General features: G+C 70.3%; 54 protein-coding genes, 1 other RNA gene and 1 pseudogene (1 of these 56 only partly in view). 28 read left to right on the top strand and 28 right to left on the bottom strand.

The window, feature by feature from the left end; all coding sequences use genetic code 11:
- A protein-coding gene (npdG, locus tag J7I98_RS35375) for an NADPH-dependent F420 reductase (protein ID WP_214929157.1) crosses the window boundary here: on the bottom strand, positions 1 to 265 show its start. The gene continues 482 nt to the left of window position 1, outside the view; 265 of the gene's 747 nt are visible here — the first part of the coding sequence; the start codon lies at positions 263 to 265; its stop codon lies beyond the left edge, outside the window.
- A 93-nt stretch (positions 266 to 358) separates the two neighbouring features.
- Between npdG and J7I98_RS35370 the strand changes: the two genes are divergently transcribed.
- Both J7I98_RS35370 and J7I98_RS35365 read left to right on the top strand, forming a co-directional pair.
- Positions 359 to 961: a hypothetical protein gene (locus J7I98_RS35370; protein WP_214929156.1), complete on the top strand. Its 603-nt coding sequence runs from the start codon at positions 359 to 361 to the stop codon at positions 959 to 961.
- A gap of 122 nt (positions 962 to 1083) precedes the next feature.
- Positions 1084 to 2382, top strand: coding sequence for an MFS transporter (locus J7I98_RS35365; RefSeq protein ID WP_214929155.1), 1299 nt, complete (start codon positions 1084 to 1086; stop codon positions 2380 to 2382).
- Here the strand turns inward: J7I98_RS35365 and J7I98_RS35360 are convergent, their stop codons facing one another.
- Positions 2383 to 2619 (bottom strand): hypothetical protein, encoded by a 237-nt coding sequence (locus tag J7I98_RS35360; protein WP_214929154.1) that lies wholly within the window; start codon positions 2617 to 2619, stop codon positions 2383 to 2385. It abuts the gene before it with no gap.
- Positions 2620 to 2677: 58 nt separating this feature from the next.
- Here J7I98_RS35360 and map point away from each other — a divergent pair, with 58 nt between their 5' ends.
- Positions 2678 to 3535, top strand: coding sequence for a type I methionyl aminopeptidase (gene map, locus J7I98_RS35355; protein WP_214929153.1), 858 nt, complete (start codon positions 2678 to 2680; stop codon positions 3533 to 3535).
- Positions 3536 to 3685: 150 nt separating this feature from the next.
- Positions 3686 to 4366 carry a heme oxygenase (biliverdin-producing) gene (locus tag J7I98_RS35350; protein WP_214929152.1) on the top strand — a complete coding sequence of 227 codons (681 nt, stop codon included), beginning with the start codon at positions 3686 to 3688 and terminating at the stop codon, positions 4364 to 4366.
- A 25-nt stretch (positions 4367 to 4391) separates the two neighbouring features.
- Here J7I98_RS35350 and J7I98_RS35345 read toward each other — a convergent pair whose 3' ends face one another.
- From J7I98_RS35345 to J7I98_RS35335, 3 genes are all read right to left on the bottom strand, one after another.
- Positions 4392 to 5048 (bottom strand): PhzF family phenazine biosynthesis protein, encoded by a 657-nt coding sequence (locus J7I98_RS35345; RefSeq protein ID WP_214929151.1) that lies wholly within the window; start codon positions 5046 to 5048, stop codon positions 4392 to 4394.
- A gap of 98 nt (positions 5049 to 5146) precedes the next feature.
- Positions 5147 to 6673 carry an HtaA domain-containing protein gene (locus J7I98_RS35340; RefSeq protein WP_214929150.1) on the bottom strand — a complete coding sequence of 509 codons (1527 nt, stop codon included), beginning with the start codon at positions 6671 to 6673 and terminating at the stop codon, positions 5147 to 5149.
- A 35-nt stretch (positions 6674 to 6708) separates the two neighbouring features.
- Positions 6709 to 8094: an HtaA domain-containing protein gene (locus J7I98_RS35335; RefSeq protein ID WP_214929149.1), complete on the bottom strand. Its 1386-nt coding sequence runs from the start codon at positions 8092 to 8094 to the stop codon at positions 6709 to 6711.
- Positions 8095 to 8217: 123 nt separating this feature from the next.
- Here J7I98_RS35335 and J7I98_RS35330 point away from each other — a divergent pair, with 123 nt between their 5' ends.
- The 7 genes from J7I98_RS35330 to J7I98_RS35300 all read left to right on the top strand — a co-directional run bounded on the left by J7I98_RS35330 (position 8218) and on the right by J7I98_RS35300 (position 15820).
- Complete coding sequence (locus J7I98_RS35330) at positions 8218 to 9207, top strand: hemin ABC transporter substrate-binding protein (RefSeq protein ID WP_214929200.1); 990 nt, start codon at positions 8218 to 8220, stop codon at positions 9205 to 9207.
- A gap of 32 nt (positions 9208 to 9239) precedes the next feature.
- Entirely contained in the window at positions 9240 to 10322 is a 1083-nt protein-coding gene (locus J7I98_RS35325) for an iron ABC transporter permease (RefSeq protein ID WP_214929148.1), read from the top strand.
- A 317-nt stretch (positions 10323 to 10639) separates the two neighbouring features.
- Positions 10640 to 11482 carry a heme ABC transporter ATP-binding protein gene (locus J7I98_RS35320; RefSeq protein ID WP_214929147.1) on the top strand — a complete coding sequence of 281 codons (843 nt, stop codon included), beginning with the start codon at positions 10640 to 10642 and terminating at the stop codon, positions 11480 to 11482.
- A 65-nt stretch (positions 11483 to 11547) separates the two neighbouring features.
- The gene (gene efeO, locus J7I98_RS35315) at positions 11548 to 12690 is read left to right on the top strand and encodes an iron uptake system protein EfeO (protein ID WP_214929146.1); all 1143 of its coding nucleotides are present in this window, start codon (positions 11548 to 11550) and stop codon (positions 12688 to 12690) included.
- 11 nt (positions 12691 to 12701) lie between these two features.
- Complete coding sequence (gene efeB, locus J7I98_RS35310; protein ID WP_214929145.1) at positions 12702 to 13961, top strand: iron uptake transporter deferrochelatase/peroxidase subunit; 1260 nt, start codon at positions 12702 to 12704, stop codon at positions 13959 to 13961.
- Between the two features lie 19 nt (positions 13962 to 13980).
- Positions 13981 to 14952, top strand: a complete 972-nt coding sequence (gene efeU, locus J7I98_RS35305) for an iron uptake transporter permease EfeU (protein ID WP_214929144.1) — start codon at positions 13981 to 13983, stop codon at positions 14950 to 14952.
- Positions 14885 to 15820, top strand: coding sequence for a hypothetical protein (locus J7I98_RS35300; protein WP_214929199.1), 936 nt, complete (start codon positions 14885 to 14887; stop codon positions 15818 to 15820). The genes efeU and J7I98_RS35300 overlap by 68 nt, the downstream gene beginning before the upstream one ends.
- Positions 15821 to 15877: 57 nt before the next feature.
- On the opposite strand, the gene J7I98_RS35295 is transcribed toward J7I98_RS35300, so the two are convergent.
- A complete protein-coding gene (locus tag J7I98_RS35295; RefSeq protein WP_214929143.1) occupies positions 15878 to 16642 on the bottom strand; it encodes a bifunctional DNA primase/polymerase in 765 nt (254 codons plus the stop codon).
- 207 nt (positions 16643 to 16849) lie between these two features.
- On the bottom strand, positions 16850 to 17470 hold the full coding sequence (locus tag J7I98_RS35290; protein ID WP_214929142.1) for a TetR/AcrR family transcriptional regulator: 621 nt from the start codon (positions 17468 to 17470) through the stop codon (positions 16850 to 16852).
- A 135-nt stretch (positions 17471 to 17605) separates the two neighbouring features.
- On the opposite strand from J7I98_RS35290, the gene ddaH reads away from it, so the two are divergent.
- A complete protein-coding gene (gene ddaH / locus J7I98_RS35285; protein ID WP_374225206.1) occupies positions 17606 to 18460 on the top strand; it encodes a dimethylargininase in 855 nt (284 codons plus the stop codon).
- Here ddaH and J7I98_RS35280 read toward each other — a convergent pair.
- Positions 18457 to 19488: a small ribosomal subunit Rsm22 family protein gene (locus J7I98_RS35280; RefSeq protein ID WP_214929140.1), complete on the bottom strand. Its 1032-nt coding sequence runs from the start codon at positions 19486 to 19488 to the stop codon at positions 18457 to 18459. The genes ddaH and J7I98_RS35280 overlap by 4 nt on opposite strands.
- Before the next feature lie 135 nt (positions 19489 to 19623).
- Between J7I98_RS35280 and J7I98_RS35275 the strand changes: the two genes are divergently transcribed.
- Positions 19624 to 20901 (top strand): hypothetical protein, encoded by a 1278-nt coding sequence (locus J7I98_RS35275; protein ID WP_214929139.1) that lies wholly within the window; start codon positions 19624 to 19626, stop codon positions 20899 to 20901.
- Between the two features lie 478 nt (positions 20902 to 21379).
- Here the strand turns inward: J7I98_RS35275 and J7I98_RS35270 are convergent, their stop codons facing one another.
- A complete protein-coding gene (locus tag J7I98_RS35270; protein WP_214929198.1) occupies positions 21380 to 22696 on the bottom strand; it encodes a Bcr/CflA family multidrug efflux MFS transporter in 1317 nt (438 codons plus the stop codon).
- A gap of 74 nt (positions 22697 to 22770) precedes the next feature.
- Here J7I98_RS35270 and J7I98_RS35265 point away from each other — a divergent pair, with 74 nt between their 5' ends.
- Complete coding sequence (locus J7I98_RS35265; protein WP_214929138.1) at positions 22771 to 23769, top strand: Gfo/Idh/MocA family protein; 999 nt, start codon at positions 22771 to 22773, stop codon at positions 23767 to 23769.
- Here J7I98_RS35265 and J7I98_RS35260 read toward each other — a convergent pair.
- On the bottom strand, positions 23766 to 25385 hold the full coding sequence (locus tag J7I98_RS35260; RefSeq protein ID WP_214929137.1) for an alkaline phosphatase: 1620 nt from the start codon (positions 25383 to 25385) through the stop codon (positions 23766 to 23768). The two genes, J7I98_RS35265 and J7I98_RS35260, sit on opposite strands and share 4 nt — an antisense overlap.
- A 92-nt stretch (positions 25386 to 25477) precedes the next feature.
- On the opposite strand from J7I98_RS35260, the gene J7I98_RS35255 reads away from it, so the two are divergent.
- The 3 genes from J7I98_RS35255 (at position 25478) to J7I98_RS35245 (ending at position 27683) form a co-directional block, all read left to right on the top strand.
- A complete protein-coding gene (locus J7I98_RS35255; protein ID WP_214929136.1) occupies positions 25478 to 26242 on the top strand; it encodes an SDR family oxidoreductase in 765 nt (254 codons plus the stop codon).
- 36 nt (positions 26243 to 26278) lie between these two features.
- A complete protein-coding gene (locus J7I98_RS35250) occupies positions 26279 to 27154 on the top strand; it encodes a PhzF family phenazine biosynthesis protein (protein ID WP_214929135.1) in 876 nt (291 codons plus the stop codon).
- A 76-nt stretch (positions 27155 to 27230) separates the two neighbouring features.
- Complete coding sequence (locus tag J7I98_RS35245; RefSeq protein ID WP_251021647.1) at positions 27231 to 27683, top strand: lamin tail domain-containing protein; 453 nt, start codon at positions 27231 to 27233, stop codon at positions 27681 to 27683.
- An 18-nt stretch (positions 27684 to 27701) separates the two neighbouring features.
- On the opposite strand, the gene J7I98_RS35240 is transcribed toward J7I98_RS35245, so the two are convergent.
- The 3 genes from J7I98_RS35240 to J7I98_RS35230 form a co-directional block, all read right to left on the bottom strand.
- Entirely contained in the window at positions 27702 to 28025 is a 324-nt protein-coding gene (locus tag J7I98_RS35240; protein ID WP_214929133.1) for a nuclear transport factor 2 family protein, read from the bottom strand.
- A 151-nt stretch (positions 28026 to 28176) separates the two neighbouring features.
- Positions 28177 to 28578, bottom strand: an RNA gene (gene rnpB / locus J7I98_RS35235) — RNase P RNA component class A.
- 62 nt (positions 28579 to 28640) lie between these two features.
- On the bottom strand, positions 28641 to 30083 hold the full coding sequence (locus J7I98_RS35230) for an RNB domain-containing ribonuclease (RefSeq protein WP_214929132.1): 1443 nt from the start codon (positions 30081 to 30083) through the stop codon (positions 28641 to 28643).
- Between the two features lie 150 nt (positions 30084 to 30233).
- Here J7I98_RS35230 and yaaA point away from each other — a divergent pair, with 150 nt between their 5' ends.
- Both yaaA and eda read left to right on the top strand, forming a co-directional pair.
- On the top strand, positions 30234 to 31037 hold the full coding sequence (gene yaaA, locus J7I98_RS35225; protein ID WP_214929131.1) for a peroxide stress protein YaaA: 804 nt from the start codon (positions 30234 to 30236) through the stop codon (positions 31035 to 31037).
- Between the two features lie 72 nt (positions 31038 to 31109).
- Positions 31110 to 31727 (top strand): bifunctional 4-hydroxy-2-oxoglutarate aldolase/2-dehydro-3-deoxy-phosphogluconate aldolase, encoded by a 618-nt coding sequence (gene eda / locus J7I98_RS35220; protein ID WP_214929130.1) that lies wholly within the window; start codon positions 31110 to 31112, stop codon positions 31725 to 31727.
- A 303-nt stretch (positions 31728 to 32030) separates the two neighbouring features.
- Here eda and J7I98_RS35215 read toward each other — a convergent pair whose 3' ends face one another.
- From J7I98_RS35215 to J7I98_RS35200, 4 genes are all read right to left on the bottom strand, one after another.
- Positions 32031 to 33329: a bifunctional RNase H/acid phosphatase gene (locus tag J7I98_RS35215; protein ID WP_214929129.1), complete on the bottom strand. Its 1299-nt coding sequence runs from the start codon at positions 33327 to 33329 to the stop codon at positions 32031 to 32033.
- Between the two features lie 3 nt (positions 33330 to 33332).
- The gene (locus tag J7I98_RS35210) at positions 33333 to 34076 is read right to left on the bottom strand and encodes a zinc ribbon domain-containing protein (RefSeq protein WP_214929197.1); all 744 of its coding nucleotides are present in this window, start codon (positions 34074 to 34076) and stop codon (positions 33333 to 33335) included.
- Entirely contained in the window at positions 34073 to 34909 is an 837-nt protein-coding gene (locus tag J7I98_RS35205; RefSeq protein ID WP_214929128.1) for a Nif3-like dinuclear metal center hexameric protein, read from the bottom strand. Before J7I98_RS35205 ends, J7I98_RS35210 begins: the two co-directional genes overlap by 4 nt.
- A 104-nt stretch (positions 34910 to 35013) precedes the next feature.
- A complete protein-coding gene (locus tag J7I98_RS35200) occupies positions 35014 to 36069 on the bottom strand; it encodes an ABC transporter substrate-binding protein (protein WP_214929127.1) in 1056 nt (351 codons plus the stop codon).
- Positions 36070 to 36267: 198 nt separating this feature from the next.
- Between J7I98_RS35200 and J7I98_RS35195 the strand changes: the two genes are divergently transcribed.
- Positions 36268 to 37413, top strand: a complete 1146-nt coding sequence (locus J7I98_RS35195) for a hypothetical protein (RefSeq protein ID WP_214929126.1) — start codon at positions 36268 to 36270, stop codon at positions 37411 to 37413.
- Positions 37414 to 37840: 427 nt separating this feature from the next.
- On the opposite strand, the gene J7I98_RS35190 is transcribed toward J7I98_RS35195, so the two are convergent.
- The 3 genes from J7I98_RS35190 to J7I98_RS35180 are packed head-to-tail and all read right to left on the bottom strand — an operon-like array spanning position 37841 to position 40766.
- Positions 37841 to 38797 (bottom strand): 3-oxoacyl-ACP reductase, encoded by a 957-nt coding sequence (locus J7I98_RS35190; RefSeq protein WP_214929125.1) that lies wholly within the window; start codon positions 38795 to 38797, stop codon positions 37841 to 37843.
- A 12-nt stretch (positions 38798 to 38809) separates the two neighbouring features.
- Positions 38810 to 39886 (bottom strand): Zn-dependent alcohol dehydrogenase, encoded by a 1077-nt coding sequence (locus J7I98_RS35185; RefSeq protein ID WP_214929124.1) that lies wholly within the window; start codon positions 39884 to 39886, stop codon positions 38810 to 38812.
- A gap of 22 nt (positions 39887 to 39908) precedes the next feature.
- On the bottom strand, positions 39909 to 40766 hold the full coding sequence (locus J7I98_RS35180) for a MaoC/PaaZ C-terminal domain-containing protein (protein WP_214929123.1): 858 nt from the start codon (positions 40764 to 40766) through the stop codon (positions 39909 to 39911).
- A gap of 254 nt (positions 40767 to 41020) precedes the next feature.
- Between J7I98_RS35180 and J7I98_RS35175 the strand changes: the two genes are divergently transcribed.
- On the top strand, positions 41021 to 41635 hold the full coding sequence (locus J7I98_RS35175) for a response regulator transcription factor (protein ID WP_214929122.1): 615 nt from the start codon (positions 41021 to 41023) through the stop codon (positions 41633 to 41635).
- A 19-nt stretch (positions 41636 to 41654) separates the two neighbouring features.
- Here J7I98_RS35175 and J7I98_RS35170 read toward each other — a convergent pair whose 3' ends face one another.
- The 5 genes from J7I98_RS35170 to J7I98_RS35150 all read right to left on the bottom strand — a co-directional run bounded on the left by J7I98_RS35170 (position 41655) and on the right by J7I98_RS35150 (position 48219).
- Positions 41655 to 42446: a hypothetical protein gene (locus J7I98_RS35170; protein ID WP_214929121.1), complete on the bottom strand. Its 792-nt coding sequence runs from the start codon at positions 42444 to 42446 to the stop codon at positions 41655 to 41657.
- Complete coding sequence (locus J7I98_RS35165; protein ID WP_214929120.1) at positions 42446 to 42982, bottom strand: SigE family RNA polymerase sigma factor; 537 nt, start codon at positions 42980 to 42982, stop codon at positions 42446 to 42448. Before J7I98_RS35165 ends, J7I98_RS35170 begins: the two co-directional genes overlap by 1 nt.
- 48 nt (positions 42983 to 43030) lie before the next feature.
- Complete coding sequence (locus J7I98_RS35160) at positions 43031 to 44500, bottom strand: MFS transporter (protein ID WP_214929119.1); 1470 nt, start codon at positions 44498 to 44500, stop codon at positions 43031 to 43033.
- Positions 44501 to 44873: 373 nt separating this feature from the next.
- The gene (locus J7I98_RS35155) at positions 44874 to 46067 is read right to left on the bottom strand and encodes a lipid-transfer protein (RefSeq protein ID WP_214929118.1); all 1194 of its coding nucleotides are present in this window, start codon (positions 46065 to 46067) and stop codon (positions 44874 to 44876) included.
- A 13-nt stretch (positions 46068 to 46080) separates the two neighbouring features.
- Positions 46081 to 48219: an acyl-CoA dehydrogenase gene (locus J7I98_RS35150; RefSeq protein WP_214929117.1), complete on the bottom strand. Its 2139-nt coding sequence runs from the start codon at positions 48217 to 48219 to the stop codon at positions 46081 to 46083.
- Positions 48220 to 48372: 153 nt separating this feature from the next.
- Between J7I98_RS35150 and J7I98_RS35145 the strand changes: the two genes are divergently transcribed.
- Positions 48373 to 48711 carry a hypothetical protein gene (locus J7I98_RS35145; RefSeq protein WP_214929116.1) on the top strand — a complete coding sequence of 113 codons (339 nt, stop codon included), beginning with the start codon at positions 48373 to 48375 and terminating at the stop codon, positions 48709 to 48711.
- Between the two features lie 56 nt (positions 48712 to 48767).
- On the opposite strand, the gene J7I98_RS35140 is transcribed toward J7I98_RS35145, so the two are convergent.
- Positions 48768 to 49043 carry a DUF397 domain-containing protein gene (locus J7I98_RS35140; RefSeq protein WP_214929115.1) on the bottom strand — a complete coding sequence of 92 codons (276 nt, stop codon included), beginning with the start codon at positions 49041 to 49043 and terminating at the stop codon, positions 48768 to 48770.
- On the bottom strand, positions 49003 to 49851 hold the full coding sequence (locus J7I98_RS35135; protein WP_214929195.1) for a helix-turn-helix transcriptional regulator: 849 nt from the start codon (positions 49849 to 49851) through the stop codon (positions 49003 to 49005). The genes J7I98_RS35140 and J7I98_RS35135 overlap by 41 nt, the downstream gene beginning before the upstream one ends.
- An 85-nt stretch (positions 49852 to 49936) precedes the next feature.
- Between J7I98_RS35135 and J7I98_RS35130 the strand changes: the two genes are divergently transcribed.
- The 5 genes from J7I98_RS35130 (at position 49937) to J7I98_RS35110 (ending at position 54185) form a co-directional block, all read left to right on the top strand.
- The gene (locus J7I98_RS35130; protein ID WP_251021645.1) at positions 49937 to 50353 is read left to right on the top strand and encodes an ATP-binding protein; all 417 of its coding nucleotides are present in this window, start codon (positions 49937 to 49939) and stop codon (positions 50351 to 50353) included.
- 57 nt (positions 50354 to 50410) lie between these two features.
- Positions 50411 to 51058, top strand: coding sequence for a class I SAM-dependent methyltransferase (locus tag J7I98_RS35125; RefSeq protein WP_214929114.1), 648 nt, complete (start codon positions 50411 to 50413; stop codon positions 51056 to 51058).
- A gap of 22 nt (positions 51059 to 51080) precedes the next feature.
- Positions 51081 to 52046, top strand: coding sequence for an N-acetylmuramoyl-L-alanine amidase (locus J7I98_RS35120; RefSeq protein WP_214929113.1), 966 nt, complete (start codon positions 51081 to 51083; stop codon positions 52044 to 52046).
- Positions 52047 to 52176: 130 nt separating this feature from the next.
- A complete protein-coding gene (locus tag J7I98_RS35115) occupies positions 52177 to 53049 on the top strand; it encodes a DUF5336 domain-containing protein (RefSeq protein WP_214929112.1) in 873 nt (290 codons plus the stop codon).
- A gap of 122 nt (positions 53050 to 53171) precedes the next feature.
- Positions 53172 to 54185 (top strand): LLM class F420-dependent oxidoreductase, encoded by a 1014-nt coding sequence (locus tag J7I98_RS35110; RefSeq protein WP_214929111.1) that lies wholly within the window; start codon positions 53172 to 53174, stop codon positions 54183 to 54185.
- A 20-nt stretch (positions 54186 to 54205) separates the two neighbouring features.
- Here the strand turns inward: J7I98_RS35110 and J7I98_RS41725 are convergent.
- Positions 54206 to 54376 (bottom strand): annotated as a pseudogene (locus J7I98_RS41725) (SRPBCC family protein); the annotation flags it as partial.
- Positions 54377 to 54703: 327 nt separating this feature from the next.
- On the opposite strand from J7I98_RS41725, the gene J7I98_RS35105 reads away from it, so the two are divergent.
- Complete coding sequence (locus J7I98_RS35105) at positions 54704 to 55072, top strand: SH3 domain-containing protein (RefSeq protein ID WP_251021644.1); 369 nt, start codon at positions 54704 to 54706, stop codon at positions 55070 to 55072.
- The last annotated feature ends 17 nt before the right edge of the window (positions 55073 to 55089 follow it).

Here is a 55089-nt window from a genome sequence, read left to right as displayed (position 1 = left end):
CCGCGCCTTCGACGCCGAGGCCGAGGCCGAGCTCTGCGGCGGCGGTCTGTGCGCGTTCGGCGGCACGCGAGCCGATGATCACCTTCTGGCCGGCCCTGGCCAGCCGGTACGCGAGCCCGCGCCCCTGATCGCCGGTGCCGCCGAGCACGCCGACGACCAGTCCGGACACGTCCGGGAGGTCCCAGGGGTCCTTGGCGGCGGGCTTCTGCGCGGCGGCGGGTGCCTGAGTGCTGTCGGAGGTGCCGGAGCTGTCGGTGGAAGTCATGGCCCCGACCCTACTTGCAGGTAGGGCGCTCGTACGGGTGAGGCGGGGGCATTCGCTCCCGGCCGGCGCGGGCGTACGGCAGGATGCCGCGGCATGGATGCCGTACGTGTCGCCCTGCTGCGTGAAGTCCTCGACGGGACCGAGTGGTTGCCGGCCACGAGGCGGTTCGCGGGGGCGCTGCGATCGTCCGTCGTGCCGCAGGGTGGCGGGCTGCTGCTGGTGGGGACCGAGGCGTACGAGCCGTGGCATCTGGCGGCGCACCTCGTCGACGAGGCGGCCTGGTCCGGCCTTGCCGAGCTGAGCCCCACGCTCGTACGCCACCGGGTGCGGCCCGGGGAACCGGCTCACCTGTCGGCCGGGCTCGGCCGGATCGAGGCGGCGGCCCGGGGAGAGACGCTGCTCGTCGTGGCACCGGAGCGGCCGGGGGCGGGGCTGCTGGAGCGGGTGCACGACGCTCGGCGGGCAGGGGTGACGGTGCTCTCGCTGGACGGTGGGGACCGCGAGATCCGGGGGCTGGCGCACGAGGGGCTTTCGGTGCCGGGGGACGGGGAGGTGGACCTGGATACGGTGCAGCACCTGGTGAGTGCGGCGGCCGGGGAGAACAGCCTGCCTGTGCCGCGGGGGCGGCGTCGCTTCCGCGACCGGCTGGCGCGGCTCGCCGACCAGCTGACGGCGCCGCCGCCGGCGCGGTGGTAGGGGGCGGGTGGGGTGCGGTGAGGCATGAGTGCCGGTGGGTGAGGGGTGCGGGCCCCGGACGGGCTGAATCTGCGGCGTAATTGCGTTGCTTGCCGCGGGTCGGGTGCGGAGCATGGGGCCGCGTGACTTCGAAGCTTGCGGCTGTGCTGCCGGATCTCTCGCCCTGGCGCTCCTCGCGCGACTTCCGGCTCCTGTTCGTTCAGGGGCTGGTCACGTACTTCGGCAGCTTCATGGCGATGGTCGCGCTGCCCCTGCAGATCAAGGAGCTGACCCACTCCCCCCTCGCCGTCGGCGCGATGGGTGCCGTCGAGCTCGTGCCGCTGGTCGTCTTCGGGTTGTACGGCGGCGCCCTCGCCGACTCCGCCGACCGTCGCAAGGTCATACTGCTCAGCGAGGCCGGGCTCGGGCTGCTGGCCGTTCTGCTGTTGGGCAATTCACTGCTGGAGCGGCCGTTGCTCTGGCCGCTCTACGTCGTCGCCGCCGGGGTCTCCGCCCTCGCCGGGCTCCAGCGGCCCGCGCTGGACTCCCTCATGGCGCGCATCGTGTCGCACGACCAGCTCACCGCCGCTGCCGCGCTCAACGCCCTGCGCTGGCAGACCGGGGCGATCGTGGGCCCGGCCCTGGCGGGCCTTGTCGTCGCGTACGCCGGGCATGCCACGGCGTACAGCGTCACCGTTGTGGGGTTCGCGGTGTCCGTGGCCATGTGTACGCGGCTGGCGCCCGCCCCGCCGTCCCGTGACGCCGAGAAGCCGTCACTGCGCGGCATCGCGGAAGGCGCGCGGTACGCGTGGAGCAGGCCCGTGCTGCTCGGGACGTACGCCGTCGACATGGCCGCGATGTTCTTCGCCTTCCCCAACGCCATATTTCCGTTCCTCGCGGACGACCTGGATGCCGAATGGGCGCTCGGGCTCATGTACACCGCCGGGTCCGTCGGGTCCGTCGCGGTCAGCCTCACCAGCGGGTGGGCCTCACGGATCACCCGGCACGGGCAGCTCGTCGTGTACGGCGCCGCCTGCTGGGGGCTCGCCATCGCCGCCGCGGGGTGGTTTTCCAACGTCTGGGTGGTACTGCTGTGCCTCGCCGTGGCGGGCGGGGGCGACATGCTCAGCGGGCTCGGGCGGTCGACCATCTGGAATCAGACCATCCCCGATGAGCTGCGCGGCCGACTCGCCGGCATCGAGGTGCTCTCGTACAGCGTCGGGCCCCAGCTCGGGCAGGTGCGGGCCGGTGCCATGGCCGGATGGACCGGGACCCGGCCCGCGGTGTGGAGCGGCGGGCTCGCCTGCCTCGCCTCGGTGGGGCTGCTGGCCGCCGTACTGCCGAAGCTCATGACGTACGACGCGACCACCGACGAGGACGCGCAGCGCCGCCGGGTCCGGAGGGACGCGGCGGCGGGTGAAAAGGCTGAAACAGTGGGGTGATCAGGCGTCCCCGTCGTCCGCCTGCGCGCCGTTCTTGTCGTGCCACTTCGGGTCGTTCTCCCACTGGAGGTTGCGCTCCGCCGCCGTCTGCATCGCGTGCTCCGCCTCTTCACGCGTCGTGTAGGGGCCGAAACGGTCCTTTCCCGGGCACTGGGGGCCCTCCTCGACCGTCTGGTGCTCCAGGCAGTAGAACCATTCGCCCGGCTTTCCGACCGTGCGCTTCTTGAACAGGGCCATCGTCGGCTCCTTCCTCTGCCGCCATGCTGCCCGATGGCGGCTGGATACACTCGCTTGCATGTCTGGCCAGTCGCTGCTCGTACCAGGGGAGCTCTCTCCCACCCGTTCCGTCTCCGGCAACATCCGGCGTCCCGAGTACGTCGGGAAGCCGGCGCCGACGCCGTACACAGGTCCCGAAATCCAGGACTCCGACACCATCGAGCGGATGCGCATCGCGGGCCGCATCGCCGCCCAGGCGATGGAGGAGGCCGCCAAGCACATCTCGCCCGGGGTGACCACGGACGAGCTCGACCGGGTCGCGCACGACTTCATGGTCGACCACGGCGCGTACCCGTCGACGCTCGGGTACCGCGGCTACCCGAAGTCGCTGTGCAGCTCCGTCAACGAGGTCATCTGCCACGGCATCCCGGACTCCACGGTGCTGCGCGACGGCGACATCGTGAACCTGGACGTCACGGCGTACATCAACGGCGTGCACGGCGACAACAACGCCACCTACCTGTGCGGCGACGTCGACGAGGAGTCGCGGCTTCTCGTGGAGCGGACCCGTGAGTCGCTGGCCCGTGCGATCAAGGCAGTCAAGCCGGGGCGCCAGATCAATGTCATCGGGCGGGTCATCGAGTCGTACGCCAAGCGCTTCGGCTACGGCGTCGTGCGCGACTTCACCGGGCACGGCATCAATTCGTCGTTCCACTCCGGGCTGATCATTCCGCACTACGACAGCCCGCACGCGACGACGGTGATGCAGCCCGGCATGACCTTCACGATCGAGCCGATGCTCACGCTCGGTACGCACGAGTACGACATGTGGGAAGACGGCTGGACCGTGGTGACGAAGGACCGCAGGCGGACGGCTCAGTTCGAGCACACGCTGGTGGTTACGGAGACCGGGGCCGAGATCCTCACGCTGCCGTAGGCGGGTTCCGGGCGTAGAGTTTTTACCGACAGATCGTCGGGAACACATTGACTTAGGCTTACCTAAGTAGGAAGATCGGCGCAGGCGGCCGTCCCTGGCTGCCAGCGCACGGTCTTTCGTTCCCGTCCCCTCGGTCCCCGGAGGCCCGCCTTGGACGCATCCGCTACCGCCGCCGACGCAACAACCACCCCCTTCTCGACGCTGATCCGCGTCGCGTCGCACGAACAGCACACCGAGGCGGAGACCTCCACCTTCATGAGCGACATGCTCGGCGGGAGGCTCTCCGTCGATGCGTATGCGCGCTACACGGAGCAGCTGTGGTTCGTGTACCGGGCGCTGGAGGACGCGGCCGAGTCGCTGCGCGGCGACCCGGTGGCCGGGCCGTTCATCCGGCCGGAGCTGATGCGCGCCGCCGAGCTGGAGCGCGACCTGGCGCACCTGCGCGGCGAGAACTGGCGTGAGGGCCTTGAGCCGCTGCCCGCGACCGCGGCGTACGCGCGGCGGGTCACCGAGTGCGCGCGCAGCTGGCCGGCCGGGTACGTGGCCCACCACTACACGCGCTACCTCGGGGACCTGTCGGGCGGCCAGATCATCCGCGACAAGGCGGAGAAGACGTGGGGTTTCGAGCGCAAGGGCGACGGTGTGCGCTTCTACGTCTTCGAGTCGATCCCCAACCCGGCCGCTTTCAAGCGGACTTACCGGGAACTGCTCGACCAGGTGAACGCGGACGACCTGGAGAAGCAGCGCATCATCGACGAGTGCAAGCGTGCCTTCGACTTCAACGGTGCGGTTTTTCGTGAGCTGGGCGGGGAGTTCCCGCTCAGCGCCTGACTTCTCCGGTTGCGGTACGTGAGTTCTACAGGACCTGCTTGGCGAAGCGGACCCGGCCGCCCACCTCGATCGTGCCGTCGGGTCCCGGCGCCGTCAGGATCTGGGAGCCGCGGCCCTGCGTGATGTTCAGGGCGCGGTCCAGTTCGGCGGTCAGCAGGAGCGCCGCAGCGCCGGTCGCCTCGTCCTCCGTAATGCCGTCGTCGCGGCGCGGGAACGCGCGAGCGCGGACCCGGCCCGCCGCCTCGTCCTGCCAGGCCCAGGCGTACAGCCAGCCCTCGCCGGGCGGAGGGGCGGGCAGCGCGTCGACCTCGGCCGCCGACGCGTACTGCTGGAGGCGGCGCGGCGGGGCCCACTCGGCGCGGGCTGTGATCCAGGTGAACTCCCCGTCGTGGCGTGCCCACACCTCGCCCGCCGGCGGGTTGACCACTTCAAGGTCGAGCAGCCAGGCGGCGCCAACGAGGGGGTGCCCGGCGAAGGGCAGGCGCGTGCCGGGGGTGTAGATGTCGACGATGCCGCGCTCGGGGTCGTCGACGAACACGGTCTCGCTGAAGCCGAGTTCGGCGGCGTAAGCCTGTCGGGATGCCTGATCGGGGTGCGTACGCCCGTCTCTTACGACGCCGAGGGCGTTGCCGTGGTGTCCGTCCGGGCCGCAGAAGACGCGGAGTACGTCGAGTTCGTTCACCGGGGCATTCAAGCATCAGTGGAGCCGAACGACACGGCCGCACCGGCGAATCGCGCGGTGCGGCCGTGTCGCATGGGGGCGTGGTGAAGCCGGTGGGATCAGGCGTGCGTACGCCGGTTGCGTGCCGCGAAGACGACCGCCGCACCGGCTGCGACGACCGTGCCGGAGGCGGCGAGGAGTGCGTCGGCCGGGACTTCGGAGCCGGTGGCGGCGAGGTTGCCGCCTACGGTGCCGGCGGTGGTGGTGCCGGTGGTGCCCGTACCGCCTACTGTGCCGCCGGTCGTGCTGGTGCCGCCCGTGGTGCCGGTGCCCGCGCCTGTGCCGCCGTCCGCGCCGCCGTCGGGCAGGCCGGCGCCCGCGGTGACCGAGACCGCTACGGCCACCTTGTCGAGCTGGTCGCCCGCCGCGTACGGCGCACCGAAGATTTTGGCGCCCTCGGCGGTCAGGGTGGCCGGGACGCCGGAGAGGGAGACGACGCCGTCCTTGGCCTTGAGCGAACCTGCCGTGAGCTTCAGGTCGGCGAGCGGGCGGTTCTTGAACGTGACAGGGCGCTGGGTCTCGCGGTCGTTGGAGACGCCGTCCACCACGATTTTGCCCTTGGTGCCGTTCGCCTGGACGCGGAAGTTCGTGAACTTGGTGTCGAGGGCCCACTTTCCGGCCGTCTTGTGGCCGAGGAAGCGGATGGAGCCGTTGAAGGTGGCGTCGAGGGTCTTCTTCTCGCCGTCGAAGGAGCCAGTGCCCTTGGGGAAGCGCCAGCCCGCGCCCTGCTTGACCGCACCACCGCCGAGCTCGATCTTGCCGTGGGCGATGGGGCCGGTTATGTAGCTGACGAAGCGCTTGTAGAGGCCCCAGTCGAGGTTGCCGTCGACGATCTTGCTGTCGGCGGCGACGGGTTCGCCGGAGGGCTTGGATGTGGGCTTGGAGCCGGGCTTCGCGGTGGGCTTGGCTGTGGGCTTCTCGGACGGCTGAGTGGTGGGCTTGGTGGTCGGCTTGGCTGTGGGCTTCTCGGACGGCTTGCCCGTCGGCGGGGTCGTCGGCTTCTCGAACTCCAGCTTCACCGTCAGCGGGTCCCCCGCCTTCCCCTCGTACGGACCACCGAGCGCCGCCGCAGCCTCCTTCGTCAGCGTCGTAGCCAGCTTCTCCATCGACGGGCCCGCGACCTTCGCCTCCGCAAGCGGCACGTCCTCCTGGACCGCGCCGCCGTCGCGGGTCACGTCCGCCGTGAGCCGCTCCGCGCCCGTGTCGAACCTGAGGTCCGAGAGCTTGACCTCGAAGCCGTGCCCCTGCGGCAGCGGGGGCGACGTGAAGGTCACGCTGCCGCCGAACGCCGCCTTCACCGTGTGCTTGACGGGGTCGTACTCGCCTGTCGCGGAGCCGAAGTTGAACGTTCCGTCCGCGTTCGACTTCGCCCCGTCCGCAACCGTGATCGTGCCGTTCGCCATGCCCTTGACGTAGTTGCGGTAGCCCTCCTTGACGCCCCAGTCCAGCGAGCCGCCGACGATTTTCATCGGCTTCGTCGGCGGGCCGTCCGCCGCGAGGGCGGGCAGCGCGAGGACGGTCGCGCCCAGCGCGGCCGCGGTGGCGACGGCTGCGGCGATGGCTGTGGGACGGGGGGTGGGTGCCATGGTCAGTGGTCTCCTAGGTGATTGAGCAGGTCGGTTCAGTTCTGGGTGGTACGGCGGCGGAGCGCGACGTACAGCGCGATCGCCGCGGCGACGAGCACACCCGCGCCGATGGCGATGTACGTACCGGTGCGGGAGGACGAAGCGGTGGCGGCCGTCCCGGTCTTGGCGGCCGCCTTCTTCTCCGGCTCCGCCGAGGGCTTGGCGTCACTGCCCAGGTCCGGCAGTGCGGGGAGTTGCGCCTTCTTGTCGAGGGCTACGGCGAGTGACACCGGGTCCATCGCGGTGCCCGCCTTGTACATGGATCCGAAGGCCTTCGCTCCGCGCTCGGTCAGCGTCGCGGGCGCCTCGGTGAGGGTCAGCAGGCCGTCCTTGGGGGCGAGTTCCTTCGCCTCGAAGGTGACCAGGGGGACATTCTTCTCGGTCTTCTCGGTCTTCGTGGCGGTTTTAGACCTGACGTCGGCGACGAGCATGCCCTTGCCGTCCTTCACCGTGACGGCAACGCCCGACAGAGTGAGGTCCAGGTGCTTTCCGGTGAAGCGGAGGCGGCCCGCGAAGTCGGCGTCCAGGGTGCGCTTCTTCTTGTCGTACGCGCCCTTGCCCTTCGGGAAGCGGAAGAGCGCTCCGCCGTCCTGGGCGCCGTCGGTCAGCTCCCACTTGCCCCTGGCGATGGAGCCTGTGACGTACTCGCGGAAGGTGCGGCGTACGCCCCAGTCGACGGCCGCGTCGTGGAAGCCCGCGGTCTTCGGCTGCTGCCCCTCCTTGTCCGCCTTGTCGGCCGGGGCCTTGGTCGCGGCAGCAGCCACCACATCGGCCGACAGGCTCACCGGGTCGAGCTGCGCCCCCGCCGCGTAGTAGCCCGCGAAGGCCTTGGCGCCCTGCGAAGTCAGCGTCGCGGGGATGCTGTTGAGGGCTACGGGGCTGCCGCCGCCCTTCATGTTGATCCCGGAGAGCGTGAGCGAGGCCAGCGGCACCTGTGCGGATGTGGTGACCTTTCCGGTTGCCTTGTCCTTGCTGACCATGTCGGCGTAGAGCGTGCCGCTGCCGCCGGATATCCGGACTGTGGGTCTGCCGATCGTGAGGTCCAGGTCGTGTCCGCCATCGGCGTTCTTGTGGCCGGTGAAGTGGACCCCGCCCGAGAAACCGGCGTTCAGTTCCCCGCTGTCCGGGTCGTACGAACCGGTCGCCGAGTGGAAGCGGAACTGGCTGCCGCCGACCGTGGCGGCTCCGCCCGTCAGGCTCCAACTTCCCTTCGCCACCGGCCCGGTGACATAGCTCTGGAAGGAGGACTTGATGCCCCAGTCCAGCCTGCCACCCTGCACCGTACGGTCCGCCGCCTCGGCAGCAGCGGCTGGGAGAAGGGCTCCCAGCAGGGCCGCGAGAAGTGCGACGGCGAACGCGCGCGCCTGTCTGGACGGCAGCATGAGGATCCCTCCAAGGGCTAGCAAGCGAGGTAAGGCTAACCTAAGCTATCCCCCACCTGGTCCGGAACCCTCCGGCCCCTGGAACCTCACAGGACGGTGTTTTCAGTGCGTGTGCGTGTACTGATGTCCGTGCTCGCCCTGGCCGTTACCGTCACCGGATGCGGCGGTACGTCCGGCTCGCCGGACGCATCCCCCGCCGACCGAGCGGCCCCGGTCGACCGCGTCGAGCCGCTCGCGAGCGTGTCGGATTCCCGACTGCCTGTCAGCGTGCGGTCGGCGGACGGCAAACAGGTGCGGGTCACTTCCACCGACCGGATCGTGCCGCTGACCGGCAGCCTGAGCGAGATCGTCTTCACGCTCGGCCTCGGCAAGCGGGTTGTCGCGCGCGACATCACCGCCACCTTCGAACAGGCCGAAGACCTGCCGGTGGTGACACGTGCGCACGACGTCTCGGCGGAGAGCGTGCTGTCGCTCAGGCCGACCGTCGTCCTCGCCGACACCTCCACCGGCCCCGCCGAAGCCATCGGCCAGATCCGCGACGCGGGCATCCCCGTCGTGGTCGTCGAGCCCGCCAAGAGCCTCGACGACATCGGGCCGCGCATCGACGCGGTGGCGGGCGCGCTGGGCGTCGGGGTCGCCGGTGACGAGCTGAAGGAGCGGACCCGGGAGCGTATCGCCGCCGTACAGAAGGACATTCCGGAGGAACGCGCGAAGGGCGGCGAGAAGCCGCGCGTCGCGTTCCTCTATCTGCGGGGCACGGCGTCGGTCTACCTGCTCGGTGGGCGTGAGTCCGGGGCGAGTTCGCTGCTGGAGGCGGCGGGTGCGGTCGACGCGGGCAAGGAATCGGGGTTGAAGAAGGACTTCACCGCCATCACCAGCGAGGCGCTGGCGAAGGCCGCGCCCGACGCGATCCTGGTGATGAAGAAGGGACTGGCCTCGGTCGACGGCGTCGAAGGACTGGTGAAGATTCCGGGCGTTGCCGAGACACCGGCCGGTCTGGACCGACGCGTCGTTTCGATCGACGACGGCGTACTCCTCAATTACGGTCCGCGCACCGACCAGGTTCTGCGCTCGCTCGTCGAGCAGCTCTACGGGAACGGGACCGGGAAGTGACCGTGAGAGTTTCTCCTGCGGTGGTGCATACGGTGGACGGTCGACCGGCGGCCGATGAATCGCCGTCGGGCCCCGCGCGACGCCGCCGCCGGGGCACCGCCTTCGTCCTCACCGCCGGGCTCGTCGCCGCGCTGCTCGTACTCTCGCTGCTCTCCGCGGGACTCGGCTCGTACCACATCGCTCTCGGCGACATCCTCTCCTCCGTCCAGCACCGCGTCGGCCTCGGCGGCGCGGCGCTCGACCGCGTCGGGGAGAGCGTCCTGTGGAACGTGCGCCTGCCGCGTGTTGTGCTCGCGCTCCTCGTCGGCGCCTCGCTCGGCTGCGCGGGCGCGCTGATGCAGGGCGTGTTCGGCAACCCGCTCGCCGAGCCCGGCGTCATCGGCATCTCGGCGGGTGCGGCGGTCGGCGCGGTCGCCTCGATCGCGCTGGGGCTGAGCTTCTTCGGCAACTGGACGGTGACCGTCTGCGCGTTCGTCGCCGGGCTGGTCACGGTGGCGCTGGTGTACGCCTTGTCGCGCTCCGGGGGGCGGACGGAGGTCGTCACGCTGATCCTCACCGGTATCGCGGTGAACGCGTTCGCGGGGGCGCTGATCGGCCTGTTCATTTTCTTCGCCGACAACGCGCAGATCACCCAGATCACCTTCTGGCAGCTGGGCTCGCTCTCCCAGGCGACCTGGCCGAAGGTCCTCGCGGTGCTGCCGTGTGCGCTGCTGGGGCTGGCTCTTGCGCCCCTGTACGCGCGCAAGCTGGACCTACTGGCGCTCGGCGAACGCCCGGCTCGGCACCTCGGTGTGGATGTGGAGAGGCTGCGTATCGTGCTCGTCCTGGTCGTGGCGCTGCTCACTGCGGCGGCGGTTGCGGTGGCCGGGATCATCACGTTCGTCGGGCTGCTGGTCCCGCACCTGCTGCGGATGGCGAACGGGCCCGGCCACCGTTTCCTGGTTCCCGGCAGCGCGGTCGGCGGGGCCCTGGTCCTGGTCGCGGGCGACCTCGCGGCCCGCACGGTCGCGGATCCGGCGGAGCTTCCGCTGGGGGTGCTTACGGCGTTGTTCGGGAGCCCGTTCTTCTTCTGGCTGCTACGGAGAACTCGGCGTCGGCAGGGGGGATGGGCGTGAGTGGTGGGGGTGCGGGCGCGTTGTGCGGTGCGGGTTGCCTGCGGCGCTTTCCCCTCCCCGCCCCTTCCCGCTGCGACATTTTGCGGCTGCCGCCGCTTGGGGGGGGTCCGCCCCAGACCCTGCTCCTCAAACTCCCCCAGACTTCGTCCGGGGGGACCCCCAAGGGGCTGGGGGTCTGGGGGCTTGCCCCCACGCGGCGGCAGCCGCAAATGTCACAGCCGGGAAGGGGCGGCGGGTAGGGGAACAAGCCCGCCGCAGGCGACCCGCACCACCCCTCCCCCGCCCCGTACGCCCCACACCCAAGGCGGTATCGCACAATGCTGAAGAACCTCTTCCCCTCCCGGGGACGGGAGTTGCCCGAGCCCATCGCCCCCGGCTCCCCCGCCGCCGAAGTCCGCGCCCTCCACGTGCGCCTCGGGCCGCGCGACGTCCTCCGGGGGATCGATCTCACCGCCCGCGCCGGTGACGTACTCGCGCTTGTCGGGCCCAATGGGGCCGGGAAGTCGACGCTGCTCGCGGCCCTCGCCGGGGATCTGGCCGCCTCCCAGGGCGAGGTACGGATCGACGGGCGGCCCGTGGGCGACTGGTCCGCCGCCGAACTGGCCCTGCGGCGTTCGGTGTTGCCCCAGGCCGCCACGCTGGCCTTTCCCTTTCCAGTCGAGGACGTCGTACGGATGGGCCGCGCCCCCTGGGCCGGCACGCCGCGCACGGACGAGGACGATGCGGCCGTCGCCGCCGCCATGGCGGCCACCGAAGTCACCGAGTTCGCGACGCGCCCCTTCTCCGCACTGTCCGGCGGCGAGCGCGCCCGCGTCGCGCTCGCGCGCGTACTGGCGCAGCGGGCGCCGCTGTTGCTGCTGGACGAGCCGACCGCCGCACTGGACCTGCGCCACCAGGAACTCGTGCTGCGGATCTGCCGGGAGCGGGCCGCAGCCGGGGATGCCGTGGTCGTCGTACTGCACGACCTGGGGCTGGCGGCGGCGTACGCGGACCGGGCCGCCGTGCTGCACGGTGGGCGGATCGCGGCCGAGGGGCCGCCCGCCGACGTGTTCGGCGACGCGTTGCTGAGCGAGGTGTACCGGCAGCCCGTCGAGGTGCTGCCGCACCCCCGCACCGGGGCGCCGCTGGTGATTCCCGAGCGCCCTGGCCCAGCCAGGTAAGTCTCGGCTAAGTTAGGTTCGCCTCACCGCCATCATCAACGTCACCCCCTCGCCGTGGAGTCCCAATGCGCCCCGTCCGTCTGTCCGTCGTCACCGCCGCCGCGACCGTGGCGGCACTGACCGCCGTCACGGGCTGCGCCGAGAAGAGCGACGCCAAGGGCGGCGACGGCGCCATCCGGGTCGTCGCCAAGGACGACTCCTGCGAGGTGTCGAAGAAGAAGTTCCCGGCCGGACACGTCGAACTGGCCGTCGAGAACAAGGGCTCGAAGGTCACCGAGGTCTACATCCTCTTCCCCGACGACCGCATCGTCACCGAGCGCGAGAACATAGGCGCCGGCACCAAGGCGAACATCACCGCCGAGGTCAAGGCCGGTTCGTACGAGATCGCCTGCAAGCCCGGCATGAAGGGCGACGGCATCCGCCAGAAGGTCGAGGCGACCGGCGGCGGCAAGGTGGCCAGGCGCAGCCCGGAGATGGACGCGGCCGTCGCCGCGTTCCGTACGTACGTGCAGGCGCAGGCCGACGAGACGCTGCCGAAGGTCAAGGTCTTCACGGACGCCGTGAAGAAGGGCGACATCGAGGCCGCGAAGAAGGCGTACGCCGACTCCCGCATCGGATGGGAGCGCACGGAGCCGGTCGCGGAGTCCTTCGGTGACATCGACCCGAAGGTCGACCTGCGCGTCGACGGCCTGAAGAAGGGCCAGAAGTGGACCGGCTGGCACCGCCTGGAGAAGGCGCTGTGGGAGGACAAGAAGATCGGCGAGGAGGAGAAGTCGCTCGCCGGCAGGCTCCTCAAGGACCTCACCGCCTGGCAGAAGCGGGTCGGCAAGGCCGAGATCACCCCGACCTCGATGGCGAACGGCGCCAAGGAGCTCCTCGACGAGGTCGCCACCGGCAAGGTCACCGGTGAGGAGGAGCGTTACAGCCACACCGACCTCGTCGACTTCAAGGCGAACGTCGAGGGTGCGGAGAAGTCGTACGCGCTGCTCAAGCCGATCGCTTCGAAGAACGACCCGGAGCTGACCGCCGAGCTCGACCGGCAGTTCAAGGCGCTGAACGGGCTGCTCGACAAGTACCGCGAGGACAAGACGTCGTACGACTTCACCTCGTACGACAAGGTCGGCAAGGCGGAGCGCAAGGAGCTCAGCGACGGCGTCAACGCGCTCGCCGAGCCGCTGTCGAAGCTCGCCGCCGCCGTTGTGAAGTAGGAGGGCGTCCCATGTCCGATGAGACCGGATCCACCGCCCCGTCCCGTCGTTCGCTGCTCGGCTGGGGCGGTGCCGGGCTCGCGCTCGGCGCCGTCGCGGCCGGCGGTACCGTCGCCGCGCTGAACACGGGGGACGAGACCGCGCCCGTCGCTTCGGCGGGCGCCGCCGTGCCGTTCCACGGCGTGCACCAGGCCGGGATCGCCACCGCGGTCCAGGACCGGCTGCACTTCGCCGCGTTCGACGTGACGACGAAGGACCGTGAGGCGCTCGTGGCGCTCCTGAAGGACTGGACGGCCGCCGCTGCCCGGATGACGGCCGGGCAGGCCGTCGGCGAGGGCGCGTACGGCGGTCTGGCCGAGGCGCCGCCGGACGACACGGGCGAGGCGCTCGGCCTCAAGCCGTCGCGGCTGACGCTGACCATCGGCTTCGGGCCTTCGCTGTTCGACAAGGGCCGCTTCGGGCTGGAGGGCGTGCGCCCGGCGGCTCTGGTCGACCTGCCGGCGTTCCCCGGCGACAACCTCGACAAGACGCGCAGCGGCGGCGACCTCTGCGTCCAGGCGTGCGCGGACGACCCGCAGGTGGCCGTGCACGCCATCCGCAATCTCGCCCGTATCGGCTTCGGCAAGGTCGCGGTCCGCTGGTCCCAGCTCGGCTTCGGCAAGACGTCGTCGACGACGCCCGATGCCCAGACGCCGCGCAACATGATGGGCTTCAAGGACGGCACCCGGAACATTTCGGGCAAGGACACGGCAGAGCTCGACCAGCATGTCTGGGTGTCCGGGAAGGACGGTCCGCAGTGGCTGGCCGGCGGCTCGTATCTCGTCGCGCGCCGCATCCGGATGAACATCGAGACCTGGGACCGTACGCCCCTCAAGGAGCAGGAGGACATCTTCGGCCGGGACAAGGGCGAGGGCGCCGCGGTCGGCAAGGCCAAGGAGCGCGACGAACCGTTCCTGCCCGCGATGCTGCCGACCGCCCATGTGCGGCTCGCTCACCCGGACTCCAACGGCGGCGCGAAGATGCTGCGCCGCGGCTACTCCTTCACGGACGGTACGGACGGCCTGGGCCGTCTGGACGCGGGGCTGTTCTTCCTCGCGTACCAGCGCGACATCCACAAGGGGTTCGTCCCCGTGCAGCGCTCCCTCGCTGGGAGCGATGTCCTCAACGAGTACATCCAGCACGTGGGTTCGGCGCTCTTCGCCGTCCCGCCGGGCGTCCGCGACAAGGACGACTGGTGGGGCCGCGCACTGTTCTCCCAGCGGAACTCCTAGCGGAAAGGGACGAACCCGCGTGTTCAGCAACTTCCTCATCGGCCTGCGCGAGGGCCTTGAGGCCAGCCTCGTCGTGTGCATCCTCGTCGCCTATCTGGTGAAGACCGGCAACCGGCACAAGCTCCCGCCCATCTGGACCGGCGTGGGCATCGCGGTCACCGTGAGCCTCGCCTTCGGCTTCGCGCTCGAATTCGGCACGCAGGAGCTGACGTTCAAGGCGCAGGAGGCGATCGGCGGCACCCTGTCGATCGTCGCCGTGGGCCTGGTGACGTGGATGGTCTTCTGGATGCGGCGCACCGCGCGGCACCTCAAGGCGGAGCTGCACGGCAAACTCGACTCCGCCCTCGCGATCGGCACCGGTGCGCTGGTCGCGACGGCCTTCCTGGCCGTGGGCCGGGAGGGCATCGAAACGTCCCTGTTCGTGTGGCGTGCGGTGCACGCGGCGCAGGACGGGTGGCGTCCGATGGCCGGTGCGCTGCTCGGCATCGGGGCCGCGGTGGTGCTGGGTTGGCTGTTCTACAAGGGTGCTGTACGGATCAACCTGGCCAAGTTCTTCACCTGGACCGGCGGCATGCTCGTCGTCGTCGCGGCCGGTGTGCTGGCGTACGGCGTGCACGACCTGCAGGAGGCCGAGTTCGTCGGCGGTCTGCAGAACAAGGCGTTCGACATCTCCACCACGATCCCGCCGGACAGCTGGTACGGAACGCTGCTCAAGGGCACTTTCAACTTCCAGCCCGACCCGACCGTCCTCCAGGTCACGGTGTGGCTGCTGTACCTGGTCCCCACGCTCGTGCTGTTCCTGTCCCCGGTAGGGTTCCGGACGTCGGTGGGGACGAAGACACAGAAGGCACAGAAGGCAACGCATGAGCAGGCTGAGGCTGAGGCGGCTGGCGACCGGGATCGCGACGGCGGCAGCGCTGTCGATGACGGCGAGCGGGTGCATGACGGTGCACGGCGAGCTGGAGGTCGTGCCGTCGGCGACGAAGGCTGAGGCCGCGCAGGCGCTCAAGGACTTCACGGCGGCGTACAACGAGGCCGACAAGGCGTACGATCCGGCCCTCGACGCGGGCCGGGTCACCGGCGCGCTCGGCGCGATAAACCAGGCCGGCCTCAAGGCCCGGCAGGCGCAGAGCCCGCAGGGGAATCCTCGGCACAAGCCGCTGGAGCTGACGGACGCGAAGTTCTCCATCCCCAAGAAGCAGGGCTGGCCCCGGTGGTTCGTCGCGGACACCGACAGCAACCGCGACCAGGACAGCGGGCGCCGCGACACCCGCTGGCTGATGGTGTTCGTACGCGGCGGCGCCGACCAGTTGTGGGAGGTCTCGCATCTGTGGGTCCTGCGGCCGGACGAGATGCCGGACTTCAAGAAGGACAAGGACGGCTTCGCCGAGCCCGTCGAGCCGGACGCCCCCGCTCTCGCGGTGGCGCCGAAGGATCTGAGCAAGCACTACGCGTCGTACATGCAGGACGGTGAGCCCGCGAACTTCGCCCCGGGGTCGCACACTTCGGCCCTGCGGCAGGCGCGCAAGAGCGTCGCGCGGCAGCCCGGGCGGACCATCCAGTACCTCGACCGGCGGCTGGACACCGGGGCGTTCGCGCCGCTGGGGCTTGTCGACAAGGACGGTGCGGCGACGGTCTTTTTCGCCACGCGGCAGTTCGAGCAGCAGACCGTGGCGCAGGGCGTGCGGCTGGATCTCAACGCCGATGTGCGGGCACTGATCACCGGCACGGCGAAGACCAAGCTCACCAAGGAGCGGGTCTCCAGTCAGGTGGTGCGGGTCCCGGCCAAGGGCGAGGGCAAGCAGCAGGTCACGGTGCTCGCCAGGATTCAGGGGCTTACGGCCGCGCAGGGTTCGTAACGAGGGGTCGTACGAGTACAGGGAGCTCTCCGGAGAACTCTCCGGGGAGCGTTCTTCTCAGCGGCCCAGCGGCCAGGCCACCGCATGGTGATCGTCCGGGTCGTCCTCGCCGACGTACCGCGCACAGGCGTCTGTCAGGGTCTCCAGGAGCGTCAGCGGGTCGGGAAGCGGGTGTTCGAGGCCGCGGACCCAGCTCACTTCCCGCTCGCCGGGCAGTTGCGCGGGCGGTACGAGTACGTAGCTGCCGCGGCAGTGCCAGCGCAGGCCGGGATGCTCGTCCATGGTCTCGGGGTGGCAGTCCAGCTCGCACGGCCACCACTCGTCCTCGTCGTCCGGCGTGCCGCGGGTGGCGGTGAAGAAGAGCAGACGGGCGTCGCTGGTGCTGCCGCCGAATTCGGCCACGGGACCGACCTCGACACCGGCTTCGATCAGCCGCTCCAGCGCGCTGAGTCCGGCTTCCAGCGGTACGTCGAGCACGTCGTGGACCATGCCGGTCGCGGTGATGAAGTTGGCCTGCGGCTGACCCTCGGCCCAGCGCGTGATCTGCGCGCGGTCGGTGGTCGACTGGGTCTGCCAGGCGAAGGAGATGGGGTGCCTGGCCGGGGTGGGACAGCCCACACGGTCGCACGAACACCGGTATCCGACGGGGTGCGCGGCGGGGGCGAGCGGCAGCCCGGCGGCAGCGGCGGCCAGGAGCAGGGCCTCGCGTCCCGCCTCAGGGGCGTCGGCGGCTTTCGGGCGGCGGCGCAGCCACTGGGGCAGCCTGCTTTCCAATGTCTGCCTGCTCTCTGTGCCGCGATTGCGGCCGAAATCGGCGCCCATTCAACCCCTCACCTCAGCGTTGCGTTCTCCATGCTGCCATCATCCTGCGCCTGAGGTGGCCGCAGTCCTCATCCGGGGTACGCGGGCCGATATCACAACGGTGGTTTCGTTGCCGCCTTTGTCCGCATAAGTGGCTCTACGGTGCTCACTCGCCGTGCTTCATCGCGTGCCGTGCGGTGCCCGTGGGGTTCCGTGAGGGAACTCACCTCAGCGCGGCGTGAGGCCGCCCAGCGCGTAGTCGACCACGGCGTCGGCGTACTCGTGGGTGAGCGGGCGGGTGCGCAGGAGCCAGCGGTGCGCGAGGGGGCCGACGAGGAGCTCCAGGGCGATGTACGGGTCGATTCCGTCCCGTACGTCGCCGGCTTCCTGCGCCGCACGGAGGCGCTGCACGTAGAGCTGGAGCTGCGGTTCGAGCAGCTTCTCGACGAACTCGGCGCCCAGCTCCGGGTCGACGATGCCTGCGGCGGTGAGTGCACGGGTGGGGGCTTCGTACTTCGGGTCGACGAGTTCGTCGACGGTGGCGCGCAGGACCAGCTTGAGGTCGGCCGCGAGGTCGCCGGTGTCGGGGAACTCGTACCCCTCGGCGCCACCACCTGCAGCTTCGGCCGCCTGGTTGCCGAGGTCGATGAAGGCTTCGAGCAGGACAGCGGCCTTGGAGGGCCACCAGCGGTAGATCGTCTGCTTGCCCACGCCCGCGCGGGCGGCGATGCCCTCGATCGTGGTCTTCGCGTAGCCGGCCTCGCCGACGAGGGAGAGAGCCGCGTCGTAGATCGCACGCCGGGAGCGCTCGCTGCGGCGGGTGGAGTCGGGGGCCTTGGTGTCTGCCATGGGGGCAATCTAGCAGGCGGGCGAGACGTTGCGTCTCGCTGTGGTGGGCCGGCGGTTCGCTGACCAGTCGGGAACCACCCGATCGGTTCATGTGCCCCGGCTCCGGACGGCGCACCATGGCCTCACGCACACTCTGTGCCCCATGCCGCTCGTGAGGAGCCCTCATTGCCTCGTGACGCTTCGCCCCGCCGTTATCTGATGTGCCCCCCGGAGCACTTCAGGGTGACGTACTCCATCAATCCCTGGATGGATCCCGCGAAACCGGTCGACCTGCCGCTGGCCCTCGCCCAGTGGGAGGACCTGCGCGACCGCTACCGGAGCCTCGGCCATACCGTCGAGCTCCTCGACCCCAGGCCCGGACTGCCCGACATGGTGTACGCCGCCAATGGCGCCACCGTCGTCGACGGCCGGGTGCTGGGCGCCCGGTTCGCCTACGCGGAGCGGACACTCGAGGCCGAGGTGCATCTGGAGTGGTTCCGGGCGCACGGCTTCACCGAGATCCACGAGCCCTCGCACGTCAACGAGGGCGAGGGGGACTTCGCTGTCACCTCGTCCTGGATCCTCGCCGGGCGCGGCTTCCGCTCCAGCCCGCTCTCGCACGACGAGGCGCAGGAGTTCTTCGGCCGCCCGGTCATCGGCCTGGACCTCGTCGACCCGCGCTACTACCACCTGGACACCGCGCTGGCCGTTCTCGACGACCGTACGGACGAGGTCATGTACTACCCGGGCGCCTTCTCCCCGGGCAGCCGCGCCGTCCTCGCCCGGCTCTTCCCCGACGCGATCGTCGCGGAGGAGGCGGATGCCGCCGCGCTCGGGCTCAACGCCGTGAGCGACGGACGGCATGTGCTGCTGCCGCAGGGTGCGGTCGGGCTCTTCGGGCCGTTGCGGGCGCGGGGGTTCGAGCCGGTCGGGATGGACCTCGGGGAGCTGCTCAAGGGAGGCGGCAGCGTGAAGTGCTGCACGCAGGAGCTGCGGGCCTGGATTGCCTAGATCTCTTCCTGGTGCTGGTCCTGGTTTGCCGGCGGGGGCGGCCATGCGTCGCCCCAGTCGGTGTCGCGCGCGGCCCTGTAGAGGTCGCCGTGGCGTTTCTTACTGATCGTTTCGCGGGTGAGGCCGTCCGTTCGGGTGCACAGCTCCAGGAGGACCAGGCCCTTGCGGATCTGCGGGCGGCGGACCACCCGGGCGGCGACGGGGTCCACATCCGCGTCGAAGCGGACTGCCGCTACGTAACTGAACTTCTCGTCCTCGTACGGCAGCGACCCGCCCTTGACCTGGCGGTGCAGGGACGAGCGGCTCACCCTGGCCGAGAAGTGGCACCAGTCGGTGCCCTCCTCTATGGGGCAGGTGCCGCTGTGGGGGCAGGGAGCGGCCACGCGCATGCCCGCCTCGATGAGCCGGTCCCTGGCCTCGATGATGCGGAGGTAGCCGTCGGGGGTGCCGGGTTCGACGACCACGACTGCCTGGGCCGCGCGGGCGGCCTCGGTGACGACTGTGGTGCGGTCGGCGGCCGTCAGTTCCTTCAGGACGTACGAGATGGTGACGAGATCGGTGCTCTCGATGTGGAGCGACGATCCGATGCGAGAGCGCTGCCAGGTGGCGGCGCGGAGGGCGGGTGAGCCGGAGGCCTCGGCCAGTTCGCGGCCGAGGGCGAGGGCCGGTTCCGCCCAGTCCAGGACGGTGCTGGCGGCCGCCTCCTCCCAGGCCTCCGCCACGGCCCAGCTCGCCGCTCCCGTGCCGCCGCCGACGTCCGTGTGCGTCGCCGGGGTCCAGTCCGGGGCCGCGGCGCGGAGTGCGGCGAGCGCGGAACGTACCGCCTCGAACGTCGCGGGCATCCGGTACGCGGCGTACGCGGCCACGTCGGAGCGGTCGCGCAGTACGGGGGCGGCGGTGGGGGTGGTTCCCCGGTAGCTGGTGATCAGCCGCTCGACGGCCTGTGCGGCCTGTTTGGGCGGCAGCCCGTCGAGAAGCCCGGCGAGGGCGGTGCGCAGGGCTTCTGCGGTGGGGAGGGTGGAGTTCACTGAAGGATTTTAGGCACCTTTGGGATGAGGTGCGGGCGTGCTCCTGAACTGCTGTGCGGTAAGGGCGAGTTGCTGACAGGTTGCTACGCTGACGGCCGTTGATGTGACCGTCGGGGGTCGGGGGGACCAGGGACCATGACACAGCGGGTCGTACGCGTGGCCCTGGTGGCAGGTGTGCTCGTCCTGGCCTTGCTGCTCCTGCTGGCCACGTGCGGCGGCACCTCGGGCGGGAAGAAGAAGCCCGGGCCGACGAAGCCCCCGAAGAAGAGCGCGGCGACGCTGACGCGGGTGCCGGTGCCTTCGGCGTACACCGGCGACCGGGGCTGGGAGGTCGTCGGCGCCTCGCCCGAGTACGCCGTCGCGCGGGTCGCGGACGCGGTCGGCTACCTGGAGCGGGTCTCCGCCACGCGCTTCCGGCTGCGTGCCGTCGACGCCGCCACCGGGCGGACGCGGTGGATGGGCGACGCGTGGCGGCCGCTGTCCGACCCGACCTACTTTCCCCACGTGCTGGCCGTCACCAAGGACGGCCGGGAGTTCTTCGCCACCTGGTCCTACGGGAAGATCGGCGAGGACGCGCTGACCGCCGCCGACATGATCGTCGCCCTCGATGTGTACGACGTCGAGAGCGGCACCCAGCAGCGGATCGAAATCCCCTGGGCCGACGACCCCACCGTCAACGGAACGGGCCCCGGCATCCTCATCAGCGACGGCGGCGCGGACAGCGCGGTCGTGGACCCCGTCACCGGCCGGGTCACGAAGGCCGCCCCGAAGGATCTGCGCTACCCCGCGGGCTGCCGTGCGTGCCGGGTGCAGACCGAGGTGCGGTCGGTGACCGGGAAGGGGCTGCTGGTGAGCGGGCGCCGGGAGTTCTGGGTGCGGGGCGGCTGGCACAGCCGGAAGACGGCGCCGGCGGGGGCGGACGCGGCGTCGGGCGTGCCGACGGCTGTGACGGGTGGGCACGTACTCGCCAAGTGGCAGAAGAAGAAGGACCGCGACCACGACATCTGGGCGGTGCACGACGCGGAGACGGGAAAGACGCTGGCCACGGCTGAGTGCCGTAAGCCGGCGATAGAGCCCGGGAAGTACCCGGCGGCGGCGTTGTCCCCCGAGGGCCGGTACCTGGTGGCGGGCAGCCTGGGCTTCGACCTGGAGTCGAAGACGGGCCACTGCTTCGAGGACTCGGACGGCGCGAAGCCGATGTCGCTCTCGCTGGAGACGGTGACGGACGCGGGCGTGGCGTACGGCACGACGGCCACGCGCACCCCGGTGGAGGCGGACCTGGCGACACGGGAGCCGACGGCACTGCCCGCGAACATCCAGCTGCCGGCGACGGAACTGTCGTCCACGGCACTGTTCCGCTGGACGGACCGCAAGGACCGGGACCACTTGATCGCTTACGCGCGGCGGAAGTGAGCGGGGTCGGGGCGGCTGCGGAAGGTCGGGTTGGCTGGCTGGCTGGCTGGCTGGCTGGCTGGCTGCGGAAGGTCGGGCTGGCTACCGGGGGCGGCACTCCGGGCGCCGGGGTCTCCGGAAGCGGCATTCGGGACTGCATGATTTAGCTGCGATCCCGGGTCACCGAGGGCCCTCCCGGCGTCCCGCGCACACATCACGCTCTACGTCCCGAACGCCACTCCCTACGACCCCGACCTCCTCCGCACCCCGCCCCTGCGACGCGAAGCAGCCGCAGCCGGGACTAAGGGCCCGCCCCGCGCCGCGACGCCGCCGTACTCGGGAGCCGGGCCACGCCTGCGGCGCGAAGCTGCCGCATCCCCGGGGTGTGGGGCGGCAGCCCCGCGCCCCCCGGCCGGGGCCTGGGGGCTTGCCCCCCCACGCGGCGGCAGCCGCAAATGTCACAGCCGGGAAGGGGCGCGTAGGGGAAAAGAAGCCCGCGTCAGTCCGACGCGCGCTGCCATGGGCGGCACAGGGTTGCGAAGCAAGTCATCGATGCCAGGGCGCACGTCAGCTGCACCACCGCCATCGGTGTCGCCGTCGACTCGCCCGCGATGCCCACCAGGGGGGAGGCGATCGCGCCGATCAGGAAGGAGGACGTACCCAGCAGCGCGGACGCCGAGCCCGCCGCGTGCGGGGTGCGGGTGAGGGCCAGTGCGTTGGTGTTCGGGAGGGCCAGGCCCATTGCTGACATCAGGGTGAAGAGGCCTGCCGCTATGGGGATCAGGCCTACCTCTCCGAAGACGCCGGTGGTCATCAGCAGCAGGGCCAGCGAGGCCAGTGCGATGAGGGTGATGCCGAAGCCCAGGACCTTGTCCATGCTGACCCGGCCCACGAGCAGCTTGCCGTTGATCTGGCCGACACCGATCAGGCCGATCGAGTTGATCGCGAAGAGCAGGGAGAAGGTCTGCGGCGAGGCGCCGTAAATGGACTGGATCACGAAAGGCGACGCCGAGATGTATGCGAAGAGGGCGGCGAAGGCGAGGCCTCCGGCAAGCATGTAGCCCGTGAAGACGCGGTCCGCCAGCAGGCCCCGCATCGTGCGCAGCGCTTGGCCGACGCCCCCTTCGTGCCGCCGGTCCGCCGGCAGCGTCTCGTGCAGCCACTTCCATACGACGAGTGTGAGGACGACACCGACGGCGGTGAGGACGACGAAAACGCCCCGCCAGTCCGTCAGGCGCAGCACCTGCCCGCCGATGACGGGCGCGATGACCGGCGCGACGCCCGAGATCAGCATCAGGGTCGAGAAGAAACGGGCCATCTCGACGCCGTCGTAGAGGTCACGCACGACCGCCCGGGCGATGACGATGCCCGCCGCTCCCGCCAGCCCCTGGAGCAGGCGGAAGGCGATCAGGAGCTCCGCGGACGGTGCGAACGCGCAGATCGCGGTGGCCACGACGTACACGATCATGCCGAGCAGCAGCGGCCTGCGGCGGCCGAACCTGTCGCTCATCGGGCCGACGACGAGCTGCCCGAGCGCCATGCCCGCCAGGCACGCGGTGAGCGTGAGCTGCACGGTCGCGGCGGGTGAGCGGAGAGATTCCGTGACCTCGGGGAGGGCCGGAAGGTACATGTCCATGGAGAGCGGCGGCAGCGCGGTGAGGCCGCCGAGTACCAGGGTGACCAGGAGACTTGCGCGACGAGTGGCAGAAGCGTGAGTGGCAGAAGCGGCGGTGGCAGAACCTGTGGCGGCTGCGGTTTCGGCCTCCGCCCCGGGTATGTGGCCCTGTGCGGACTGGCCTGTCTCCGTCATTCGCATCTCCATGTCGTTGAAACTGCACCTATGCTCTCAGCTCGTCCGGAGTGGTCGAGACCTTTTTCCTGGGGGCTGGGATGGGCAAGGAAACCGTTCGATGGGGCGTCCTGGCTACCGGCGGCATCGCGTCGGTGTTCACCGCGGATCTGATGAGGATGCCGGACGCGGAGGTGGTTGCGGTGGCGTCCCGCAGCACCGCTGCCGCCCGCGCGTTCGCCGACCGCTTCGGGATCCCGCGCGCGTACGGCAGCTGGGCGGAGCTCGCCGCGGACCAGGACGTCGACGTCGTGTACGTCGCGGGCCCGCACTCCTCGCACCGGGCCGCCGCCGGCCTGTGCCTGGAGGCGGGCCGGGCCGTGCTGTGCGAGAAGGCGTTCACGCTCAACTCCCGCGAGGCGGAGGAACTCGTCGCCGTCGCCCGCCGCCAGGAGCGGTTCCTGATGGAGGCGATGTGGATGTACTGCAATCCCGTCATCCGGCGGCTCGGGGAAACCATACGAAGCGGTGCGATAGGTGACGTACGTACCGTGCACGCCGACTTCGGGCTCGCCGGGCCCTTCGCCCCCGAGCACCGGCTGCGCGACCCCGCGCTCGGCGGAGGCGCGCTGCTCGACCTCGGGGTGTACCCGGTGTCGTTCGCACAGCTGATCCTCGGCGAGCCCGACCGCGTACAGGCGGACGCCCTGCTGTCCCCCGAAGGCGTCGATCTCAACACCGGGATGCTGCTCGGCTGGGAGTCCGGTGCGACCGCCCTGCTGAGCTGTTCCATAACCGCCGACACCCCCATCACGGCGTCCGTCACCGGCACGGCGGGGCGGATCGAGCTGGGGCGCGGGTTCTTCTACCCGGACCGGTTTGTGCTGCACAGGGACGGGCGGGAGCCGGAGGAGGTCGTGGGTGGGAACGGGAATCGCAACAGCCTTCAGTACGAGGCCGCCGAGGTGATGCGCTGCCTGCGGGCGGGCGAGACGGAGTCGCCGCTCGTCCCGCTGAACGGCACCCTCGCCGTGATGCGGACGCTCGACGCGGTACGTGAGCGCATCGGCGTCCGCTACCCGGTGGACGGCGAGAGCTAGGCCAGCTTCAGGCCTGGATTGCCCACCTCCGTGACGAGCGAGGCGGCGGTCGTGACCGGCGCCCCGGGCGTGGTGACCGCGGACACCGTCCGGAAGTCCGCGCGCGCCGCGTCGGTGCCCAGCGTGACCGTCGTATAGCCACGCCTGCCGTTGTAGAACTTCAGGTGCGGGTTGCCCTGCATCAGGCGGTCGTAGTTGGCGGGCCTCTCGGCGCCGTCCTTGCCGCTGGAGACGGAAGTGGTGACGAGTTCCGTGCCGACGGTGGGTGAGTCCGGGTTCTCGAAGTCCTTCTTCAGGTCGAAGGCGTACGAGACGTGCACATCTCCGGTGAGCACCATCAGGTTCTCGATCCCGGCCGCCTCCGCCCCTTCGAGCACGCGCTTGCGGGAGGCCGGGTAGCCGTCCCACGCGTCCATGCTCACCTTCGGGTCGTTGACGCTGCGCCGTCGGGCGAAGGTGACCTGCTGCGGTACGACGTTCCACAGTGCGCGCGATTCCTGCCAGCCGTCGAGCAGCCAGCGCTCCTGCTCCTCGCCGGTCATGGTGCGTGCCGGGTCCTCGGACTCCGGGCCCGGCAGCTGCCAGCCGTCGCCGTAGGCCTGGTTGGACCGGTACTGGCGGGTGTCGAGGATGTCGAACTGTGCGAGCCGCCCGAAGTGCAGCCGCCGGTAGAGCCGCATGTCGGCGCCGTCGGGCTGCTGCGGGGTGCGCAGTGGCTGGTTCTCCCAGTAGGCGCGGTACGCCGCCGCCCTGCGCAGCAGGAATTCCTCGGGCGGTACGTCGTTCTCGGGTGTCCCGCCCGCGTAGTTGTTCTCGGTCTCGTGGTCGTCCCAGGTGACGACGAAGGGGTGCGCGGCGTGAGCAGCCATCAGGTCCGGGTCGGACTTGTATAGGGCGTACCGCAGCCGGTAGTCCTCCAGCGTGACCGTCTCGCGGTTGTAGTGCGCGGGCAGGCGGCGGTCGGTGTGGGCGCGGGCGCCGCCGGTGGCGTTCACGGCGTACTCGTAGAGGTAGTCGCCGAGGTGGAAGACGACGTCGAGGTCCTCTTCGGCGAGGTGCTTGTACGGCGTGAAGTACCCGTCGTGGTACGCCTGGCAGGAGACCGCGCCGAGCCGCAGCTCGCTGATCCGCGCGCCGCGCCCGGGGGCGGTGCGGGTGCGGCCGACCGGGCTGATCCAGTCGCCCGCGCGGAAGCGGTAGTAGTAGACGCGGTCCTGGTCGAGCCCGTCCGCCTCGACGCGGACGCTGTGGTCGAACTCGGGGTGTGCTGTGACGTGGCCGCGCCTGACGGTCCGGCTGAAGCGGGCGTCGTGCGCGAGTTCCCAGCGCACCTGGACGCGGGCCTGCGGCAGGCCGCTGTCCGGCTCGTACGGCCGGGGCGCGAGTCTCGTCCACAGGAGTACGGACCCGGGGAGAGGGTCGCCCGATGCGACGCCCAGCGTGAAGGGGTCCTCGGTTATCTTCCTGGCGTCGAGCTCGGCGGCCTGGGCGCTTCCCGGCAGGTTCGTGGCGAAGGCGAGTGCGGCGGCGGCTCCGGTGACGGTGAGAAACCTGCGGCGGTGGATGTGCCGTGCGGCGGCCGTGATCTCCTGGCCATGACGCGATGCGATTGTCATCTGCCCCTCCCCTGACGGCTGTTGTCAGAGAAATTGGAGTGGCACGGAACGTCGCACCGCTTTCATGTACGTGTCACGTACGCTGCTGGGCCATGAACCCTCAGACGAAGATCGCCGTCGTCACCGGAGCGGGCTCGGGCATCGGCCGGGCCGTCGCACTCGCGCTGGCGGGTGCGGGCTGGTCGGTCGCCCTGGCCGGACGACGTATCGAACCGCTGGAAGAGACGGCCGCGACAGCCAGGTCGGCCGGAGCCGGCGACACCCTGCACGTACGGGCGGACGTGTCCAGGCCCGAGGACGTGGACGCGCTCTTCTCCGCCGTGCGTGAGCGGTACGGGCGCCTCGATCTGCTCTTCAACAACGCGGGCACGTTCGGGCCGCGCGGCGTGCCGGTGGAGGACATCGCGTACGACGAATGGCGCTCGGTCGTCGACGTGAACGTCACCGGGGCGTTCCTGTGCGCGCAAGCGGCCTACCGGCAGATGAAGGGTCAGGACCCGCAGGGCGGCCGGATCATCAACAACGGCTCGATCTCGGCGCATGCTCCCCGGCCGCACTCGATCGCGTACACGACGACCAAGCACGCCATGACGGGCCTGACCAAGTCCCTGTCGCTGGACGGGCGACCGTACCGTATCGCCTGCGGCCAGATCGACATCGGCAACGCGGCGACGGACATGACGGAGCGGATGCAGGCCGGCATCCTCCAGGCGAACGGCGAGCTGATGGCCGAGCCGGTGATGGACGTGCAGGACGTCGCGCGCACGGTGCTGCACATGGCGGAGCTGCCGCTGGAGGCAAATGTGCAGTTCGCTACGGTCATGGCGACGACCATGCCGTACGTGGGGCGGGGCTGAGGGAACACCGGGCCGCCGCCCGCCGTTGGCCGCGGTATGAAGTCATTCACCGGTACTGAAGTCCTGCGCTACACCGCCTTCTCCAGCGACCCGGAGGGCGGCAATCCGGCCGGCGTCGTCCTGGACGCGTCCGGACTCGACGACGCGGCCATACTCGCCGTCGCCGCCGGGCTCGGCTACAGCGAGACCGCGTTCCTCACGGAGGAGCGCGAGCCCGGGCGTGCCTTCACCGTCAGGTACTTCAGCCCGAAGGCCGAGGTCCCCTTCTGCGGCCACGCCACCGTCGCGGCGGCCCTGGCGCTCGCCGAGCACCAAGGCCGCCCGGGTGACCTGGTCTTCGAAACCCGGGCCGGCACGGTGCCCGTGACGGTGACGGCGTCCCCCGAGGGCACCTACCTCGCGACGCTCACCAGCGTCGAGCCGAAGGTCGAGGAGGCGGCGGAGGGGGATGTGGCCGAGGCGCTGGCCGCGCTGGGGTGGCCGGCCGGCGATCTGGACCCGGCGTTCCCGCCCCGCATCGCGTACGCGGGCGCCCGCCACCTGGTGCTCGCGGCGGCGACCCGCGAGCGGCTGGCGGATCTGTCGTACGACTTCGAGCGGCTGGCCGCGCTGATGCGCCGCCTGGATCTGACGACGGTTCAGCTGGTGTGGCGCCAGGACGCGACGACGTTCCACGTCCGCGACCCGTTCCCGGTCGGCGGCGTGGTCGAGGACCCGGCAACGGGCGCGGCGGCGGCCGCCTTCGGGGCGTACGCGCGCGAACTCGGCCTGGTCCCGGCGGATGCGACCCTCACCCTCCACCAGGGCGACGACATGGGCCGCCCGGGGGTACTGACGGTCGGACTTCGAACGGGTGACGCACGAATCCGGGTGACCGGAGCGGGTGCACGCATCCCGGACGCCACCGCCTGAGCGGAACCAATCCCTCCGCAGGGTGCACGAACTTATACTCCAGCGACCTTCACAGTTCACACACATGGAGTGCACCTTGCGCATACATGCCGCCGCCCTCGCCGTCCTGGCAGGCTCCCTGCTCGCCGCCACCACCCCCGCTCAGGCGGCAGCACACCAGGGCGGTCTGCACCTCGGCAAGATCCAGTACAACAGCCCGGGCAGTGACACCCGCACCAACACCTCGCTGAACGCCGAGTGGGTCGAGATCCACAACAACACCCGCTCGGCGATCCAGCTCAGGGACTACAAGCTCAAGGACAACACGGGCTACACGTACACCTTCGGCACATACAGGATCGGTGCCGGCGCGACGGTGCGCGTCCACACGGGCAAGGGCACCAACACCACGGCCCACCGGTACTGGGGCCGCAGTTCGTACGTCTGGAACAACACCAGCGACAAGGCCCGCCTGATCAGGCCGAGCGGCACTCAGCTCGACTCGTGCGCCTGGACCACCAGCAACAACGGCACCAAGTACTGCCACTGACGGGCCGCGGGGCAGGTCTCAGGCCTGCCCCGTCTCGAAGCGGGCGATCTTCCCGCCGTCGACGATGAAGTCCCAGGCGGTACGCATCTCTCCCCAGGTCTCGTTGCGATACCTGACGACCAGGGACAGGCCGCCCGCCTTCTGCGCCTCGACGTCCATGTGGCCGCCCGAGGAGAAGATCTCCCGCTCCGTCCACTCGGCGAGGTCCCTCTCGGTCCCGTCGTCGGACATGGTCGCGGCGGGCGCCAGGGCGCCCTGGAAGGCATCACGGTCATTGGCGTTGACCGCGGCGACGAACGCACGCACGGCCGGCTCCGAGAGCTGCTCGACAGGAATTGTCACGGGATCTCCTCGCTACGCGGCATGAAGCGCCATGACGCCGCACAGTCGGCGCCCGTATCAAGGATGCGCACGATCACCGGTCCCCCGCACTCCTGCAAGGAACGGCCCGGGGGCCGGACCCGGGGAAATCCCCAGACCCAGCCCCCGGCGAGAGACGAGTCGACCTGTACGCCGGGTTCTGTCACCCGGTCGCCTCGCGGCGGCCGGGGAGGCGGCCATCCATCTAGGACCGGCGTTGCCGCCGGTCTCGTGCGGTCTACCCGCGAACTCGGGCGGGCAGCCCTCGATCGTCCGCGCAAGGCCGTCTTGCGACAGCCTCTCTTGACCTTGCTCCAGGTGGGGTTTACCTAGCCGCCTGAGTCACCTCAGGCGCTGGTGGTCTCTTACACCACCGTTTCACCCTTACCGAGAACCGAAGTCCCCGGCGGTCTGTTTTCTGTGGCACTGTCCCGCGGGTCACCCCGGGTGGCCGTTAGCCACCACCTTGCCCTGTGGAGCCCGGACGTTCCTCGGGGAGATCCGAAGATCCCCACGCGGCCGTCCGGTCGGCTCGTCTGCCGTGTCGACCATGCTACCTGGCAGGCGGGGACGGCTCGGCCTTGCTCGTCGCCGCCCTCACGCGGGCGCGAACCGGACCTTCGCCGAGCCCGGGTCGGCCTGGGTGAGGCGGACCCTGATGCGCTCGCCCAGCGGGAGCTTCTCGTCGCCGCCCTCTACGCGGGCCACGACTGCGAGGTCCTGCAGATGGACGGTGCCGACGGCCGGTTCGTTCTCCTTCACGTCCACCACGTGGGCGTCGAACACCTCGCCCACCCGGTCCTTGAGCAGCGCCGCCTCGATGATGTCGACGCACTCGCGCTCGACGGTGTTGGCACGCCGCGTGCCCTCGGCCATCGTCTGCGAGAGGCCGGGCAGCGCTTCCCGTACCCACTCCGGCGGCTCCTCGCCCGCGACGGCCGCGACGCACAGCTCGCCCGCGTAACGGTCGACGAGGCGGCGCAGCGGGGCCGTGCAGTGGGTGTACGGGGCGGCTACCGCCGAGTGGACCGACGGCTCGGGGACCTCACCGTTCTGGAAGACGGTGTACCCGGCGCCGCGCAGCAGCGTCGTGCACTCCTCCAGAAACGCGGCGTGGGCGGGCTTCCTGGGGTCGAGGGAGCGGACGATCTCGGCGTACGAGACGTGGTGCGGCCAGTCGATGCGCAGCGCCTTGGCGGAGCGGCGCAGGCGCCCGACCGCGCCGTCGGGAGCGGCGGGGAGGGTGCGCAGGATGCCGGTGCCCGCGGACATCATCAGGTCGGCCGCGGTCATGCCGGTGAGCAGGGAGATCTGGGCGTTCCAGCCGTCGACGGGGCGCGGGGCGCGGTATTCGAGGGAGTATGCATGGTCGTGCTCGACGATTTCCTGCTCGGGGACGTTGAGCGAGATGCCGCCGCGCTCGCGTTCCAGGGCCTCGCGCAGCAGCCCGATGTCACGGAGCAGTGCCAGCGGCTCCTCGGCCGTACCGGCGTCGATCTGCTGCTGTACGCCCGCGTAGTCGAGCTTGGCCCGGCTCTGTACGAGCGCGCGGCGCACGTCGGTCGCCTCGGTGCGGCCGTCCGCGTCGAGGTCGATGCGCCACAGGAGGGCGGGGGCCGTGTGGCCCGGCAGCAGGCTGGCGGCGCCCTCGGAGAGCAGACGCGGGTGCAGCGGAACCCGCTCGTCCGGGAAGTAGAGGGTGGCGACCCTGCGGTGCGCCTCGGCGTCGAGTACGCCGCCGGGCGTGACGAAGGCGGCGACGTCGGCGATCGCGTAATGCACCCGGAAACCGCCGCCTTCGCGCCTGGCCAGGTGCATCGCCTGGTCGAGGTCGGCGGAGGCGGGCGGGTCGATGGTGAAGAGGGGGATGCCGGTCTCGTCCAGGGCGGGCAGCCGCGGCGACTTGGCGGCGCGTTCGGCCTCCGCGATGACCTCGGCCGGGAAGGCCTCCGGCACATCGAGCGTGCTGCGCAGCGCGCGAAGGGCGGCCCTGAGGGGGGCCTCGGGGGCACCGATCACATGGATATGGCGGCGGGGCATGGTCCGAGCGTAGGTCTGGACAGGCCGGAGGGCGCGGCGGGATTCGGCTTACCCTGGCGTTTTGCGCGTACGCGACCGCGCGTATGCGTGTGGTGTACGCCAGTTGTACGCCGTACCCGCCGTACTCGCCGTATCCGAAGGAGTCCCGCTGTGCTCGTGCTCTTGCCGCCGTCCGAAGGAAAGGCCGCCAGCGGGTCCGGTGCGCCCCTGAAGCCGGAGTCCCTCTCGCTGCCGGGGCTGGCGGGGGCGCGGGCCGCGGTGCTGGACGAGCTGGTCGAGCTGTGCGCCGCCGACGAGGAGAAGGCGCGCGTCGTGCTGGGCCTGAGCGAGGGGCTGCGCGGCGAGGTCGCCAAGAACGTGGATCTGCGTACGGCGGGTGCCCGGCCGGCCGGGGAGATCTACACCGGTGTGCTGTACGACGCCCTTGGCCTGGCATCCCTCGACGCGGCCGCCCGCAAGCGCGCCCGGGAGTCGCTGCTGGTCTTCTCCGGGCTGTGGGGCGCGGTCGGGATCGGCGACCGGATCCCCTCGTACCGCTGCTCGATGGGCGTGAAGCTGCCGGGGCTCGGGGCGTTGGGGGCGTACTGGCGGGGGCCGATGGCCGACGCGATGCCCGCTGCGGCGGGCGAGGGGCTGGTGCTGGATCTGCGGTCCTCCGCGTACGCCGCTGCGTGGAAGCCGAAGGGGGAGGTGGCGGGGCGGACGGCGACAGTGCGGGTGCTGCACTCGCAGATCGACGCGGACGGGGTCGAGAAGCGGTCCGTCGTCAGCCACTTCAACAAGGCGACGAAGGGGCGGATCGTACGGGACCTGCTGGTGGCGGGAGCGGCGCCGGCCGGGCCCGGGGAGCTTGTCGGCGTACTGCGGGACCTCGGGTATGTGGTGGAGGCGGCGGCTCCGGCGAAGGCGGGGAAGGTGTGGGCGCTGGATGTGGTGGTGAGCCAGATTCACTGAGGCGCGGCCGTGTGCGTTGCGCTGCGCGCAACGATCGTTGCGCATGACGTGTGCCGTCGGCAGGATGACGGCATGACCTCCGTGCTGGAACATGCTGCCGTCGTCCCCGTCGTAGTCCTGGAGGACGCCGCCGACGCGGTTCCGCTCGCCCGCGCGCTGGTCGCGGGCGGGCTGCCGGCGATCGAGGTGACGCTGCGGACGCCCGCCGCGCTCGACTGCATCCGCGCGATCGCGGCGGAGGTGCCGGATGCGGTGGTCGGGGCCGGCACGGTGATTTCGGCGGCGGGGGTGGCCGATTCGGTTGCGGCCGGGGCGCGGTTTCTGGTGAGCCCGGGGTGGACGGACGGGCTGCTGGACGCGATGAGGGGGGCCGGCGTTCCGTTCCTGCCGGGGGTGTCTACGGCCTCGGAGGTCGTGGCGCTGCTGGAGCGCGGGGTGACGGAGATGAAGTTCTTCCCGGCGGAGGCGGCGGGCGGAACGGCGTACCTGAAGTCCCTCGCAGCGCCGCTTCCCGGGGCGAGGTTCTGCCCTACGGGCGGCATTACGCGGGCTTCGGCGCCGGGGTATCTGGCGCTGGGGAATGTGGGGTGTGTTGGGGGGACGTGGATGTTGCCGGGGGACGCGCTTGCGTCGAAGGACTGGGGCCGGGTGGAGAGGCTGGCGCGGGAGGCGGCGGGGTTGCGGGGGTAGGGGCGCAGCGGCTGGCGCGGGAGGCGGCGGCGCTGCGGGCCTAGGGGCGCCTGCGGCGGGCTTGTTCCCCGACCCGCCCCTTCCCGAACTGGGGGCGAGCCCCCAGACTCCGAGGGGCTGAGGTTTTCCGGCCCGGCCGGAAAACCTCAGCCCCTCGGGGTCCCCCCTGGACGTAGTCCTTAGGGAAGTTTGAGGAGCGGGGTCTGGGGCGGAGCCCCCCGCGGCGGCAGCCGCAAATGTCACAGCCGCGAAGGGGCGGGGTGGGGAAAGAAGCCCCGCACCCACCGCACCCCGGACTACCGCTCAGCGCAGGTGCGACGTGTCGTTCAGCAACCGCAGCGACGCGTTGCCGTCCGCGTAGTACGCCACCGCCGACAGCGACGCCGCCGACAGTTCCATGCGGAACAGGGACTCGGGCGGGGCGCCCAGTGCGAGCCTGACCAGGGTCTTGACCGGGGTCACGTGGGTGACCAGCAGGACCGTCCGGCCCGCGTACCGCGCGATCAGTTTGTCCCGGGTCGCCGAGACCCGGCGGGCCACCGTCGCGAAGCTCTCGCCGCCACCCGTAGGGGCCGCCTTCGCCGAAGCGAGCCACGCGTTCAGGTCGTCCGGGTACTGCTCCTGGACCTCGCCGAAGGTCAGGCCCTCCCACGCACCGAAGTCCGTCTCGCGCAGGCCCTCCTCGATACGAACGGTCAACCCCAGGCGTGCGGCCACCACGTCCGCCGTCTCACGGCAGCGCCGCAGCGGGGAGCTGACGATCTCCTGGACGGTGCCGCGCGCGGCCAGCGCCACGGCGACCGCTTCGGCCTGGCGCCGGCCGACCGCCGACAGCGCAGGGTCTGCGCCGCCGCTGCCGGAGAACCGCTTCTCAGGGGTGAGGGCCGTCTCGCCGTGCCGCAGCAGTACGAACGTGGCGGGCGTACCGAGATCGGCGGCGGCCCCCCAACCGACAGCCGGCGCAGCAGAGGCGGAAGCGGCAGCAGGGGCAGCAGGGGATTCACGTACGCCGGACGCGGACGCCGGCGCCGGGACCACCGACGCCGTACGCGTCGCCGCCCCCGTCAGCGCCGCCCGCGCCTTCGCCGCACCCGCCGTCGCATCGCCGACGACTCGCGCCGCCTCCGCATCGCGAGCCGCGTCACGGGCAGCGAATTCGGCGGTGGAAGCCGACGGCTCCCACTGCTTGCCCTTCTTGCCCGCGTCCATCGCCTCGTTGGCGAGCCGGTCCGCGTGCTTGTTCTTCTCGCGGGGGATCCACGCGTACGTGACCTGGGAGCGCGGGAAGACCGTCGCGGCCTCCGCCGCGAGCGGCTTCATGTCCGGGTGCTTGATCTTCCAGCGGCCGGACATCTGCTCGACGACGAGCTTGGAGTCCATACGGACATGGACCGTCGCGTCGGGATCGAGGGCGTGCGCGGCGCGCAACCCCGCGATCAGGCCCTTGTATTCGGCGACGTTGTTCGTGGCGAAGCCGATGTACTCGGCGGCCTCGGCGAGCGTCTCCCCCGTGATGGGGTCCAGCACGACCGCGCCGTAGCCGGCCGGCCCCGGGTTGCCCCGGGAGCCGCCGTCGGCCTCGATGACGAGGCTGCGTCCCATCGCTTACAGGCCGGACTCGGACGTACGGACCAGAATGCGGCGGCAGTTCTCGCAGCGCAGCACCGTGTCGGGAGCGGCGGCCCGCACCTCGTTGACCTCGGTGATGTTGAGCTCCAGCTGGCAGCCCTCGCAGCGGCGCTGGTAGAGACGGGCGGCGCCGACGCCACCCGACTGGACGCGCAGCTTCTCGTACAGCTTCAGGAGGTCGGCGGGGATGGTGGCCGAGGCGACCTCGCGCTGCTTGGTGACCGTGGCGACCTCGCTGTCGATCTGCTCGAACGCGGCGTCACGGCGCGCGGTCGTGTCGTCGACCTTGGCCTGGACGGACGAGACGCGCTCGGTCAGTTCGGCGACGCGCTCCTGGATGGTCTCGCGGCGCTCCATGACTTCGAGGACGACGTCCTCCAGGTCACCCTGGCGCTTGGCGAGCGAGACGAGCTCGCGCTGGAGGTTCTCCAGGTCCTTGGGGGACGTGACGGCACCGGAGTCGAGGCGCTGCTGGTCGCGGACGGCGCGCTGGCGCACCTGGTCGACGTCCTGCTCGGCCTTGGTCTGCTCGCGGGTGGTGTCGCTCTCCTCGGTCTGTGCGGCGACCAGCAGGTCGCGCAGCTGCGCGAGGTCCTTGGTGAGCGATTCGAGCTCGGCGTGCTCGGGGAGGGACTTACGCCTGTGGGCGAGCTGTGACAGGCGGAGGTCGAGGGCCTGGACGTCGAGGAGACGGATCTGGTCGGCGGGCGCGGCGTTCAGTTGGGGGCTCCAGAAGAGTGGTGGGTTGTCCAGGGGTCGGTGACGGTCTTCGAGACGTGGACGCGCAGGTCCCATCCGTGACGGTCGGAAATCTCGTCGAGCTGTGCGGCGGCCTGCTCGCACCAGGGCCATTCGGTGGCCCAGTGCGCGGCGTCGATCAGCGCGAGGGGTGTCTGTTCGCGGGCCTCGGAGGCCGGGTGGTGGCGCAGGTCGGCGGTGAGGAACGCGTCGACGCCGGCCGCCCGTACCTCGGCGAAGAGGCTGTCGCCGGATCCGCCGCTGACGGCGACGGTACGGATGAGGGCGTCCGGGTCGCCGGCGACGCGGACGCCCTGCGCGGTGGCGGGCAGCCGGGCGGCGACGCGGGCGGCGAAGTGGCGCAGGGTGGCCGGGGGGTCGACCTCGCAGATACGGCCGAGGCCGCGGTGGCCCTTGGGGTCGGTGGGGTCGGGCACGAGGGGCCCGGTGACCCGCAGATCGAGCGCACCGGCGAGGGCGTCGGAGACGCCGGGGTCGGCGCTGTCCGCGTTGGTGTGGGCGACGTGCAGCGCGATGTCGTTCTTGATCAGGGTGTGCACGGAGCGGCCCTTGAAGGTGGAGGCCGCGACCGTCGTCGTACCGCGCAGATAGAGCGGGTGGTGGGTGACGAGGAGGTTCGCGCCGAGCCTCACGGCCTCGTCGACGGTCTCCTGGACCGGGTCGACGGCGAACAGGACCCGGGTCACGTCGGCGTCGGGATCGCCGCAGACCGTACCGACCGCGTCCCAGCTTTCGGCTCGCTCCGGTGGCCAGAGGGCGTCGAGCGCGGCGATGACTTCAGACAGACGGGGCACGGGGACAGGTTACCTGCGCTCCGTGCCCCGCCGCCCATGGCGTAGGCCGCCTACTTGACCAGGGCCCCTGCTTGCTCGACCAGGGCCCCACTTGGCCAAAGCCCCTACTTGACCAAATGCGTGCGCAGGTCGTCGAGGACCTTGTCGGCCGAGGTCACGCCGAGGCCGAGGTACCAGGTCTCGTCCGGTACGTCCTTGGCCTGGCCCTTCTTGACGGCGCCGAGCTTCTTCCACAGGGCGTTGTCCTCGGCCTTGTCCTGGCTGGTGGCCTTGGGGTCGCCGTAGACGCCGGTGAAGATCCAGTCGGCGTCGGCCTCGTCGATGCGCTCGGGGCTGATCTCGGCGGCGAGGTCGTTGATCTGCTGGTTCTTGGGCCGCGACAGGCCGGCGTCCTCAAGGATGGTGCCGATGAAGGAGGCCTTGGCGTACAGACGAATCTTGCCGGGGAGGTAGCGGACCATCGAGATGGTCGGCTTCTTCCCGTCCTTCCCGCTCTTCTCGGCGATGTCGGTGCCGAGCTGCTTCGCCTTTTTCTCGTACGCGTCGAGCTTCGCCTTCGCTACGGCGGTCTTGTCGAGGGCCGCGGCGTTGAGGAGGTAGTTCTCCTTCCACGTGAAGCCGGGGCGGATCGAGAAGACGGTCGACGCGATGGCAGACAGTTCCTTGTACTTGTCGGCGGCGCGGAGCCGGCTGCCGAGGATCAGGTCGGGCTTGAGCGCCGCGATCGCCTCAAGGTTGAGGTTGTTGATGGTGCCGACGTTCTTGGGGTTGCCGGCGTCCTTCTTCAGGTAGCCGGGGATGCCCTCGTCGCCTTCGGCGGGCGCGTAGCCGACGGGCTTGATGCCGAGCGAGACGACGTTGTCGAACTCGCCGACGTCGAGGACCACGACGCGCTTGGGCGCGGCCTTCAGCTCGGTCTTGCCCATGGCGTGGGTGAGGGTGCGCGGGAACTGGCCGGGCTCGGCGTCCGTGCCGTACGCGGCGGTCTTCGCCGCGGCGTCCCCGAAGTCCTTGCCGCCCTGTGCCACGGCCTTCTTGTCGCCGCCGCTCTTCTCGCTCGCGACGGCGCTCTTGTCGGCGCTGCCCCCGCAGGCGGCGAGGGAGAGCGCCGCGGCCACGGCGAGGGAGACAGCGGCGGCGCCGCGGCATCGTATGGACATTCAAGGGCTCCTGAAACTCAATGCTCGTTCGTCCTTAGGCGGCCCTAACTTATCGCTCCCGGTGCCACGAACAGCACACCCGCCCGCACCGGCTCAGCCGAATCAGGTGATGGCCACCCTTATGTGTGAAGTGGGCGGTCTCGTGTTGTTCGGCAGGAAGTACGAAAACTAGCTTCGGTCGCCGGAGGTGACTGACCGATGACAGCCTGTGCCATCGAAAGCGCCGCTGACGGCGGCGCACTGCGGCGGGCGGTGTTCACGATCGCCGCCAACGGTTCGTACGCCGCGCGGCTGGCGGGCGTCGGGGACGCGCTGTTTCCCGAGCGGTGGACGCTCGACGGGCCCGAGCCCTACGCCGTGCCTCTGCCCGCGGACCAGCCCGAGGAGGCGGACACCGGGCTGCTGCCGATGGAGGACGGGCGTGTTCTCATCCACCGGCGGGTGGACGGGCGGCACGTGTTTTCCCTGCTCTACCCGACGGGGCCGCGGACCGGGGAGCTGCCCGTCGGAGCGGTGGAGTGCGAGCGGCTGGCGCTGCTGCCACCGGCCCCGGGCGGCACAGACGCGTATGCCCTCGCTGTGGGCGAACTGTCCACCCACGTATGGCTGGTGGCGGGCGGCACCTTCGGGCCCGAGCACGTCGCCGAGGTGGAAGGGCGCTGCTCGGGCGGCGTATGGCTGGACCGTACGGGGCGGATGCTCGCCCTGGACCGGGAGTCGGACGGGGTGAAGAAGGCGGTGGCGGTCGACCTGGAGCGGGGCGGGGAGGCGACGCCGCTGCTGCAGATCACGGAAAGCAGCAACGACCGGCTGCTGCTCGCGGATGTGGACAGCGGGCTGCTGCTGATCCGGTCGGACGCGGCCGGTCACGACCGGCTGGGGTGGGGCGTGCTGGGGAGCATGCTGCCGGTGCGGTTCCCGGAATGCCTGGCACCGGCCGACTGCGCGGTGACGCCGTTCGCGGTGCAGCCGGGGCAGTTGCTGACGCCGGAGAACTGCGCGGTGGGCATGCGGATCGACGGGGCAGCGGGGAGTTGGGTGGGGGTGTGGCGCCCTTCGGGGCGCCGGCTCCATCAAATCGCGGCGCCGGAGGGGTGGTTGGCCGGGGCGGGTCTGTGGACTCGGGAGGGGGTGCTGCAACTGCCGTACGCGACGGCTTCTGTGCCGTGTGGGGTGGCGCGCGTGGAGGCACCGGACGACCCCCTTCCGGAGGTCTTGATCACAGAACCGGCACAAGTGGAATGCGCAGGTGGGGAACCATCTGGGCCTCTGGACACTCCTGTGGTGTGCAAGCCCGTACCGCTCCAGCAGTCGCCGCTCACCGGGCGTGGGGTCCGTGGTTGAACGCGTGGTTGAATTTGAGCCGGGGGCGGGGCGGTTGGCCGTATCGGCGGGGCGGGCCTTGCTCCACATGAAAGTGCACGCAGCGATTCCAGGGGATCTCCCACATGTCTGAAGCCCGAACCGACACGACCCAGACGCGCCCGCAGACTGCGGGCGGCGGGCGGGACGAAGCCGGCCACTCCGGGAGGCACCGAGGGGGTGCGGCGGCTTCGGAAGACTCGACGGCTCCGGCCCGGGGGCGCCATCGGCGGGGGTCGACGGAGCGCTAGCCAGACAGCTGGGTGGGGGCGGTGCCTGTGCGGTGCGTGCGTGTGCGGGCACCGTGCAGTGCGGGTTGCCTGCGGCGCAGTTCCCCTCCCCGCCCCTTCCCGGCTGTGACATTTTGCGGCTGCCGCCGCGTGGGGGCTCCGCCGCAGGCGCCCCCGCCTCAGCCGTGCTTCAGGGCCAGCACCTCCGCCGCCCCAAACGTCTCGTTCGCCGGACGCTCCTCGAAATACGACGACAGCCGGTCGTCCAGTTCCGCGTACGAGAAAACGTCCTTCGACGTATCGAACTTCGCCGCCACCTTGGGGCGTTCCATGACCGCGACCATGCCGCCGTGGACCACCAGCAGCCGGCCGTTGACCTTGGCAGCCGCCGGAGACGCCAGGTAGCCGACCAGCGGGGAAACGTGCTCGGGGGCCAGCGCGTCGAGTTCTCCGGCCGAGGGTTCCGCGAAGCCGGCGAAGACGTCCTCCGTCATACGCGTACGCGCACGCGGGCAGATCGCATTGGCCGTCACCCCGTACTTGGCGAGGGCGAGCGCCGTCGACGTCGTCAGGCCGACGATGCCACCCTTGGCCGCCGCATAGTTGGGCTGGCCCGCCGAACCCGCCAGGTACGCCTCGGACGAGGTGTTGACGATCCGGCCGTACACCGGACGGCCCCCCGCCGCCTTCGACCGCTCACGCCAGTGGCCGGCCGCGAAGTGCGTGGTGTTGAAGTGGCCCTTGAGGTGGACCCGTATCACCGAGTCCCACTCCTCCTCGGTCATCGAGAAAATCATCCGGTCACGCAGGATGCCCGCGTTATTGACCAGGATGTCGAGCTTGCCGTACGTATCGACGGCCAGCTGGATCAGCTCGCCCGCCTGCTCGTAGTCGGATACGTCGCCCAGGTGCGCGACGGCCCGCCCGCCCGCCGCGCGGATCTCCGCGGCGACCTCCTCCGCCGGGGCGGCCGACGCCTCACCGGAGCCGTCGCGGCCCGGCTGCCCGTAGTCGTTGACGACGACGCTCGCCCCGAGCCCGGCCAGTTCCAGCGCCTCGGCGCGGCCGAGGCCGCGGCCCGCGCCCGTAACGATCGCGGACAGCCCGTCGAGTGGCTGCGGCAGTAGCTGTGGCATCCGGTTCCCCCCTCAGATTTCTATGCACGTGCGCAGCGCCTCGCCCGTGCGCATCTGGTCCAGAGCGTCGTTGATCCCGTCCAGCCGCACCCGGTGCGTGATCATGCCCTCCAGGTCGATCCGGCCCGCGCGCCACAGCGCGATGGCCCGCTCGTACGAACGGAGCACGTCCCCGCCGCCGTACATCGAAGGCAGGATGCGCTTCTCGTCGAAGAACAGCTCGAACATGTTGACCTGGAACAAGTCGTCCATCGCGCCCGCGCCGACTACGCACAGCGTCCCGCCGCGCCGTGTCGTCTCGTACGCGGTCCGGGCCGTGGCGGACTTGCCCACGACCTCGAAGACGTAGTCGAAGCCCTCGCCCGCGGTGATGCGCTGCTTGGCGTCGGCGAGTTCGTCGGGCGACACGGCCTCCGTCGCGCCGAACTTCAGCGCCGCCTCGCGCCGCGAAGCGACCGGGTCGACGGCGACGATCTGTGCCGCGCCCTGCACCCTCGCGCCCTGGATCGCCGAGATGCCGACGCCGCCACAGCCGATGACGGCGACCGACGAACCGGCTTCCACCTGGGCGGTGTTGATGGCCGCGCCGAGTCCGGTCGTCACGCCGCAGCCGATGAGCGCGGCGATCTCGTACGGTACGTCGTCGGGGATCGGTACGGCGCAGCCCGCCGCAACCACGGCCTCCTCGGTGAAGGTGCCCGTTCCGGCGAAGCCGAAGACGTCGCCGCCGGGGCGCTTGAAGTTGGGCACGCCCGCGTTCATGAGGCCGGCGAGGCACATGTGCGTCTGGCCGCGCTTGCAGGACGCACAGGTCCGGCACGCGGGCAGCCAGCAGACGATGACCCGGTCTCCCTGGCTGAGGCCGGTGACGCCGTCGCCGACGTCGATCACCTCGCCCGCGCCCTCGTGGCCGGGGATGAAGGGGGCGGGCTGGGGCAGTACGCCGTTCATCGCGGAGATGTCGGAGTGGCACAGTCCGGTGGCCCGGATGCGGAGTTTGACCTTGCCGGGGCCGAAGCCCACCGCCTCGACGTCGTCGAGGACTTCGAGCTTGTCCTGCCCTATCTCGTGCAGTACGGCTGCGCGCACGGTACGGCTCCCTTCACGGAGGTCAGGTGTGTACGACGGTGGTGTCGGCCAGCACCGGCGCGTCGTCCCTCTCGACGGCGGTGACCGACACCTGGACGCGCCCGGGCGACTTCCACATCCGCAGGCGCAGCGTCTCGCCGGGGAAGACGACTCCGGCGAAACGGGTGCTGTACGAACTCACGCGCGTGACGTCGCCGCCGAGCAGGGTGTCGACGACGGCCTTGAGTGTCATGCCGTACGAGCACAGGCCGTGCAGGATCGGCCGGTCGAACCCGGCGAGCTTCGCGAACTCCGGGTCGGCGTGCAGCGGGTTCCAGTCGCCGGAGAGGCGGTAGAGGAGTGCCTGGTCCTCGCGGATCGGACGCTCCACCTCCGCGTCCGGCGCGTGGGTGGGCTGCTCGACGCGGACGGAAGGTCCGCGCTCGCCCCCGAAGCCACCTTCGCCGCGCACGAAGATCTGGGCGTCGCTGGTCCACAGCGGCCCGTCGGCGTCGGCCGCTTCGGAGCGCAGCACGATGACGGCCGCTTTGCCCTTGTCGTACACCGCCTGGACCTTTGAGGTCTGAACGGCGTTGCCCTTGACGGGGATCGGCCGGTGCAGCTCGATGCTCTGGCCGCCGTGCAGGACGTGGGCGAGGTTGACGTCGATGCCGGGTGTGGACAGGCCGCTGACGGCGCCGGCACCGCCCGCGCCCGCGACGGTGGCGAAGCTGGGCAGGACGTGCAGCTTGGATTCGAGGGTGTAGCGCAGCTCGTCGGAGTCGGTGGCGGGCGTACCTGCGCCGAGGCCGAGGTGGTAGAGCTGGATGTCCTTGTGGTCCCAGGTGATCTCGGCGCTGCGTGGTTCGGCGGCGACGGCCTTGGCGGCATCGATGGGCATGAGGATGCTGCTCCTTGATGGGTGGAAGACCTCGGTGCGATCGTCCGCACCGTCGACCGCACCGAGGTCGTACGGGACCGGCCGCGAAAACTGCCGGTTCTAGAACGCGTTCTAGGCCGATGGCCCCTATATATAACGCACCCTCCAGTACTTGTGAAGATGCCTGACGCCGTGTCAGAAGCGGTGTACGGAGGGAGGCCGCGCGTAAGCTCCGACCAGCCCGTCGCCGCCGACCCGGAACTGGAGCCCGCCCCATGATCAGAGTCCTCCTCGCCGAGGACCAGGGCATGAAGCGCGGCGCCCTCGCCCTGCTCCTCGGCCTTGAGAAGGACATCCAGGTCGTCGCCCAAGTGGCCGCCGGCGACGAGATCGTGGACGCCGCTCTCCTCTCCCGTCCTGACGTGGCGCTCCTGGACATCGAGCTCCCCGGCCTCGGCGGACTCGACGCCGCCGCACTGCTGCGCGAGGAGGCACCCGACTGCCGGGTGCTGATCCTCACCACCTCTGGCCGGCCCGGCTATATGCGGCGCGCGATGGAGGCCGGGGCGGCGGGGTTCCTGGTCAAGGACGGCCCGGTGGAGGAACTGGCCGCGACCATCCGCCGGGTGCTGACCGGCGAGACCGTCATCGACCCGGCGCTCGCCGCTGCCGCCCTGAGCTCCGACGTGCCCAGCCCCCTCACCGCGCGCGAGTGCGACGTACTGAACGCAGCGGCAGCAGTGGACGGGGCTACCGTCGCCGACCTTGCCGAGAAGCTGGACCTGTCCGAGTCGACGGTACGGAACTGCCTCTCGTCGGCGATCGGCAAGACCGGCACCCGCGACGGCATGGAGGCGGTACGCGCGGCGCGGCAGCAGGGCTGGCTCTGACGGGTCGCGCGCGGCCCGGTCAGCCGACCTGCACCGTCCTCGGCACCTCCTTGGCGTCGAAGACACGAATGCCCGCAACGTCCCCCTTCGCCCTGGAGGCCTTGCCCTCCAGCGTGAACCACCGGCCCTTGAACCCCGCCGCTTTCATCAGCTCCGGCTCGACGGTCCCGTCGTCGTATTCGTACTCCAGGCGCTTCACCTCCGGTCCGACGTATCCGACGGTCAGCCGGGTCCCCTTCACCGTGAACTCGTACGACTTGAAGCTCATGCCGTCGCGGTCGTCACTCTTGTCCCTGAGGCCGAAGACCGGCACCGTCTGCTTGCCTCCGTGGGCGTCGATGACGACGACGGAGAACCAGTCCCTGCCGAGCTCCGCTTCGGGGTCGGCCTTCCGCTCGTCCCACACCCCGTACTCGATCATCCGCTCCTTCTGCTTGCGGGCCTCGGCCTCGGTCCGCGGTGCGCCCCAGAGCTCCACGGACACGTACGCCTGCGCATCGGTCGTGCCCCGTCCGTAGATCTCCGTGAGCTGAGTCCGCTGCGGCGTGTAGACATGGCGCTCCTCCGCCGACTGGCGGTGTGCCGCCACATAGGACTGCTCGCGCCCGTCCACCACCGCCAGTGCCAGCGTCCCCGTGGAGCCCGCCATCACCAGTGCCACCGCCGTTCCGAGCACCCAGCGGCGTGCCTTGCGGCGCTTGCCGCCGCGCATCACTGCCTCGTACGGGGCTATACCGACCTCGACCTCGTCCGTCGCGTCCGCGAGCCGCAGGGAGATGTCGTGGTGCGCCATGTCCTGTTCCCTGTTCATCAGTTCGCCCCTCGGCTTCCGACCTTCTCGGTCAATGCGGGAATGGCACGCAGCTTGGCGATCCCCTTGGCGGCATTGCTCTTTACGGCTCCCACCGAGCAGCCCATGGCTTCGGCGGCCTGGGTCTCGCTCAGGTCCTCCCAGTACCGCAGCACCACCGCTTCCCGCTGACGCACGGGGAGCTGGGCGAGGGCGCGCAGCAGAGCGGACCGGTCGTCGGCCTGCGCCATCCGGTCGCCGCGCTCGGGCGCGTCGAGTATCGGAGCCGAATCCTGCAGCGACAGGAACTCCTTGAGCTTCCTGCGGTGTTTTCGCGCATGGGCGTTGACCATGATGCGCCGCACATACGCGTCCGGATCACCGGCAGCGCTCACCCTGCCCCAGGACACATACGCCCGCTCCAGGGACGACTGCACCAGGTCTTCCGCTGCGTGCTGCTCCCCCGTGAGAAGAAACGCCGTACGCATCAGCTGCGGCCAGCGGTTGACGACGAATCCCCGGAACTCTTCGTCCCGGGCCTGCTTTCGCTCCCCCATGAATGCCTCCTTGCATATTGGAGTCCATGAGGGACCGAAACCGTTGCCTCAGTTCGCCGATCCCGTCGTTCCGGTCGTTCCGGTCGTTCCGGTCCGCCTCGGGAGGAGGAAGAACATCAGCGCTACGCCTCCCACCAGCGCAAACGTCCCCGTTCGAAAGGCCAGCGCGTATCCCGCCGTCAGCGCCTCCGCGGTTGTTCCTCCCGCGGTCCTGGACGCCGCGACCGTCGAAAGCACGGCCAGTCCCAGCGCGCCGCCCATCGTGCGCGAGGTGTTGATGAGGCCGGAGAGGAGACCGGCGTCTCCCGGGGCGCCGGCCGAGGTCGCGAGTGAGGCGAGCGGGGTCGATGCCAGGCCCGCGCCGACCATCATGAGGATGCCGGGGCCGAGTACGGCCGTGAGGTACGAGCCTTCTGCGGTCATCGTGGACTGCCAGCCCATGCCTGCCGCCGCGACCAGGGAGCCGGTGATCGCGACCCTGCGCGCGCCGGTCCTCGCCATCAGGCGTGGGGCGAGCTTCGAGCCGATGACGATGCTCAGCGAGCTGGGGATGAGGGCGAGCCCGGCGCCGAGGGGGCTGTAGCCCAGCACGTTCTGGGCGTACAGCGTCATGAAGAACCACATGCAGAACATCGCGGAGCCGTTCACGAACATCGCCGCGTTCGCCGCGGAGACGGCTCGCACCCGGAAGAACTTCAGTGGCATGAGTGGTGCCTTGGTGCGTGCCTCCACCGCCACGAAGGCGGTGAGGAGTGCGAGGCCGGCGAGGAGGGGGGCGAGTGTCGATGCCGAGGCCCAGCCTTCCTCTTCGGTCTGCACGATCCCGTACGCGAGGGTGGCCAGGCCTGCCGTGACCAGCAGTGCGCCCGGCAGGTCCAGGCGGCGGCCGTCCCTGGCGTGGCTCTCGGCGAGCCATGCGGCTGCGCCGGCCAGTACCAGGGCGCCGATCGGCACGTTGATCAGCAGGGTCCACCGCCACGAGAGGGCGTCCGTCAGTACGCCGCCGACGAGCCCGCCCGCGGCGCCGCCGCCTGCGCCTACCGCCGACCAGGTTCCTATGGCCCGGGCTCTGGCCGCGCCCTCCGGGACGGCGGAGGTGAGGATGGTGAGCGTCGCGGGGGCCAGTACGGCTGCGCCCAGGCCCTGTACCGCGCGGGCGGTCACCAGGTGCCAGCCCTCCTGGGCGAGGCCGCCCGCGAGGGAGGCGGCGGTGAACAGGCCCAGGCCCAGGAGGAAGGTCCGCTTCCGGCCGAAGATGTCTGCGGCGCGGCCGCCGAGGAGCATGAATCCGGCGAAGGCGATGGAGTAGGCGTTGAGCACCCATTGCAGGCCGACTGCGGTCAGTCCCAGGTCTGCGCGCATTGAGGGGAGCGCGACGTTTACGACGGAGACGTCGAGGACCACTAGGAACTGGCCCGCGCAGGCAGCCAGTACGACTGCCCAGGTGCGGGATGCCTTGCGGGCGGCGGGGGTTCGGGTTTCGTCGGGGGAAGGGGCTGCTTGGGGCATGGGTGTCATGCTCGCAGCATTGGTGTGACCCGTACACGTGGGTTTTGGGGCGTGGCGTGGGGGTGTGCGGTGCGTTTGCGTGTGCGGTGCGGGTTGCCTGCGGCGCTGTTCCCCTACCCGCCCCTTCCCGAAACTGGGGGCAAGCCCCCAGGCCCCCGGACGCGGACGCCCTCCGGGCGTGTCCTCAATCTCCCCCAAGGACTTCGTCCAGGGGGACCCCCGACGGGCTGAAGATGCCCGCAGGAGCGCGGTCTGGGGCGCAGCGCCCACGAGGCGGCAGCCGCAAAATGTCACAGCCGGGAAGGGGCGGCTCGGGGAAAGTCCGCCGCAGGCGCTGCGCCCCGGAGGTCAAGGCCGCCGCAGGCGCCGGCGCCCTGCGGGGTTACGGGCGTCGCAGTAGCGTTACTACCGCCGCGCCGCCCAGGCCTATGTTGTGGGCCAGGCCCACCCTCGCTCCCGGCACCTGGCGATCGCCCGCCTCTCCTCGCAGTTGCCACGTCAGTTCCGCCGCTTGTGCCAGGCCCGTTGCGCCCAGGGGGTGGCCCTTGGAGATCAGTCCGCCCGACGGGTTGACGACCCGCCTTCCGCCGTACGTCGTCGCGCCGCTCTCCACGAGCTTGCCCGACTCGCCGTCCGCGCACATGCCCAGCGCCTCGTACGTCAGCAGTTCGTTGACGGAGAAGCAGTCGTGCAGCTCCACCACGTCTACGTCCTCGATGCCGAGGCCCGAGTGCTCGTACGCCTGACGGGCCGCCGCCCGCGACATGGGCTTGCCGACCACGTCGATGCACGAGCCCGATCCGAAGCTCTCCTCCGTGTCCGTCGTCATCGTCTGTGCAGCGATCTCGACCGCCTTGTCGTGCAGGCCGTGCTGGACCACGAAGCGCTCCGAGACGATCACCGCCGCCGCTGCTCCGTCGGACGTGGGCGAGCACTGGAGCTTCGTCAGCGGGCGGTGGATCGTCTTGGACATCAGGATCTCGTCGACCGTCCAGACGTCCCGGAACTGGGCGTTCGGGTTCGCCGCCGAGTGCTTGTGGTTCTTCGCGGCCACAGCGGCCAGCTGCGCCTCCGTCGTGCCGTACCGCTCCATGTGCTCGCGCGCCGCGTTTCCGAAGATCTGCGCGGTGGGCGGGGAGGTCATTTCGAAGCCGTGCGCCGCCGCCATTACGCCGTAGTGGCGGGCTACTGGAGACGTGCTGAAATCGCCGCTGTCCGCTCCGCCGCCCAGTGCGCCTCGCTTCATCTTCTCGAAGCCCAGCGCCAGGACGCAGTCACTCATGCCGCCCTCCACGAACTGCCGCGCCATCATCAACGCCGTCGATCCCGTCGCGCAGTTGTTGTTGACGTTGTAGACGGGCACGCCTGTGAGGCCGAGTTCGTACGTGGCGCGCTGTCCGGCCGTCGACGGCTGGAAGCAGTAGCCGACAGGGACCTGCTGGACCTGTTCGTAGGGGACCCCGGCATCCTCCAGGGCGTTCGTGCCCGCTTCCTTCGCCATGTCCCAGTACTGCCAGTCCCGTGATTCGGGCTTCTCGAACTTCGTCATCCCCACGCCGACGATGTACGCCTTCATCCGTGTCGCTCCTTCAGTCTCGCGGCAGGCCGAGAATGCGCTCGGCCACGACATTGAGCTGAACCTGGGTGGTACCGCCCGCGATGGTCAGACAGCGGGACATCAACAGGCCGTGCACCGCCCGCTCCCCCGCCCCCTCGCTCACCGCGCCTGCCGGTCCGAGCAGTTCGAGGGCGAGTTCGGCGACCTTCTGCTGGTGGCCGGTCTGGACGAGTTTGCGTACGCTCGCGCCGGCGCCCGGCTCCGCGCCGTCGACCTGCCTCAGCGTCGTACGCAGCCCGATGCAGGCAAGGGCGTGCGCCTCGGCGGCCAGCGCGCCAATACGGGCCCGGTAGGTGTCGTCGAGCCCGGGTGCCCGTACGAGCAGTTCCTCCAGACCCGTGTCGAACGTCAACTGATCGGCCATATGGACGCGTTCGTTGCCGAGAGTGTTACGGGCGACCCGCCAGCCGTCGTCGACCTCCCCTACGACAGCGTCGGCGGGCAGCAGTACGTCGTCGAAGTACACCTCGTTGAAGAGCGAGTCACCGGTGATCTCCTTGAGCGGGCGGATGTCGATGCCGGGGGTGTTCTTCATGTCGACGACGAAGTATGTGAGTCCCTTGTGCTTCGGCGCCTCCGGATCCGTGCGGGCCAGCAGGATGCCGTAGTCGGCCCACTGTGCCGCGCTCGTCCACACCTTCTGTCCGGTGACCCGCCACCCTTCCGGTACGCGCCGCGCCTTCGTACGGAGCGAGGCGAGGTCCGATCCTGCGCCCGGTTCGCTGAACAGCTGGCACCACAGCACATCGCCCCGCAGTGTCGGCAACAGGTGGCGCTGTTTCTGCCCCTCTGTGCCGTACGCGATAAGGGACGGCACCACCCAGGTCGCGATACCGAGGTCGCTGACCTCCACTCCGGCGGCCCTCAGCTCCTCCTGGACGGCGAGCTGCTGTACCGGCCCGGCGCCGAGGCCGTACGGAGGGGGCAGGTGCGGGGCGACGTAGCCGGTGGGCGCGAGGGCACGGCGGGCGGCTCCCCGGTCGAGCCCGCGCGCCCCTGCTATCGCCTCGCGCGCCTGCTGCCTGTACGGGCCCGCTTCCGGCGGCAGTTCCAGCCGCAGCTCACGGCGCGCGCCGCCTGTCGCAAGCCGCACGGCCCGTAACCGGTGGCCGTCCCCCGCGCCCATGAGCTGCCGGGCGACGACCGCGCGGCGCAGGTAGAGGTGGGCGTCGTGTTCCCACGTGAAGCCGATGCCGCCGAGGATCTGGATGCAGTCCTTGGCGCAGCTGTACGCGGCGTCCAGGGCCGTGGCGGCGGCAAGGGCGGCCACGAGTCCCCCGGCGTCCGTCCCGACCGCACGGGTCGCGTCCCAGGCCAGTGCCCGCGCCTGTTCCAGGCGTACGAGCATGTCGGCACAGAGGTGCTTGACCGCCTGGAACTGTCCGACAGGCCGCCCGAACTGCTCGCGCACCTTCGCGTATTCGGTGGCCGTGTCCAGTGCCCAGGCGGCGGTGCCGCACGCGTCGGCGGCGTACAGGACGGCGGCCAGGTCCCGTACGAGAGCCGTGTCCACGTCCAGTACGCGGCCCTCGGGGATGATGACGGCGTCGGCGGTGACCTCCGCCGTGGGCCGGGTCGGATCGGCGCTCTCGTGCGTACGGACGGCCAAGTCCTCGGCGTCCACGGCGAACCAGGAGTTCCCTGCGGCGAGGACGAGGAGGTCCGCCTGCCCGCCGCCCAGTACGGGCGGGGCTGTCCCGTCGAGCCGGTAACCGCCTTCGACGGGTGCGGCGGTGAGCGTTCCCGGCCCGAGCGCGACTGCCCCGATACGCGCGCCTCCCGCCAGCTCGGCGACAAGCCCACCCTGCCCCGCGCGGCACAGCACCTCGGAAGCGAGCACGCTCGGCAGATACGGGCCCGGAAGTGCGGCCCTGCCCATCGCCTCCAGTACGACGGCCAGATCGAGGGGCGTGCCGCCCCCGCCGCCGTACTCCTCGGGCAGATGCAGGCCGTGCAGGCCCTGTTCCGCTGCCCCGTCCCAGTACCCAGGCCGTCGCTCCCCTGTCCCGTCGAGCAGCTTCCGCACGGCCTCGGGCGGTACGGCCCGCGCGAGCCAGCGGCGTACGGAGTCCGCCAGTTCGCGATGCTCTTGCGTGATTCCGATAGCCATACAGGCAGACTAGAACACGTTTCAATCTGACGGTAGGTCAGATAGCGGGCGAAGAATCGATACGGCCCAACCCGTTCGAGTGGTGCGGACATAGTGGGACATATCGGTGGGAAATGGACTGTCGGTATCGCAGCCCTCAAAGGATGGAATCTCATGCGACTTCGCAACACCCTGGCCGCCGCCCTCGGCGCCTTCTCGCTCGCCCTGACCCTGCCGACCTCGGCGAGTGCAGCCTCGGGAGACTTCAGCTACGCCTACTTGGACGAGCAGGAGAACGGTCGGATCGGCCACCTGGCCAACCCCGAGAGCGGGAGGTGCATCAACCTGCCGGAGGTGGAGGGCGGTGCCCCGGCCGCCAGCGCCCCCCTGAACACCACGAATGAGTTCGCCACTGCCTTCGTCGAGGCGAACTGCGAAGGCCCCGGCTTTGCCCTTCGGCCCGGCGGCGGCTCCTCCAGCCACCTCAAGATGCGCTCGGTGATCTTCCGCTGAGCACGCGCACTCCGCCCCGGTACATGTACCGGGGCGGAGTGCTGTGGCGGTACCTCTCAGAGGCCGCCCTCGGCGGCGGCCGTGACGAACGCGGCGAACGCGGAGGGGGCGACGGCGAATGCGGGACCGTCGGGGTTCTTGGAGTCGCGGACGGCGATACGGCACGGCTGAGCGGCGACCTCGACGCAGTCGCCGCCAGTGCTGCCGCTGTACGACGACTTGCGCCAGGCGGCTGCGCCGAGCGGCGCGCACTCGATGCATTCACCGCCGGTGTTACCGCTGTAGCTGGACTTACGCCATCGCGCGTTGGTCAGGTCCTGGCTGGTGCCCATAACGTTCCTCCATTACGCGGATGATCAGTGCCGCCGAATCCTCTACAGAGAGAGCAGCGGCCTGCAAGTGAGCGTAACGAAGGGCGGCTTCCTTGACAGTCTCAGGGTTGGCAGTCATGTGCCCCGAGATGAGGTCCTCCGAGTACACGAGGTCCGGATCATCGTCGAACCGCATGGTGGTGAACGAACCGATCAGGCTTGCGTGTTCACCGGCGGAGAAGGGGAGCACCTGGATCCTCACCCAGCGCTCCTCGCGGAAGCTCAACAAGTGAACCAGTTGATTCCGCATGACCTCCAAGCCGCCGATCGGCCGATACAGCGCGGCCTCGTCCAGCACCACCCAGATCATGGGCGGATGCTTCCGGCACAGGATCCGCTGGCGTTCCATTCGAGCCGCCACCAGCTCGTCCAGGTTGTCCGGCAGACCCGTTGCCAGAACCGCCCGCGCGTACGCCTCCGTCTGCAGCAAGCCGTACACCAACTGCGCCTGGTACGAGGAGATGTACGTCGCCTTCGCCTCCATCTCCGCAAACGGCTGGAACCAGTGCGGCAACTGACTCCGCAGCACCAGCCCCACCAGTCGAGAGAACGTCCCTCCCGTCCCCAGCGCCGCGTCCAACCGTTCCGAGAAGTCCCGGGTCGGCACCTTCTTCGCCGTCTCGACCTGGCCGATCAGCGAGCCCGTACAGAAGATGATGCTGCCGAGCTGCCCCTGCAGCAGCCCCGCCTCGTCTCTCAGGCGGCGCAGTTCGGAGCCGTAGTAGTCCAGCGGCGATGCGCTGGGGTCGAGATCGCGGATGTTGACCATGTCGGCGGCCACCCCCAAGTTCACGCCTCGCGGCGTTCGTTTCGGTCAGTAGCCGAGCGTAATCGCGCCACTGCATCCTGGTGACATGAATCACGCAACTGACCAGTCACCAGCGGATATTGACGCCAGCTACCGGATGGGCTTCACCGTCGGTGAGCATTCCGCGCGGCACATGCGGCGCATCGTGCGGATGTTTCTGGCCCGCTGGGACATGGCCGAGCTGACCGACGCCGCCGAACTCGCGCTCACCGAGCTCGTCGCCAACGTCGTACGGCACGTGCCCGGCCGGCACTGCACACTTCTCATCCTCCGCCGACCCGGTCGCCTGCGGGTGGAGGTCACGGACGGCTATCCCCGCCCGGCGCGCACCGTAGAGGGAGCGGACGAGCTCGCCGAGGGCGGGCGCGGGCTGCGGCTCGTCGAGGCCGTGACGGACCGCTGGGGCACGGTGCGGCTGCCGGGCGGCAAGACGGTCTGGTTCGAGTGCGACGCGAAGCCGTGAACGGGCCCGCCCTACGATGTGACCGCCCAGTACACGCGCACGACCAGGAGGAACCCCATGGCCGCCGCCGCGCCCAAGCCGGAGACGCTCGCCGCATTCGAGGCCGCCAAGGGCTTCATGCCGGTAGGTGAAGGGCTGGCCCTGTACGCCGCCGCCGCCGAAGCGGGCGCGCTCGGGCTGCCCCTCCTGGAGGTCGGCACGTACTGCGGGCGCTCCACGATCCTGCTCGCCGATGCCGCCCGCGAGGCCGGTACGGTCGCGATCACCGTCGACCACCACCGGGGCAGCGAGGAGCAGCAGCCGGGCTGGGAGTACCACGACCCGAGCGTCGTGGACCCGGAGGTGGGCCGGATGGACACCCTCCCGACCTTCCGCCGCACGCTCCACAAGGCGGGTCTTGAGGACCACGTCGTGGCGATCGTGGGGCGTTCGCCGCAGGTCGCGGCCGTATGGGGCGGCAAGGTGGGCCTCGTCTTCATCGACGGCGGGCACACCGACGAGCACGCGAACGGCGACTACGACGGCTGGGCGCCGCACGTCGCCGACGGGGGGCTGCTCGTCATCCACGACGTGTTCCCCGACCCGGCGGACGGCGGCCAGGCGCCGTACCGCGTGTACCTGCGTGCCCTCGCGTCCGGCGCCTTCACCGAAATCTCGGTGAACGACTCGCTGCGCGTCCTGCGGCGTACATCCTCGGGGATCTGAGCCGGCCGGATAGCATCACTGCGTGTCGTATGACAGCCCTCCCCCCACGTCCCGGCCGTCTCGCCGCTTCTCCGGCCGCGGCAACCTCACCGTCGCGGTCGCCGCGCTGGTGCCGACCGCACTGGCCGGGTGGCTGGTGTGGCAGGGCGTGAGTGGCGCGGAGGGCAGTGGGCTGCCGCCGAAGGCGCTGCCGAGCCAGAGCCGGTCCGCCACGGGACCGGCGTCGCCGCAGCCGAAGCCCGCGCCGCCGGCGCCGACGACTTCCGGGGCCTCCCCGTCTTCGCCGTCCTCGCCGTCCTCGCCTGCCGCGAAGGGCCCCCTCACGGGCAAGGTCGTAGTGGTGGATCCCGGTCACAACCCGGGTAATTTCCGCCACACGCGCGAAATCAACAAACTGGTAGACATCGGCACGAACCGCAAGGAATGCGACACCACCGGCACGTCCACCGACGCCGGTTACACCGAGGCCGCGTTCACCCTCGACGTCTCGCGCCGTCTGCGCACGCTTCTCGAAGAGCAGGGCGCCACGGTGAAGTTGGTGCAGAACAACGACCGCCCGTACGGCCCGTGCATCGACGAGCGGGCCCGTATCGGCAACGAGGCGAAGGCAGATGCCGTCATCTCGGTCCACGCGGACGGCTCCGCGGTGGGCCACCGCGGCTTCCATATGATCCTGCCCGCCCTGGTGAAGGGCGGTGTGGCGGACACCACGAAGATCGTCGGCCCGTCGCGCGAACTCGGGACGCGGATCGCGGGGAAGTTCGTACGGGCGACGGGCAGCGCGCCCTCCAACTACGTGGGCGGCGGTACGGGGTTGGACGTGCGCGACGACCTCGGTGGTCTCAATCTGAGCACTGTCCCGAAAGTGTTCATCGAATGCGGCAATATGCGTGACCCGAAGGACGCGGCTCTGCTGACGGACGGGGGTTGGCGCCAGAAGGCGGCCCAGGGAATCGCCAACGGCATCGGGAGTTACCTCAAGGGGTAGGTCTGATACCCGGCGGCTGCCCCCGCCGGTGGGACGATACATTCATCCGTACGATGGGGAGCCGCCCCCGAGCTTCGCACTGTGCAGCACTGTGCCGACCCGACGAGACGACCCACTAAGGACCTTCAAAGTGAACATCCGCTCCCTCACTCGAGGCGACGGCGTGGTGATCGGAGCAGCGGTGATGCTGTTCATCGCCTCGTTCCTCGATTTCAAGTCGTACGACAAGCCGGCTTGCTCGGGCAATTTCTGCCCTCCGGCGGTCGAATCCGGCAACGCCTGGGACGGCCTGGGCATTCTGATGAGCATCTACCTCGCCGGCGTGATCGCGGCTGCACTCATCGTGGTGTCCCGCGCCCTGCCGCAGCAGCGCAAGATCGCCGGTCTTGACCTCGGTCAGTTTGGTGTCGCGCTCAGCATCTTCGCAGCCTGGACCGCCTTCTGGACGATCATCGACGGCAGCAACGCCGGCGCGGGCCAGATCCTCGGCCTGCTCGCGGTACTAATTCTCGCCGGCGGGGCCGTTGCCGCGCCGCTCGTCCCGGCGCTCAAGGCCCCGCTCGTGGGCGCCCCGAGGCCGCAGGTCGCGCAGCCGTACGGTGGGCAGCCCGGTCAGCCGGGCCCCGGTGGCTACGGCTACCCGGGCGCGCAGCAGCCACCCTACGGCGGTCAGCCGGGTCAGCCCGGTCCGGGGCAGCCTCAGCCGTACGGCGCCCAGGCGCCGCAGGGTCAGCAGGCGGGCCAGCAGGCCGGCCAGCCGCAGGCTCCGGCCCCGCAGGCGCAGCAAGCTGCCGCGCCTGCCGCCGACTTCGCGCCGTTCTGGTTCGCGGTTCCGGTGGCCCGTCCGCTGTACGCGGAGGACGGTTCGCCGACGCCGATCGCGGAGCTGGCGCCCGGTACGTGGTACCTCGCGGTGGAGCAGCGCGGTTCCGGTCTGGTCGCCCAGACGCAGGACGGCCGCCGAGGCGTCCTCCAGGACACCACCGGCATCCAGCGCGGCTGACACAAGCGCAACTACAGTCGGCCCTTCGCCCTTCCGGGTGGGGGGCCGTTGTCGTACAGTCGCCCGGTCATCATTTCTACTGACGGGCCGTCAGGGGCCGTCAGACTGGACAGGATCGCGCGATGCGCCTCGGACTCGCTCTCGGCTACTGGGGTCGCGGCCCCGACCACCCCCGCCACCTCGACCTGGCCCGTGAGGCGGAGCGGCTCGGCTACGACTCCGTATGGACCGCCGAGGCATGGGGCTCCGACGCGTTCACCCCGCTCACCTGGATCGCGGCGTACACCTCCCGCATCCGGCTCGGCACGGCCGTCGCGCAGATGGCGGCCCGCACACCCACCGCCACGGCCATGCACGCACTCACCCTCGACCACCTGTCCGGCGGCCGGATGATGCTCGGGCTCGGCCTTTCGGGTCCTCAGGTGGTCGAGGGCTGGTACGGACGCCCCTTCCCCGCCAGTCCGCTCACCGCGACCCGTGAGTACGTCGACGTAATCCGCCAAGTGCTGAGGCGCGAGGCCCCGGTTGAGCTGGACGGGCGGTTCCACCCGCTGCCTTACCGGGGTACGAACGCGGTCGGCATCGGCAAGCCGCTCAAGCCGATCACGCATCCGCTCCGGGCCGGTCTCCCCGTACTCCTCGGCGCGGAGGGCCCCAAGAACATCGCCCAGACGACCCGCATCGCCGACGGCTGGCTGCCGCTGTACTGGTCGCCGATGCGCACCGACGTGTACGCGGCGTCGCTCGTCGGCCTCCCCGACCACTTCATGATCGCGCCGATGGCCCGGGCGAAGGTCTGCGACGACGTCGCGGAGGGGCTGCTGCCGGTCAAGGCGATGCTGGGTTTCTACATCGGCGGCATGGGCCACGCGGCCCGTAACTTCCACGCCGACCTGATGGGCCGAATGGGCTTCGAGGAGGAGGCCCACCGCATCCAGGAGCTGTTCCTCGCGGGCCGCAAGGAGGAGGCGGTACTGGCGGTACCCGACGCCTTCGCCGACGAGATCTCACTCGTGGGCACACGTGAGCGCATAGCGGAACGTCTGGACCTCTGGCGCAAGGGCCCGGTCACCGACCTGCTGGTGACGGCCCCTGACCTGCACACTTTGCGCGTACTAGCCGACCTGAACAGATAGGCGTGTGCGAGAAGTACCTCATGCTCGCGCACCGCGATCCGGGCCAGCTTCGTCAGCATCATGCCGTTGCGGACCGCGACAACGTAGTCCACGGGGAGTCCGTGCATCCGGGTGCCGGGGCCCCGGAGGGGGTGCCAGTCGAGGGTGAAGAGGGTGTTCTCGCCCCAGGAGAGCAAGTTCATGGCGAGCCTCGTCGGCGACATGCCGCACGTAGCGACTGTGCTCCCACGCCGACTCATGCCCGCAGCCCGGGCAGGTCACCGAGATTTCCGAGGCGGTCCGCACCGTGATCCTGACCAGGACCTCGCTCGTGTCCACCCTCTCGACCAGCACCCCGGCCAGATGGGATAGCAAGGCCGTCAACTTGACATCAAACGCCACCAACCTGCCCCACCGACACAGCAGTCGAGGCCAGAACCGCGAGACCGATCACCAGCTACGAAAATCTTGTCAGAGCCGTTCTTTTTTTGACAGACCCTGTCCTTCCCTTGCCCATTCGAACCGCGTACGATCACGGCATGTTCATGAAGATAAACAAATCTGCACTGTCCTCAGCCGTTGCCCTGGGGCTGATCACCCCGTTGCTCGGCATTGCAATGGCCACGCCTGCCGTGGCAAATGCGGCGTGCGGGTCCATCCCGAGCGACAAGGACAGTAATTCGTGGCGACGCACCGGCGACGGGGCTAACCAGCGCACGGGCTCGAGCACCAATTGCGCCATCACGGGGCAGGTCCAAATTTTGGAGGTGCTGGACTACCACTGCTACACCAACGGCAACGACGGTTACACCTGGACCTTCCTGCGGAACGACCATACCGGCCGATTGGGATGGGTCCGTGACAACCTCCTCAGCGACAACGGAAGCACCGTGTACTGCGGCTTCTAGTGTGATGCGCCAGAAAT

The organism is Streptomyces sp. ISL-98 (assembly GCF_018614055.1).
GTDB classification, from domain to species: domain Bacteria; phylum Actinomycetota; class Actinomycetes; order Streptomycetales; family Streptomycetaceae; genus Streptomyces; species Streptomyces spiramyceticus.
This window is presented reverse-complemented; position numbering and strand designations above follow the sequence as displayed.

What these genes read in the sequence shown, in the direction of transcription:
- J7I98_RS35270 (WP_214929198.1), bottom strand. Translation starts at nt 22,696, where the DNA reads ATGCGAATGACGGAGACAGGCCAGTCCGCACAGGGCCACATACCCGGG.
- J7I98_RS35230 (WP_214929132.1), bottom strand. Translation starts at nt 30,083, where the DNA reads ATGCCCCGCCGCCATATCCATGTGATCGGTGCCCCCGAGGCCCCCCTC.
- J7I98_RS35360 (WP_214929154.1), bottom strand. Translation starts at nt 2,619, where the DNA reads ATGGCCCTGTTCAAGAAGCGCACGGTCGGAAAGCCGGGCGAATGGTTC.
- J7I98_RS35265 (WP_214929138.1), top strand. Translation starts at nt 22,771, where the DNA reads ATGGGCAAGGAAACCGTTCGATGGGGCGTCCTGGCTACCGGCGGCATC.
- J7I98_RS35165 (WP_214929120.1), bottom strand. Translation starts at nt 42,982, where the DNA reads ATGGGGGAGCGAAAGCAGGCCCGGGACGAAGAGTTCCGGGGATTCGTC.
- J7I98_RS35105 (WP_251021644.1), top strand. Translation starts at nt 54,704, where the DNA reads ATGTTCATGAAGATAAACAAATCTGCACTGTCCTCAGCCGTTGCCCTG.
- J7I98_RS35180 (WP_214929123.1), bottom strand. Translation starts at nt 40,766, where the DNA reads ATGCCCATCGATGCCGCCAAGGCCGTCGCCGCCGAACCACGCAGCGCC.
- J7I98_RS35145 (WP_214929116.1), top strand. Translation starts at nt 48,373, where the DNA reads ATGCGACTTCGCAACACCCTGGCCGCCGCCCTCGGCGCCTTCTCGCTC.
- eda (WP_214929130.1), top strand. Translation starts at nt 31,110, where the DNA reads ATGACCTCCGTGCTGGAACATGCTGCCGTCGTCCCCGTCGTAGTCCTG.
- J7I98_RS35140 (WP_214929115.1), bottom strand. Translation starts at nt 49,043, where the DNA reads ATGGGCACCAGCCAGGACCTGACCAACGCGCGATGGCGTAAGTCCAGC.
- J7I98_RS35320 (WP_214929147.1), top strand. Translation starts at nt 10,640, where the DNA reads ATGCTGAAGAACCTCTTCCCCTCCCGGGGACGGGAGTTGCCCGAGCCC.
- J7I98_RS35340 (WP_214929150.1), bottom strand. Translation starts at nt 6,673, where the DNA reads ATGGCACCCACCCCCCGTCCCACAGCCATCGCCGCAGCCGTCGCCACC.
- J7I98_RS35370 (WP_214929156.1), top strand. Translation starts at nt 359, where the DNA reads ATGGATGCCGTACGTGTCGCCCTGCTGCGTGAAGTCCTCGACGGGACC.
- J7I98_RS35290 (WP_214929142.1), bottom strand. Translation starts at nt 17,470, where the DNA reads ATGGCAGACACCAAGGCCCCCGACTCCACCCGCCGCAGCGAGCGCTCC.
- J7I98_RS35130 (WP_251021645.1), top strand. Translation starts at nt 49,937, where the DNA reads ATGAATCACGCAACTGACCAGTCACCAGCGGATATTGACGCCAGCTAC.
- J7I98_RS35295 (WP_214929143.1), bottom strand. Translation starts at nt 16,642, where the DNA reads ATGGGCGCCGATTTCGGCCGCAATCGCGGCACAGAGAGCAGGCAGACA.
- J7I98_RS35335 (WP_214929149.1), bottom strand. Translation starts at nt 8,094, where the DNA reads ATGCTGCCGTCCAGACAGGCGCGCGCGTTCGCCGTCGCACTTCTCGCG.
- J7I98_RS35150 (WP_214929117.1), bottom strand. Translation starts at nt 48,219, where the DNA reads ATGGCTATCGGAATCACGCAAGAGCATCGCGAACTGGCGGACTCCGTA.
- J7I98_RS35170 (WP_214929121.1), bottom strand. Translation starts at nt 42,446, where the DNA reads ATGAACAGGGAACAGGACATGGCGCACCACGACATCTCCCTGCGGCTC.
- J7I98_RS35275 (WP_214929139.1), top strand. Translation starts at nt 19,624, where the DNA reads ATGACACAGCGGGTCGTACGCGTGGCCCTGGTGGCAGGTGTGCTCGTC.
- J7I98_RS35200 (WP_214929127.1), bottom strand. Translation starts at nt 36,069, where the DNA reads ATGTCCATACGATGCCGCGGCGCCGCCGCTGTCTCCCTCGCCGTGGCC.
- J7I98_RS35300 (WP_214929199.1), top strand. Translation starts at nt 14,885, where the DNA reads ATGACGGCGAGCGGGTGCATGACGGTGCACGGCGAGCTGGAGGTCGTG.
- J7I98_RS35260 (WP_214929137.1), bottom strand. Translation starts at nt 25,385, where the DNA reads ATGACAATCGCATCGCGTCATGGCCAGGAGATCACGGCCGCCGCACGG.
- J7I98_RS35195 (WP_214929126.1), top strand. Translation starts at nt 36,268, where the DNA reads ATGACAGCCTGTGCCATCGAAAGCGCCGCTGACGGCGGCGCACTGCGG.
- J7I98_RS35135 (WP_214929195.1), bottom strand. Translation starts at nt 49,851, where the DNA reads ATGGTCAACATCCGCGATCTCGACCCCAGCGCATCGCCGCTGGACTAC.
- J7I98_RS35330 (WP_214929200.1), top strand. Translation starts at nt 8,218, where the DNA reads ATGTCCGTGCTCGCCCTGGCCGTTACCGTCACCGGATGCGGCGGTACG.
- J7I98_RS35250 (WP_214929135.1), top strand. Translation starts at nt 26,279, where the DNA reads ATGAAGTCATTCACCGGTACTGAAGTCCTGCGCTACACCGCCTTCTCC.
- efeB (WP_214929145.1), top strand. Translation starts at nt 12,702, where the DNA reads ATGTCCGATGAGACCGGATCCACCGCCCCGTCCCGTCGTTCGCTGCTC.
- map (WP_214929153.1), top strand. Translation starts at nt 2,678, where the DNA reads ATGTCTGGCCAGTCGCTGCTCGTACCAGGGGAGCTCTCTCCCACCCGT.
- J7I98_RS35155 (WP_214929118.1), bottom strand. Translation starts at nt 46,067, where the DNA reads ATGAAGGCGTACATCGTCGGCGTGGGGATGACGAAGTTCGAGAAGCCC.
- J7I98_RS35175 (WP_214929122.1), top strand. Translation starts at nt 41,021, where the DNA reads ATGATCAGAGTCCTCCTCGCCGAGGACCAGGGCATGAAGCGCGGCGCC.
- J7I98_RS35215 (WP_214929129.1), bottom strand. Translation starts at nt 33,329, where the DNA reads ATGGGACGCAGCCTCGTCATCGAGGCCGACGGCGGCTCCCGGGGCAAC.
- efeO (WP_214929146.1), top strand. Translation starts at nt 11,548, where the DNA reads ATGCGCCCCGTCCGTCTGTCCGTCGTCACCGCCGCCGCGACCGTGGCG.
- J7I98_RS35110 (WP_214929111.1), top strand. Translation starts at nt 53,172, where the DNA reads ATGCGCCTCGGACTCGCTCTCGGCTACTGGGGTCGCGGCCCCGACCAC.
- J7I98_RS35160 (WP_214929119.1), bottom strand. Translation starts at nt 44,500, where the DNA reads ATGACACCCATGCCCCAAGCAGCCCCTTCCCCCGACGAAACCCGAACC.
- J7I98_RS35190 (WP_214929125.1), bottom strand. Translation starts at nt 38,797, where the DNA reads ATGCCACAGCTACTGCCGCAGCCACTCGACGGGCTGTCCGCGATCGTT.
- J7I98_RS35125 (WP_214929114.1), top strand. Translation starts at nt 50,411, where the DNA reads ATGGCCGCCGCCGCGCCCAAGCCGGAGACGCTCGCCGCATTCGAGGCC.
- J7I98_RS35255 (WP_214929136.1), top strand. Translation starts at nt 25,478, where the DNA reads ATGAACCCTCAGACGAAGATCGCCGTCGTCACCGGAGCGGGCTCGGGC.